This is a genomic window from Rugamonas apoptosis (assembly GCF_014042355.1).
Classification (GTDB): Bacteria; Pseudomonadota; Gammaproteobacteria; order Burkholderiales; family Burkholderiaceae_D; genus Rugamonas; species Rugamonas apoptosis.
Window position 1 is genome coordinate 57672 of the sequence record NZ_JACEZU010000014.1, and the last position, 57671, is coordinate 115342.

Below are 57671 nucleotides of genomic sequence, written 5' to 3' on the forward strand. Positions count from 1 at the left end.
GCTGTTGCTGGCGCCGATCAGGGTGGAGGTGATGCGGGCGTCGCGCAGCACCCAGGCCAGCGCCATCTGGGCCAGCGTCTGGCCGCGCGCGGCGGCGATGTCGTTCAGCGCGCGCACCCGGGCCAGGTTTTCCGGGCTCAGATGGGATGTTTGCAGGGAGCCGCCGCCGGGCCGGTTGATGCGGGCGTCGGCCGGCACGCCGTTCAGGTATTTGTCGCTCAATATGCCCTGGGCCAGCGCCGTGAACGTGATGCAGCCTATGCCTTCGCGGCCCAGCGTGTCGAGCAAGCCTTCCGTCTCGATCCAGCGGTTCAGCATGTTGTAGGACGGCTGGTGGATCAGGCATGGCACCTTCCATTCGGCCAGCAGGCGCGCCGCCTCGGCCGTCTTCTCGGCCGAATAGGACGACACGCCCACGTACAGCGCCTTGCCCTGTTGGACCGCCGTGGCCAGCGCGCCCATGGTTTCCTCCAGCGGTGTGTCCGGATCGAAGCGGTGCGAATAGAAGATGTCCACGTAGTCCAGCCCCATGCGCTTCAGGCTCTGGTCCAGGCTGGCCAGCACGTATTTGCGCGAGCCGCCGCCCTGGCCGTAGGGACCGGGCCACATATCCCAGCCGGCCTTGGTGGAGATGATCAGCTCATCGCGGTAGGGCCGGAAGTCTTCGCGGAAGTGGTGGCCGAAATTGGTTTCGGCCGTGCCGTAGGGCGGGCCGTAATTGTTGGCCAGGTCGAAGTGGGTGATGCCCAGGTCGAAAGCCGTGCGCAGCATGTCGCGCTGGGTGGCCAGCGGCGTGGTGTCGCCGAAGTTGTGCCACAGGCCGAGCGACATCAGGGGCAGTTTCAGGCCGCTGCGGCCGCAGCTGCGGTACTGCATGGCCTCGTAGCGGTGGCGGGATGCGTGGTAGGTCATGGCGTCGATTCCGTTGGTTGTTCGTGATGTCGATTATAGACAGGGCTGGCGGCGGGCGTCGTCCGGCCACACCGCTCATTCCCGCCGATATGCAGACTGTCGCCGCTATCGCCGTTGTATCGCAATTGCGGCGCGCGCCGCGCCGCTGTTTGACATGATTGCCTTCCTGTTAATAGTGAGCATGCCATGTTCAGACTCTCCTTTACCATGACCCTGCGCGACTGGCGCGCCGGTGAACTGCGCTTCCTGCTGCTGGCGTTGACGCTGTCGGTGGCGGCGCTGTCGACCGTGAATTTTTTCGTGGACCGCCTGCGCACCGGCCTGGAACGCGACGCGCACCAGATGCTGGCCGCGGACCTGGAACTGGAATCAGACCAGCCGCTGGACGGCGCCTGGCTGGCCGAAGCGCAGCGCCGCGGCTTGCACCACGCCGACACCGTCTCCTTATTCACCATGGCCGTGGCAGGCGAGGGTGAGCAGGCCACGTCGACGCTGGTGGCGCTGAAAAGCGTGAGCGAAACCTACCCCTTGCGCGGGCGCCTGCGTGTGCGGCTGCAGGAAAGTGACGCCGTCAGCGAAACGCCGCCCGCGCCCGGCACCGTGTGGGTGGATGCCACGCTGCTGGCGAGCCTTCGGCTGCATGTCGGCTCGGTGCTGAGCGTCGGTGAGCGCAGCCTGACCGTGGCCCAGGTGCTGACGGCCGAACCGGATGCCGGTGTCGCCTTCCTGGCGCTGGCGCCGCGCGTGATGATGGCCAACGCCGACCTGGCCGCCACCGGGTTGCTGCAAGCGCACGCCATCGCCAACTACCGATTGCTGCTGGCGGGATCGGCGCAGCAGGTGAGTGGTTACGAGCGCTGGGCCAGGGACCGCATGGCGGCCGCTCCCATCAAGAGCGTGGCGTTGAACAGCTTCGCATCGAAGCGCGGTGACGCCAGCGAGACGCTCGATCAAACCCGGCAATTCCTGTCGCTGGCCAGCCTGCTCACGGCATTGCTGGCGGCGCTGGCCGTGGCGCTGGCCGCGCGCCGTTTCGTGCGGCGCCACCTGGACGCCTGCGCCATGCTGCGCTGCCTGGGCCTGACCCAGGCCCGCTTGACGTGCTTATTCGCGCTGGAATTCCTGCTGCTGGGCCTGGCCGCCGGCGCGGCCGGCGTGGCCATCGGCTACGGCAGCCATTTCGCGCTGGTGAACTGGCTGGGCCAACTGGCGCCGGCCGGCCTGCCGCCGCCTGGCTGGGCGCCCGCGCTGCAAGGCATGGCGGCCAGCCTGATACTGCTGCTGGGCTTCGCGCTGCCACCCGTGCTTCAGCTGCGCAACGTGCCGCAATTGCGGCTGCTGCGGCGGGACACGGCGCCACCCCAGGCCAGCGCGCTGGGCGGCTACGTGCTGGGATTGGCCATGTTCGGCAGCCTGCTGGCATGGCAGACGGGCGATGTGATGCTGGCGCTGGTCGCGGGCGGTGCGTTCGTGGTGGGCGGCGCGGCGTTCGCCTTGTTGGCCTGGCTGGGACTGGCGCTGCTCAAGCGCTCGCGCGGCGCATTCGTACATGCGGCCTGGCGACTGGCCGTCACCGACATGACGCGCCAGCCCGGCGCCACCGTGTTGCAGGTGACGGCGCTGGCGCTGGGCCTGACGGCGCTGCTGCTGTTGACGGTGGTGCGCGCCGATTTACTGGCGGCGTGGATGGGGGCCACCCCGGTCGGCGCGCCCAATCAGTTTGTCATTAATATCCAGCCCGACCAGCGGGACGCGATCGACGCGCGGCTGCGCGGTTACGGCGCGCCGCAACAGCAGGCACAGACCCGCGCACGGCTGCTGCGCATCAACGGCCGCGACGCGCTGGAAGTGGCTGCTGGCGGCACGGAGGGCGCCAAGGACAGCCCCAAGGACAACGCCAAGAACAACGCCAAGGACAGCGGCAAGCGCGGCCCCTCGCGCGGCGTGCGCGAAATGCTGGCGCGCGAAATCGACATCGGCCACGCGGCCACGCTGCCGTCCTCCGACAAGCTCACTGCCGGCAACTGGTACGGCGGCGAGACGGCTGGCATGCCGGCCATTTCCATCGAGGAGAACATGGCCGCCGATCTCAAGCTCAAGCTGGGCGACACCTTGCAGTTCGATGTGGCGGGCCAGGCACTGCAAGCGCGCGTGTCCAACCTGCGCAAGGTGGACTGGCGCGCGCACCAGATCGGGAACCTGCTGCTGATGCACCCCTCGGCCATGCGTGGCTTGCCCGCCACCTGGGCCGTGGCCGTCCACGTGCCGGCCGACGACCTGCTGTTCGGCACCCGGCTGGCGCGTGACTTTCCCAACCTGACCGTGGTCGACCTGCGCGCCATCCTGCGCCAGGTGCAGCGCATGCTGGCGCAGGCCGTGGCGGCGGTGCAGTTCCTGTTCGCGTTCACGCTGGCAGCCGGTGTGCTGGTCTTGTACGCCGCGCTGGCCGGATCGCACGACCTGCGCGCGCGCCAGGCGGCGCTGCTGCGCGCCCTGGGCGCCACGCGCGGGCGGCTGGCGCAGGCGCAATGGATAGAACACCTGCTCACCGGCGCCCTGGCCGGCCTGCTGGCCGCTGCCAGCGCCACGCTGGCCAGTTGGGCGCTGTCGCGCTACAGCTTCCACCTGGCCTGGAGCTGGTCGCCGTTGCTGCTGGCCGTAGGTATGGCCACCGGCGCCGCGTGCGCGTTGGCCGGCGGCTGGCTGGGATTGCGCAATGTGTTGAACCAGCCGCCGTTGCTGGGCCTTCGATCCAACTAGCTCACTTTGGGAGACAAATAATGACAACCATGGAATTCGCCCGCGCCGCCGCCGCGCAAGCCCTGCATCCGGCCATCGCCGTGCGGGGATTGAGCAAGACCGTGACGGATGCCGGTGGCGCGCTCACCATCCTGCATGCCGTCGACTTTACCGTGCTGCCCGGCGAAACTGTCGCCATCGTGGGCGCCTCCGGCTCCGGCAAGTCCACCTTGCTGGGATTGCTGGCGGGACTGGACCTGCCCACGGACGGCACGGTTGAACTGCAACAGACCGACATCTTCGCGCTGGATGAAGACGGCCGCGCCCAGTTCCGACAACGCCATGTGGGCTTTGTGTTCCAGTCCTTCCAGTTGCTGCCTCATTTGACGGCGCTGGAGAACGTGATGCTGCCGCTGGAGCTGCGTGGCGACCGCCAGGCGCGCGTCAAGGCCGAACGCGTGCTGGAACGGGTAGGGCTGGCGGCGCGGCTGCGCCACTATCCGCGCTACCTGTCGGGCGGGGAACAGCAGCGTGTGGCGCTGGCACGCGCCTTCGTGTGCGAGCCGCCGCTGCTGCTGGCCGACGAACCGACCGGCAGCCTGGATGCGGCCAGCGGCGAAGCGGTGATGGAACTGATGTTCGAATTGAACCGCGAGCACGGCTCCACGCTGGTGCTGGTCACCCACGATATGGCGATCGCGGCCCGCTGCGGCCGCACTTTGCACATGCGCGCCGGCCGCCTGGCCTGCGCCGTACAACCATGAAAGGACGAACGATGCGATTGATGATGACGGTGCTGTCCACTGTACTGGCACAGGGGCTGTACTGCCAGGCGGCGCGGGCCGATGGCCTGGCCGACCTGAAATCGGCGCTGACGCGCTTGCAGGATCAGGCCCCATTGAAGGCCACGCTCGAAACGAAGACGTGGCGCCGCCTGGGCGAAGGCAAGGATGCGGAGGAAACCCAGGGGCAAGCCAGCGTGGGCATCGAGGATGGCGCGCGCGGCATGCATCTGGCGTACGGTAAGGATATCCTGGCGCGCATGGATGCGGAATCGCTGGCGCAGGCGCGCAACCCCAACGCCCGCACGCCGACGCTGAACGCGGCGCGCGAGTTCAGCCCGACCGATTTACGGCCCATGATCTCGGCCGCCAGCAGCCTGTCGCGTGTACTGGAGAAGGCGGCATGGAAGGGCGAGCAGGCCGACACCTGCCAGGGCAAACCGGCACGCCTGCTGACGTTCGACGTGGCGATCGACACGCTGAGCGACCGCGACCGCAAATACGTGAAGGAATTCGACGGCCACTTGTATGTGTGGATAGCGGATGACGGCACGCCGCTGGCCAGCCGCATGATCCAGAACGAATCGGGCCGCGCCTTCATCGTGATCCGGTTCGAGGCCAGGCAGGAGGAGCAGCACGTGTACGCCCAGGTGGGCGACCGCCTGGTCACCGTGCGCAAGGAAAGCTACAACCGCGCGGCCGGCGCGGGGGAGCGCGACGAAAGCCGCGTGATCAAGACCTTGCACCTGCAGTCCTGAACCGGCAGTCCTGAAAACGACAAGGGCCGCGTTCCGGAGAACGCGGCCCTAGATACGCATGGGGCGGCCGCGCAGGGCGGCCGCCCGTCACCGTCGCGATTAAGCGAAGTTGGCGGCGGCGAAGTCCCAGTTAGCCAGGGCGAAGAACGTTTCCACGTATTTCGCGCGCAGGTTACGGTAGTCGATGTAGTAAGCGTGTTCCCACAGGTCGCAGGTCAGCAGGGCTTTGTCGGCGGTGGTCAGCGGGGTGGCGGCGTTGGAGGTGTTGACGATGTCGACCGAACCGTCGGCCTTCTTCACCAGCCAGGTCCAGCTCGAACCGAAGTTGCCCACGCAGGACTTGGTGAATTCTTCCTTGAACTTGTCGAACGAGCCCCACTTGGCGTTGATGGCGTCGGCCAGCGCGCCGCTGGGTGCGCCTTTGCCGGCTGGGGTCAGGCTGTTCCAGTAGAAGGTGTGGTTCCAGATCTGGGCCGCGTTGTTGAACACGCCGCCGGACGATTTCTTGACGATCTCTTCGAGCGACAGGTTCTCGAACTCGGTGCCCTTGATCAGGTTGTTCAGGTTGGTGACATACGCTTGATGGTGCTTACCATAGTGGTATTCCAGCGTTTCCTTGGAAATGTGGGGCGCCAGGGCGTCCATAGCATATGGCAGTGCGGGCAGGGTATGTTCCATGTTTTTTATTCCTTGGTGGATTGAGACGGGAGGTGATTTTTGCTGAAACGTTCACCATTGTAAAGCGGATGTCGCATCGTTGCAGGAATGCGTGGGATTGCTGCGACTCAAGAAAGACACTACTATAAATATGGTTATTCAGCCTGGAACCGGCCGCGGCATATAATCGCCACAGCCAACGCGGCCGGACGGCGGGCGCGGCGGGATCTCGAAGGAATCACATGCAACAGGATGGTTTTTCGCACTTTAGCAACGGTCCGCGCCTGCTGGCCGATATCGGCGGCACCAGCGCCAGTTTTGCGCTGGAGACGGCGCCCCAGCAGATTGAAGCCGTCTGGGAAGCGCAATGCGCCGACTTTCCCACCCTGGGCGCGGCCATCGTCCGCTTCCTGGCGCAACCGGCCACGGTGGCGGCGGGCGGCTATCAGGCCCGCTACGCCGGCATCGCCATCGCCAATCCGATCGACGGCGACTGGGTCACCATGACCAACCACCACTGGTCGTTCTCGGTGGAGGCGGTCAGTTCCCAGTTCAGCCTGAAATCGCTGGTGGTGGTGAATGACTTCACGGCCCTGGCCAGCGCCTTGCCCTATCTGGCGCCGGAACACAAACGCCAGATCGGCGGCGGCGTGGCGCGTGCGGGCGCCACCATCGGCCTGGTGGGGCCGGACGCGGGCCTGGGCGTATCGGGGCTGGTGCCGGCCGGCGACCGCTGGATCGCCATCGACAGCGAAGGCGGGCACGGTACCTTCGCCCCCATGAACGAGCGCGAGATCGACATCCTGCGCTACGCACTGCGCCACCATCACCACGTTTCGAGCGAACGGCTGGTATCGGGCATCGGCATCGCGCTGGCCTACCGGGCGCTGGCGGAGCGGGCCGGGGTGGCGGCCGACGACATCGGCACGGCCGAGATCATGGCACGCGGCCTGCGCGGCAGCTGCCCCGTGTGCGTGGAAACGCTGGAGGCGTTCTGCGAAATGCTGGGCACCGTGGCCGGCAACGTGGCGCTCACGCTGGGCGCCAAAGGCGGCATCTATATAGGCGGGCGCATCGTGCCGCAGATGCGCGAGTTCTTCGAACAGTCGGGCTTCCGTGCCCGCTTCGAGGACAAGGGACGCTTCACCGACTACCTGTCCCACATCCCCACCTTCATCCTGACGGAAAAATACCCGGCGCTGATCGGCATGTCGGCCATGCTGTCGGCCGGCTGAGCGGCCGCCGCGGTCTATTCCAGCGTCGGTTGGACTGACGCGATCCCCACTTCCGCGCTGCCTTCGGCCAGCCGCAGCGTCACCGTGGCGCGCGGCTGGAGCTGGGCGGGCGAGCGCAATACGGCGCCTTTGGCGTCCGTCACGATGGCGTAGCCCCGTTCCAGCGTGCGCTGGGGATTGAGCAGTTCCAGCTGCGCCGCCAGCGCGCCCAGACCATCGCGCCGCTGCCCCAGCTGGGTGGCGATGCCGATCGCGGCCCGGTGCCGCAGCCCGTCCAGTTGCACGCGTGCGCCCGACACATCCGGCTTGCGGGCCGCCAGCCGGCCGCCCAGGCGGTCCAGGTTGAAGCGCGCCTGCGTCACCGGGGCGCGGGTGGCGTGCGTCATGGCCGTCGACAGCGCCAGCAGTTTCAAGCGCTGCTGGCGGATCTGGGCGGCGGGGCTGAGCAGGCGGCGCGCGTGCTGGTCCAGCGTTTGCGCCGCGTCGCCCAGCGTGCGGCGCATGGCGCGCCGCAAATCGATGGCGTCCGCCCGCAGCGACGCGATCCAGTCCGCGCGTGGCGTGGCCGCCAGCTCGGCCGCCGCCGTCGGCGTGGCCGCGCGCACGTCGGCGGCGAAATCGCAGATCGTGAAATCCGTCTCGTGGCCCACGCCGGAAATCACGGGCATGGCGCAATTGGCCACCGCGTACGCCACCGCTTCCTCGTTGAACGACCATAAGTCCTCAATGCTGCCGCCGCCCCGGCACACGATCAACACATCGCATTCGGCCCGCTGCGAGGCGGTGGCGATGGCGGCGGCGATCCTGTCGCCGGCGCCCTGGCCCTGCACCGGCGTGGGATAGATCACCACCCGCACATGGGGCGCGCGGCGCCGCAGCGCGGTCAGCACGTCGCGCAGCGCCGCCGCCTGCGGGCTGGTGACGATGCCGATGGTGCGCGCGAACATGGGCACGGCGCGCTTGCGGTCCTGGTCGAACAGGCCGGCCGAGGCCAGCTTTTCCTTCAGCCGTAAAAACGCCTCGAACAGCGATCCGACGCCAGCGCGCCGGATCGCTTCCACATTGATCTGGTAATCGCCGCGCGCACCGTAGAGGGTGACGAGGGCGCGTACTTCCACCTTGTCGCCTTCGCGCGGAATGAAGCCGGCATATTGGGCCCGGCCCCGGAACATCACGGCACGCACCTGGGCCGCGTCATCCTTGAGCGTGAAATACCAGTGGCCGGAACTGGCGCGCGTGAAATTCGATACTTCGCCGGCGATCCAGGTGAGCGGGAACGAGCGTTCCAGCAGGCGCGCCACGGCCTGGTTGAGGGCGGTGACCGTCATCACGGGCTGGGCGGGAGTGGTATCGAGGCTGTCTTGGGTGTGCATAGCGATGGCGAAAAGGAAAGCTGTCCACATTGCGGCGCGGAGGTCATGCTTATGTCATATATCACCGTAAACGGCAAGTGTTTTATCTAAACATTTGATTTTAAAAGAGAAAGAATACTGCTCCATTTGCGGGCAGAGTGGAAAAACCCTTATGGATCAAGCACTTTGCGTTTGCCACCGGCGGTTACGCACAAAGTTATCCACAGAAGATGTGCGGAACTTTGTGTGAGCGATAGCTATTTTCGAATTGGTGATTTTATAATGCCTAAATTTTGCGCAGTGTAGGTATAGTGTGACAAAACAATGACTTAGTATGAAATCTCGTCCTTTGCGCACACTTTTATCCACAGAAGATGTGCAGAACTTGCCCGCTGTCTCTATCGCGGCTGGCTGCCTGAATAACTGGCAGCGCGGGCCGAACCGGACGTCACCAGCGGAAAAGCGGCTGCCCGGTTTTTACTCATGAAAATAAATAGTATATAAATCAATGACTTGACGATTCAACCCTGGCCTTGCTCACAATCTTATCCACATAAAATGTGCAGAAGTCCGTCCCGGCGGCGATAGCGTGGAAATATCGCCCTCAAGCTGGACTGGGGCGGTGGATAAGGCGCCATCCGGTGGCCTAAGCAATCAAATTGCAAGCTATGCCATTTTTTTGAGCAGCAATAAAATTCCCTTATAAATCAACGATATTTCTAACAACCAATATCCTTGCTCACAATCTTATCCACATTAAATGTGCAGAAGTGCACAGGCTGGCGTGGAGCAGAGGGGGCGCGTGCGGCACTTATGCACCGGCCCGTACCTGCGTTTTTTTTGCGCAGGATAAAAATATTCTTATGAATCAAAGGCTTGGGCAGTTGGCACGTCGCTTGCTCACAATCTTATCCACATATTATGTGCAGAACTGCCGAACCGGCCATTGTTGGTGGCAAAAGTTTCCCAAAAACCATATATTTTGGCGTATAAAGCTGCCTGGAGGCGGCAATGCTTGTTTTTTACTCAGAGAAATATTGTTCTTTCAAATCAATGACTTTGCATGGCATGGCCTGCCTTGCGCACAATCTTATCAACAGAATATGTGTAGAAGTGGGTACAAACTTTGCTGGTGTTTGGTTGAATTTATCGGCCCTAGGAAGTCGATAGCTGCGACATTTTTGAGCTTGAAAATTAAGTACTTATAAATCAAATACTTAGCCATGGTTGCTGGCTATTGCTCACACTTTTGTCCACAGAATTTGTGCAGAACTCCCAAGCGCAAAGAAACCGGGGTCAGGTCATGAATACATGCAAGTTGCGTGAATTCATGACCTGACCCCGGTTTTTGGGACGCCACGCCGCACTTGCCGAGCGCGGCCCAACAAGATACATTGCGCCTTCGGGTGGCCTTGGGCGCCCGCCAAGTTCATCGGTTGTCAGGTTTTCTACAGGAGTACGTTTTGCTCGCCCTTCTACAAGCTGCAGGTTGGCCTATCTGGCTGTTGTTGGTTGCTTCCATCGTGGCCATGGCCCTGATCGTCGAGCGCTTGCTGTACCTGCGCCGGGCCCGCATCCTGCCGCGCCAGTTGCTGGATGAGGTGGTGCGGGTCTACCGCGGCGGCAACGTCACGCCCGACATCATCGACAAGCTGGAGAACAATTCGCCGCTGGGCGTGGTGCTGGCCGCCGCGCTGCGCAACATCGAGGCGCCGCGCGACGTGATGAAGGAATCCATCGAGGAAGCCGGCAGCGGCGTGGCCCACACGCTGGAACGCTTCCTGACCACGCTGGGCACCATCGCCAGCCTGGCGCCGCTGATGGGCCTGTTCGGCACGGTGGTCGGCATGATCGAGATTTTCGGCTCGCAAACGAGCAGCGGCGCCAATCCGGCCCAACTGGCGCACGGCATTTCCGTGGCCTTGTACAACACCGGTTTCGGCCTGGCCATCGCCATGCCCACGCTGGTGTTTTACCGCCATTTCCGCGCGCTGGTCGACAGCTTCGTGATCGAGATGGAGCAGCAGGCCGTCAAGTTCGTCGACGTCGTGCACAGCAAGCGCAAATGAGCGCCAATAAGCGGAGTCCGGTATGAATTTTCGTAAAGGGCGTGGCCGCGACGATCCCGAAATCAATCTGATTCCGTTCATCGACGTGCTGCTCGTGATCCTGATCTTTTTGATGGTCACCACCACCTACAGCAAGTTCACGGAACTGCAGATCACGCTGCCGACGGCGGAGGCGGAAAAGCAGCTGGAGCGGCCGTTCGAACTCAATATCACGGTCGACGCCAAGGGTAACTACACGATCAACAAGCAGCCCGTATCGTTCCACGACGTGGCCGGCTTCGCGGCCGCCATGAAGTCGGCCGCGGCCGAAGGGCAGGGCGCGCATGCGGACAAGACGCCCGTCGTCATCATCAACGCCGACCAGTTCGCCATGCACCAGATGGTGGTCAACGTGATGGAAGCGGCCCGCATCGCCGGTTACGACAAGCTCACTTTCGCCGCCCAGACCGGTGGCGCCAAGTAAGCCGGGCGCCGCGCGCATGAACCACGCGACACCGGCCCGCCCAGCGGCGCAGGAGAGCACGCGGGGCGCCGCGATTGAGGCGGCCTTGACGCGCGCCTGGCTGCGGCGCGGCCCGCTCGCTTGCGCCCTGTGGCCGTTGTCGCAGTTGTTCCGTGCGCTCGGCGCGCTGCGCCGCCTGCTGTTCCGCGCCGGCTGGCTCGCTTCGCACCGGCTGCCGGTGCCGGTGGTGGTGGTGGGCAATATCTTCATCGGCGGCACCGGCAAGACGCCGCTCACCATCTGGCTGGTGCAGGCGCTGCAACAGGCGGGCATGCGGCCCGGCGTGATCTCGCGCGGCCACGGCGGCGATGGCGCCGATGGTGCCGCCCTGCGCGCCGTGACATCCGCCTCGACCGCGCAGCAAGTGGGCGACGAGCCGCTGCTGATCGCCCAGCGCACCGGCTGTCCCGTGGTGGTGGGGCGCGACCGCGCCGCCGCCGGCCGCGCGCTGCTGGCATCCCATCCCGACACCGATATCCTGCTCACCGACGACGGCTTGCAGCACTACGCCTTGCAGCGCGACGTGGAAATCATCCTGTTCGACGGGCGCGGCGCCGGCAATGGCTGGCTGCTGCCGGCCGGGCCGCTGCGCGAGCCGCGTTCGCGCCGGCGCGATGTCACCGTCGTCAACGCGCCGGAACTGACGCCGGCCCTGGCGCGCGCCGTGGGCGACCCGGCGCCGGTGCAGATGCGCCTGGTCGGCGAGGTGGCTGAACAATTGTGCGACCGCAGCCGCAAGGTGCCGCTGGCGGCGTTGGCCCAGCCCGGCGCGCGGCTGGCGGCGGCGGCCGGCATCGGCAACCCTTCCCGGTTTTTCGGCATGTTGCGCGCGGCCGGCCTGGACTGCGCCGAGCTGCCTTTGCCCGACCATCACGACTTCCGCGACCGTCCTTTCGATGGCCTGGCGGCCGATGTGATCTTGATGACGGAGAAGGATGCAGTAAAATGTGCGCAAATTGACGAACTCAAAGACGACCCACGCCTGTGGGTGGTCCCGGTCACGGCGCGTATCGACGCGGCGCTGGCCGACCTCATTGTGGAGAAATGCCGTGGACGCAAGACTGCTTGATATCCTGGTTTGCCCTGTATGCAAAGGGCCGCTGGTGTACGATAAGAAAGCCCAGGAAATGATATGCAAGGGCGACCGCCTGGCATTCCCTATCCGCGACGGCATCCCCATCATGTGGGCCGACCAGGCCCGTACGCTGCAGGATACGGCGGAATAAGTGACGTTCACCGTCATCATTCCCGCGCGGCTGGCTTCGACCCGGCTACCCAATAAACCGCTGGCCGACCTGGGCGGCAAGCCCATGGTGGTGCGGGTGGCCGAACGGGCGCGCGAGGCGGGCGCCGAACGCATCATCGTGGCCACCGACCATGAGGACATCCGCGCCGCCTGCGCCGCGCACGGCGTGGAGGTGTGCATGACGCGCGCCGACCACCCATCCGGCACCGACCGCATCGCTGAAGTGGCGCGCCTGATGCAACTGCCGCCGCAGGCCGTGGTGGTCAACCTGCAGGGCGACGAACCGCTGATCGACCCGGCGCTGCTGGGCGCCGCCGCCGCCCGCATCTCGGCCGATGTGCCCATGTCCACCTGCGCCCATCCGCTGCATGACGCGGCCGACGCCTTCAACCCCAACGTGGTCAAGGTGGTGCTGGACAAGGCGGGGCGCGCGCTGTACTTCTCGCGCGCCACCATTCCGTGGCACCGCGACGCCTTCGCCCAGGACCGCGCCACGCTGCCGGCCGGCTATGTGCCGCTGCGCCATATCGGCCTGTACGCCTACCGCAACGACTTCCTGCAAGCCTACCCGGGGCTGGAACAGTCGCCGCTGGAGCAGATCGAGGCGCTGGAACAGTTGCGCGTGCTGTGGCACGGTTATCCGATCGCCGTCCATGTGACGGACTCGGCCCCGGCCGCCGGCGTGGATACGCCCGAGGACCTGGAGCGGGTGCGTCAGCACTACCGTTAGATGTTCATTGCCCGGATGGGCCACGTAAGGTGGCCGTAAATAATCCCCGCTATAAAGAAATGAACAGTGCGGTATTCATACGGAATAACGCGTTTCGGGTGGGGAGACATCAATTAACGAACGCAAAACGTTGGCACAGTGGCGTAGCGGCGAAGTTTTGTGGTAAGTTTCGTACAAACATAGCCAGACTAGCTGCTAGCACAATAATTATTACGATTACCATTTCAATTCAGTCTTAGGAAACTTCATGCGTCTCATTCTGTTAGGAGCACCCGGTGCCGGCAAGGGCACCCAAGCCAATTTCATCAAAGAGAAGTACAACATCCCGCAAATTTCCACCGGCGACATGCTGCGTGCGGCCATCAAGGCTGGCACGGAGATGGGCCTGGCGGCCAAGAAGGTGATGGATGCCGGCGGTTTGGTGTCGGATGACATCATCATCGGCCTGGTCAAGGATCGCCTGAAAGAGTGCGATTGCGAAAACGGCTACCTGTTCGACGGCTTCCCGCGCACCATCGCGCAAGCGGACGCCATGAAGGAAGCCGGCGTGGCCGTGGATTACGTGCTGGAAATCGACGTGCCTGACGACATGATCGTCGAGCGCATGTCCGGCCGCCGCAGCCACCCCGGCTCGGGCCGCGTGTACCACGTGAAATTCAATCCACCCAAGGTCGAAGGCAAGGACGACGTCACCGGCGAAGAGCTGGTGCAGCGCGACGACGACAAGGTCGAAACCGTGCAGAAGCGTCTGGACGTGTACCACAACCAGACCGAAGTCCTGCTGGCCTACTATAACAACTGGGCCCAGACCGGCCAGCCAGGCGCGCCGAAATACCGCCGCATCTCTGGCGTAGGACCAGTGGAAGAAATCCGCGACGCGGCATTCGCGGCCTTGTCGGAATAAGCAGTAACGGAGCGGACTACGGTCCGCTTTTTTGCGGGCGTTGCGCCCGCGCGAGCGCCCGCGCTCCGCGTCCAGCGATGGATGCCATCCCGTTTTATAAAAGAGTGCAGTACGCAGGTTAGTTGGCTGCGCGTGTTTACGAGACACGGTCGGCGGTTTTCTGAGTGTGGTATCGAGCTTGATTAACAAGAACAAGGGGACACTATGGCAGCTAGTCTTTGGTTTGCAGTGGCGTGCGGCGTGATCGCCGTGATTTACGGTTTGTGGTCCCGCAGCTGGATCTTGCGCCAGGATGCCGGCAACGCCCGGATGCAGGAAATCGCGCTGGCCATCCAGCAGGGCGCGGCCGCCTACCTGGCGCGCCAGTACCGCACCATCGCCATCGTCGGCGCGGTGCTGCTGGTGCTGATCTTCGCGCTGCTGGGCACCCATACGGCGCTGGGCTTTTTGCTGGGCGCCGTGCTGTCGGGCGCTTGCGGCTTCATCGGCATGAACGTCTCGGTGCGCGCCAACGTGCGCACGGCGCAGGCGGCCACCAAGGGCATGAACGAAGCGCTCGACGTCGCCTTCAAGGGCGGCGCCATCACCGGCATGCTGGTGGTGGGCCTGGGCCTGCTGGGCGTGACCCTGTTCTACATGATGCTGGTGGCGGGCGCGCGCGCCACGGCCGTCAGCGAACATGACGTGATCCAGCCGCTGATCGGCCTGGCCTTTGGCGCTTCCCTGATTTCCATCTTCGCCCGCCTGGGCGGCGGCATCTTCACCAAGGGCGCGGACGTGGGCGCCGACCTGGTGGGCAAGGTCGAGGCGGGCATTCCCGAGGATGATCCGCGCAACCCGGCCGTGATCGCCGATAACGTGGGCGACAACGTGGGCGACTGCGCCGGCATGGCCGCCGACCTGTTCGAAACCTATGTGGTGACCTTGATCGCCACCATGCTGCTGGGCGCCCTGGCCATCACGGCCGCGCCCACCACGGCCATCGTTTATCCGCTGCTGCTGGGCGCCGTGTCCATCATCGCCTCCATCATCGGCTGCTCCATGGTCAAGGCCAAGCCGGGCAAGAAGATCATGTCGGCCCTGTACACGGGCCTGTGGTGGGCCGCCGGCCTGTCGCTGATCGGCTTCGCCGTCGTCACCTGGCAGCTGTGGGGTGACGACGCCATGCGCATGAAAATGATGGGCTGTGCGCTGGTGGGCATCGTGCTCACCGGGCTGATGGTCTACATCACGGAATACTATACGGGCACGGATTTCCACCCGGTGCGCCACATCGCCGAAGCGTCCACCACCGGCCACGGCACCAACATCATTGCCGGCCTGGGGGTGTCGATGAAGTCCACCGCCTTCCCCGTGCTGGCCGTGTGCGCCGCCATCCTCGTGTCCTATCAGCTGGGCCAGTTGTACGGCATCGCCATCGCCGCCACCTCCATGCTGTCGATGGCGGGCATCGTCGTCGCGCTGGACGCTTATGGCCCCATCACGGACAACGCCGGCGGCATCGCGGAAATGTCGGGCATGCCTGAATCCGTGCGCGCCATCACCGATCCGCTGGATGCGGTGGGCAACACCACCAAGGCCGTCACCAAGGGCTATGCCATCGGGTCGGCCGGCCTGGCGGCGCTGGTGCTGTTCGCCGACTACACCCACGCGCTCGAATCTTCAGGCAAGTCGGTCAGCTTCGACTTGTCCAACCCGATGGTGATCGTCGGCCTGTTCATCGGCGGCCTGGTGCCTTACCTGTTCGGCGCCATGGCGATGGAAGCCGTGGGCCGCGCGGCCGGCGCCGTGGTGGTGGAAGTGCGGCGCCAGTTCCGCGACATCAAGGGCATCATGGACGGCAGCGGCAAGCCGCAATACGACAAGGCGGTGGACATGCTGACCGCCTCGGCCATCAAGGAAATGATCCTGCCATCGCTGCTGCCGGTGGTGGTGCCGATCGTGGTGGGCATGCTGCTCGGATCGGCCGCCTTGGGCGGCATGCTGATGGGGACCATCGTCACCGGCCTGTTCGTGGCCATTTCCATGACCACCGGTGGCGGCGCCTGGGACAACGCCAAGAAGTACATCGAGGACGGCAATTTCGGCGGCAAGGGGTCGGACGCGCACAAGGCGGCCGTGACCGGCGACACCGTGGGCGACCCGTACAAGGACACGGCCGGCCCCGCCGTCAATCCGTTGATCAAAATCATCAACATCGTGGCCTTGCTGCTGGTGCCGCTGCTGCCGGCTTCCGGCTGGCTGGCCGTGAGCGCGCCCGGGGTGGCCCATGTGGCCATGCCGGCCGCCACGGCGCCGGCCATGCCGGTGGTGCAGTCGGCGCCGGTCCAGGCCATGCCGCAGCAAGAGGGCGGCAAGACGCAATAACTTGCAGCCTGCACGCCTTGTCGGACCGGTCGCGCCCGGTCCGGTGAGGCGGCGCGGCGCGCCCGCGCCGGCGCCCGTACCGTGCTGTTGGTTTTTCGGCGTGACGAATTGTATCCACCTCTGGCAAGGCCGCCCCGATCAGCCGATAATGGTTGCACGGCGTAGCACTTTGCGAGGTGATGCGATGCAGATGCAGACTTTCAGACCAGCGAGGTTGTTGGCGATGCTGGCGCTACTGACAGCGGCGCTGGCCTGCGCGCCAGTCCAGGCCCAGACCCGGCCGCACCGCGGCGGCGGCCATCCCGGCGGCCATACCCATCTCCGTACCCACGTCGGCGTGGTGATCGGCGCGCCCTTGTTCTGGCCCGCGCCCTGGTATGCGGACCCGTTCTACGATCCGTTCTACCGGCGCTACTACTATGACGTTCCGGTGTATCCGGTCCCGGCGCCGCCGCCCGTGTACATGGAGCAGGGGGCCCCGCCCGCGCAGTTCTGGTACTACTGTAGCGATCCGCCCGGCTATTACCCCTACGTCAAGGAATGCCGCACTTCCTGGCGCGCCGTATCGCCGGAAGAAGTCCAACCCAGACCGGAGCCCGCGCAATGAAGCGACCTCTCATTTTGCCTGCCACCCTGCTGCTTGCGTTGCCTGCGTTGTTGGCTGGCTGCGTTTCCATGCCCACCGGCCCCAGCACGCTGGTCCTGCCGGGCGCCGGCAAGACCTTCGACCAATTCCGCGCCGATGACTTCAACTGTCGCGGCTACGCCCAAGCCCAGGTGGGTAGTTCGGCGGAACAGGCGGCCGCCAGCAGCACCGCGCGCAGCGCCGCGCTGGGTACGTTGGTGGGTGCGGCGCTGGGCGCGGCCGTCGATGGCGGACGCGGCGCCGGTTCGGGCGCCGGCGTGGGCCTGGTCATGGGCACCATGGCCGGCGCCGACGCGGGCAATTACGCGGGCAACAACCTGCAGCGGCGCTACGATTACGCCTACCAGCAGTGCATGTATGCCCAGGGCCACAAGGTGCCCGTGGCTGGCCGGATGATGAGCGAGTCCCAGCAGCCGGGCGGCAGCTACCCCCCGCCCAACACACCGCCGCCGCGCTGAGGCCCGCCATGGCCGCCTTGCCCACCATGTCCGCCCGCCTGATCCGTTGCTGTATGTTGTCGCTGGGGGCGGGTATGTGGGTGGTCAGCGCCCCGGCCGCGCAGACGGACAAACCGGCGCGCCATGACGCCGCCGTTTCCGCTGATGCGGCCACCTTGTCGCTGGAGCAGTACGCGCGCCTGCCCGTGTGCACGCTGAGCGCGGACGGCCAGCACCTGGCCGTGCAACCGTGCCGCACGGCGCCCACGCGCCAGCCCAAGGCGCGCCGCGCCGTGACGGCCATTATCCCCGCCATGCCGCCGCGTCCCGTGCCGCGCGTGTCCGTGGCGCCGCCGCTGCCGCCGTTGTCGCCGCCGCCGCCCTTGCACCAGACGCCGCGTCCCACGCCCATCACCACCTGTGACGCCGGCGGCTGCTACGACGCGGCCGGCGTGCGCCACACTGGCGCCGGCGGCAACACCACTATTTCCCCGTCCGGCCAGCTGTGCCTGCGCGACGGCGTCTGGTTGCAGTGCCAATAGCCGTGCTTTGCGGCGCTGCAACAGCACACGACGGTTTTTTCGCGCGCGCCAGCCAAAGTTCGCTACAATTGACGTTTACGTTAACGTTAATGGCACCACAGGCCACGCGCGCGATTTTCCCAACTGATAGAGGACGGACATGCAGATTCAAGACAATGTATTCATCATCACCGGCGGCGCATCGGGCCTGGGCGCGGCCACGGCCCGCATGATCGTGGCGGCCGGCGGCAAGGTGGTGCTGGCCGACGTGCAAGTGGAAGCGGGCCAGGCGCTGGCCGCTGAACTGAAGGGTACTTTCGTCAAGTGCGACGTGACCTCGGAAGCGGACGGCCTGGCCGTGGTCGCCGCCGCCCAGGCGCTGGGCACCTTGCGTGGCCTGGTCAATTGCGCCGGCGTGGCGCCAGCCGTCAAGACCGTGGGCAAGGATGGCCCGCACCCGCTGGACGTATTCCAGCGCACCGTCAACATCAACCTGGTGGGCACCTTCAACATGGCCCGCCTGGCGGCCGACGCCATGGGCAAGACGGCGGCGGCCGAGCACGGCGAGCGCGGCATCATCATCAACACGGCGTCGGTGGCGGCCTTCGACGGCCAGATCGGCCAGGCGGCCTACGCCTCGTCCAAGGCGGCCGTGGCCGGCATGACGCTGCCGATGGCGCGCGACCTGTCGCGCAGCGGCATCCGCGTGATGACCATCGCCCCCGGCATCTTCGAAACCCCGATGCTGCTGGGTATGCCGGCCGAAGTGCAGCAGGCGCTGGGCGCCATGGTGCCGTTCCCACCGCGCCTGGGCAAGCCAACCGAGTACGCGCACCTGGCCAAGGCCATCATCGAAAATGTCATGTTGAACGGCGAAACTATTCGACTGGACGGCGCGATCCGCATGCAACCGAAGTAAAATTTTTCGTGTAGGATGCCTGAGTCAATGGGCGCGCGGCCCTGGTCGCGCGCCTTTTTATTTGGAGTCCGCATGATACGTTTGAAGTCTCTGGCGCCAGCCTTGGCGCTGGGCGGCATGTTGTTGTTCCCGCCGCTGCCGGCGCTGGCGCAGGACGCCACCCCGGCGCCCGAAATCGCCACCGGCTACGCGGCCAAGCGGGGCGTGAGCGCCCACAAATTCATGATGGCGGCGGCCAATCCGCTGGCCACCGAGGCCGGCTACCGCATGCTGCGCCAGGGCGGCAGCGCGATCGACGCGGCCATCGCCAGCCAGATGGTGCTGAACCTGGTGGAACCGCAATCGTCGGGCATCGGCGGCGGCGCCTTCCTCATGTACTTCGACGGCAAGCGCGTGCAGTCTTACGATGGCCGCGAGACGGCGCCGGCGGCGGCCGACGAACACCTGTTCGAGGATGCGGACGGCAAGCCGCTGTCGCGCGTGGCGGCCATCATCGGCGGCCGTTCCGTGGGCGCGCCCGGCGTGCTGCGCATGCTGGAACTGGCGCACCGCGAACACGGCAAGCTGCCATGGGCCAGCCTGTTCGCGCCGGCCATCAAGCTGGCCGACGAGGGCTTCGCCGTCAGTCCGCGCCTGAACGCGCTGCTCACGTGGGACCGTTACCTGGCGCGCGATCCGGTGGCGGCGGCTTACTTCTATGACGCCAAGGGCCAGCCCTGGCCGGTGGGCCACCTGCTGAAAAATCCGGAGCTGGCACGCAGCCTGCGCGAAATCGCCGCCGGCGGCGCCGACGCCTTCTACAACGGACGCATCGCGCGCGACATCGCGGCCAAGGTGGCGGCCCATGCCACCAATCCGGGCAAGCTGACGGCGGCCGATATCGCAGGCTACCGCGCCAAGGAGCGCGCGCCCGTGTGCAGCGACTACAAGGCCTGGACCGTGTGCGGCGCGCCGCCGCCGTCGTCGGGCGGCGTCGCCATCGCGCAGATGCTGGGCATCCTGGCCAACAAGGATATCGGTGCCCATCCGCCCGTCAACGGCATGCTCGATGCGGATGCCATCCACCTGTTCAGCGAGGCGGGCCGGCTGGCCTACGCGGACCGCAATCACTACGTGGCCGACACCGACTTCGTGCCGTTGCCGGGGCGCGGCGTGGCCGCCATGACCGACCCGGCCTACCTGGCCCGCCGCGCCGCGCTGATCGGCCCGCGCTCCATGGGCAGCGCGAAGTTCGGCACGCCGTCCGGCATGCGGGTGGCGTGGGGCGCCGACACGGCGCTCGATAAACCCTCGACCTCGCACCTGGTGGCTGTGGACGGCGCCGGCCATGGCTTGTCCATGACCACTTCCGTGGAAGACGCTTTCGGTTCGCGCCAGATGGTGGATGGCTTCCTGCTCAACAACCAGCTGACTGACTTCTCGTTCGACGCCATGGACGCCGACGGCCCCGTGGCCAACCGGGTGCAGGCCGGCAAGCGTCCGCGCAGCGCCATGTCGCCCACGCTGGTGTTCGAGCGCGCCAGCGGCCAACTGGTGCTGGCCACCGGCTCGCCGGGCGGTTCGTCCATCATCAACTACGTGGCCAAGGTGCTGGTGGGGACGCTGGACTGGGGGCTGGACGTGCAGCAGGCCATCAACCTGCCCAACTTCGGCAGCCGTAACGGCCCCACGGAGCTGGAGGCGGGGCGCGTGGCGCCGCAGGTGGTGGCCCAGCTCATCGCGCGCGGCCATGAGGTGCGCCAGTTCGAGCAGAACTCCGGCCTGCAGGGTATCCAGCGCCGCACGGTGGACGGCCAGCCGCTCTGGTTCGGCGGCGCCGACCCGCGCCGCGAAGGCGTGGCGCTGGGCGAGTAGGGGAGCAGGCAGGTGTGGCTATCAGGCGCTATCGTGACGCGAAAGTGGTCCCATGCCTTCCCCAACGGCGCCATACCCTGCTACTCTTGACCGCATGGGCATACAAAAGAAAACAGGCTTGATCCTGACCGGAGGGGGCGCTCGCGCCGCGTACCAGATCGGCGTGCTGCAGGCCATCTCGGAGATACTGTGGGAAGCGGGCTGGCCGCCGGCCCGCAACCCGTTTGACATCATCTGCGGCACCTCGGCCGGCGCCATCAACGCCACCGCGCTGGCCTGCCGCGCCGACAACTTCAGCGAGGGCGTGCAGCGCCTGCTCGACGTGTGGCAGCACATCAAGGTGGAGCAGGTGTACCGGGCCGACTCGCTGGGCGTGATCCGCTCCGGCGCGCGCTGGCTGTCGTTGCTGTCGTTCGGCTGGCTGCTGCGCAAGTGGCGCGCCACGCCGCCCCAGTCGCTGCTCGACAATACCCCGCTGGTGTCGCTCCTGCACCGCATGCTGGACTTGCCGCGGCTCGATACCGTGCTGTCCGAAGGGCTGCTGCACGCGCTGGCCGTCACCGCCTCGTCCTACAGCGGCGGTGAGCACATCACGTTTTACCAGACGGCGGCCGAGATCGCGCCGTGGGTGCGCATGCAGCGGGTGGCGTTGCAGGACCAGATCGGCATCGAACATTTGCTGGCTTCGTCGGCCATTCCCTTCATTTTTCCCGCCACGCCGCTGTACCTGGGCGGCCACCGTGAATACTGCGGCGACGGCACCATGCGCCAGATCGCACCGATCTCGCCGGCCATCCACCTGGGCGCCAGCAAGGTGCTGGTGGTGGGCGCCGGCCGCCTGACGGAGCCGCCGCGCAGCGCCGCCGACGGCGCCGCGCGCTACCCCAGCCTGGCGCAGATCGCCGGCCACGCCATGTCGTCCATCTTCCTCGACAGCCTGGCGGTGGACATCGAACGGCTGGAGCGGATCAACAAGACCTTGTCGCTGCTGCCCGAGGAGCACCTGGAGAAGACGCCGCTCAAGCCGGTCAAGCTGCTGGTGATCGCGCCGTCCGAGCGGCTGGACGATATCGCCAGCCGCCACATCGGCAGTTTGCCGGCCCCGATCCGCACCATGTTGGGCGGCATCGGCGCGACGGAAACACGCGGCGCCGCCCTCGCTTCCTACCTGTTGTTCGAATCGACGTATACTGGCGAGCTGATCCGTCTTGGCCAGCGCGACACGCAACTGCGCAAGGACGATGTGCTGGCCTTTTTCGGCAGCTGAACCCTGGGATGGAACCCGTGTGCTGTTGCTGATCCGACGTCTCTGTAGTCTACTGCTGTTACCGGCCGCCCTGCTGTGGGCCGCCGGCCTGCACGCGGCCTGGGCCGGCGCGCCGCCCCGTACCTTGCGCTTCGAGCAGCTGACGGTGGAACACGGGCTGGCGCAGGAATCCGTGCTGGCCATCGCCCAGGACAAGCAAGGCTTCATCTGGCTCGGCACCCAGGCCGGACTGACCCGTTTCGACGGCTACCGTACCATCACCTACAAGAGCGTCGTGTCGGACCCGCGCAGCCTGGGCGACAACTGGGTGCGCGTGCTGCACCTGGACAGCGCCGGCCAGCTGTGGGTGGGCACCGACGGTGGCCTGGACCGCTACGATCCCCTGACGCGCGGCTTCGACCACTTCCTGCCGCACGAATCGGCCAAGCGCGGCAACGGCAACCGCCATGTGCGCGCCATCGTCGACGATGGCCTGGGCGGCCTGTGGCTGGCCACCGGCGACGGCCTGCACCACTTCGACCCGTCCAGCGCCCGTTTCACTAGCTGGCACCACGACGACGCCGACGCGGCCAGCCTGGCCGACGACCAGGTCAACGCGCTGGTGCGCGACTGGTCCGGCCGGCTGTGGGTGGGCACGGCCACCGGGCTGGACATGCTGGCGCCGGGCGCCACCCGCTTCCAGCACTTCCAGATGGACGCGGCGCCCGACGCCAAGGCCAACTTCGTGGCGGCCCTGCAGCTGGACCAGGATGGCGCGCTGTGGGTGGGCACGCTGGCCGGGCTGGAACGGTGGCAGCTGGGCGAAGGCGCGCCCCGGCGCCACCGGCTGGGCGCGCGCGAAGGACTCAAGGGCGGCAACATCACGGCCATCTACCAGGACGGCGAACATAACCTGTGGATAGGCAGCGGCGCCGATGGCCTGTACCGCTGGCTGCCGCACGAGAACCGGCTGGCCCAGTACCGCCATCAGCTGGGCGATAACCACAGCGTGGCCGACGACCAGATCTCGGCCCTGTTCCGCGACCGCGTCGGCACCTTCTGGGTCGGCACCTGGAACGATGGCGTGAGCCGGGTCGACATGGGCAGCGGCGGCTTCGCGCGGCTGGTGCGCCAGGCCGACCAGCGGCAAGCCCTGTCGGACAACAAGGTGCGCGCCATCGTGGCCGATGGCCATGGCCAGCTGTGGCTGGGCACCAGCGCCGGCCTCAATCTGTACGACCCGGCCACCGGCCACGCGCGCGCCTGGCATCACGCGCCCGGCGGCTTGAGCGACGATCTGGTGACGGCCCTGTGGCGCGACGCCGGCGGCAACCTGTGGATAGGCGGACGGGCCGGCATCAACCGCATGGACGCGGCCAGCGGCGCCATGCAGGCATGGTCGTTCTCGCATGGCGATCCGGCCGGCGACACCATCCGCAACATCGTGGGCGACCGCGGCGGCCTGCTGTGGATCGCCTCGCGCGGCGGCCTGCACCGCTTCGATCCACGCACCGGCGTCAGCCACACCTACCGCCACGATCCGGCCGACAGCACCAGCCTGGCCGACAACGTGGTGCGCCCGATCCTGGAGGACCGCCGCGGCAACCTGTGGGTGGGCACCTTCAACGGCCTCGACCTGCTGGACCGCAAGAGCGGCCATTTCCGCCACTTCCGGCGCGACCCGGCCGATCCGTCCAGCCTCAGTCACGACGAGGTGCATTACCTGTACCAGGACGAGCAGGGCACGATCTGGGTCGGCACGGCGGCGGGACTGAACCGCATGGAGCAGGGCGCCGACGGCAGCGTGAAGTTCAAGCGCTACCTGCGCCGCGACGGCATCGGCGACGACGCCATCGCCTCCATCCTGCCCGACGGCGCCGGCCACCTTTGGCTGAGCACCAATACCGGCCTGTCGCGCCTGAACACGCGCACCGGCCTGGTGCGCAATTACTCGGGCGCCGACGGCACCATCGAGGGCGCCTATTTCGACGGCTCGGCCCTGCGCGCGGACGATGGCACGCTGTACTTCGGCGGCTTCAACGGCATCACCGCGTTCGCCCCGGCCGAAGTGCGCGAGAACAGCGTGGCGCCCACCGTGGCCATCACCGACTTCCAGGTGTTCAGCAAGTCGCTGCGGCCCGGGCAGGGCGCGCACGGCCAGGTGCTGAGCGGCGCTATCGAGCATACCGGCGCGCTCACGCTGGACCAGGCCGACTCCGTGTTCTCGCTCGAATTCACGGCGCTGCACTACGCGGCCCCGCAGCGCAACCGCTTCGCCTACCAGTTGCAGGGCTTCGACAAGGACTGGGTGGTGACCGATTCCAGCAAGCGCTTCGCCACCTACACCAACCTCGATCCGGGCCAGTACACCTTCCGCGTCAAGGCCGCCAACAAGGACGGCATCTGGAACGACAACGCCGCCACCCTGGTCATCACCATCCGGCCACCGTTGTGGAAGACGTGGTGGTTCCGCACCCTGGCCGCCGCGCTGCTGGTGACGATCGGCTACGCCGCCTACCAGGCCCGTATGCGCGGCCTGCGGCGCCAGAAGGCGATGCTGGAGCGGCAGGTCAGCTTGCGCACCACCGAGGTGGAGCAGAAGAACCAGCTGCTGCGCCAGCAGACGCAGGAACTGGAGCAGCGCCGGCTGGAGGCGGAGAGCCAGCGCGCCGAGGCCGAGCAGCGCCGTGTCGACACCGAGCGCCAGAAACAGGAAGTGGAGCGCCAGAAGGAGAATGTGGAACAGGCTCACCGCAACATCTCCGTGCTGAGCGAACTGGGACGGGAAATGAGCGCCACGCTGGACATGGAAACGGCCATGCGCACCCTGTACCGCCATGTGCACCACCTGATGGACGCGCAGATGTTCGGCATCGGCTTCGTGCAGGAGGAACGGGGCATCATCGAGTTCCCATTCGCCATCGAGAGCGGGGTGCGCACGCTGCCCTATACCCGCCGGCTCGATAATCCCAACCAGCTGGCCGTGTGGTGCGTGACCCACCGCAGCGAAGTATTCATCAACGACCTCGATGCGGAATACCACCGCTACATGGACGAATCGGGCATGCGCCAGCTGGCGCCGTGCGTGCGCGAGGACGGCGTGCCGCCGGCCGTGGCGCTGTCGATGATCTACACCCCGCTGATCGTCAACGACAAGGTGGTGGGCCTGCTGTGCGTGCAGAGCGAGGGACGGCACGCCTATCAGCAGGTGCACCTGGACATGATGCAGACGCTGGCCGCCCACGCAGCCGTGGGGCTGGAGAACGCGCGCGCCTACCAGCAGCTGGAGGAGGCCTTGCAGGCGCTGCGCCTGACCCAGGAACAATTGCTGCTGCAGGAGCGCCAGGTGCGGTTGCACACGGACGAGCTGGCGCTGGCCAACCGCGCGCTGCAGGAGAACGACGAGCGGCTGCGCCTGGCCAAGCAGAAGGCGGAAGACGCCACCCGCCAGAAGTCGGAATTCCTGGCCAATATGAGCCACGAGATGCGCACCCCGCTGGCCGGCGTGATCGGCATGCTGACCTTCGCGCTGCGCGACGGCCAGCTGCAGGAGAGCACCCGCGAGCAGATCCTGCGCGGCCAGGTCAACGCCCAGTCGCTGCTGTCGATCATCAACGACCTGCTGGACTTTTCCAAGATCGAAGCGGGCAAGCTGACCATCGAGAACATCGATTTCGCGCTGGCGTCGACGGTGGAGAACGTGGTCAGCCTGTTCGAGGAGCAGGCCGCCGCCCACAGCGTGGGCTTCAGCCTGGAGTTCGGTGACGGCTTGCCGCAGTTCGTGGTGGGCGACCCGACCCGCTTGCGCCAGGTGCTGGTCAACCTGGTGGGCAACGCCTTCAAGTTCACCCAGCGCGGCGCCGTGCGCATGCGGGTGGAGCGGGTGGCGCCGGGCCAGTCGCAGGGTGGGGTGGACTCGCCGCCGGGCGTGAACCTGATCCGCTTCACGGTGGCCGATTCGGGCATCGGGATTCCGGCTGACGCCATGTCGCGCCTGTTCCAGAAGTTCGAACAGGCCGATTCCACCACCACCCGGCGCTACGGCGGCACGGGGCTGGGGCTGGCCATCTGCCGCCAGCTGGTGGAGCTGATGGGCGGCGAGATCCGCGTGGCCAGCACGCCCGGGGTGGGCAGCACGTTCTCGTTCGAACTGCCGATGGCCAACGGCGTGGCGCCGCCCGTGGTGCCGCATGTGCCGCGCGAGCCGCACAGCCACCAGCTCAAGGTGCTGTGCGCGGAGGACTTCCCCACCAACCAGATCATCATCCGCATGATGCTGGAAGAGCTGGGCCACAAGGTCGACATCGCCGCCAATGGCCTGCTGGCCGTCAAGGCCTGCTCCATGACGCGCTACGACCTGATCCTGATGGATGGCCGCATGCCGGAAATGGATGGCGCCAGCGCCACCAGGCTGATCCGCTCCGGCGGCTCGCCGGACGCGCCCGTGCGCGACCAGGAACTGATGATCATCGCGCTCACGGCCAACGCCAGCGAGGAGGACCGCAGCCGTTACCTGGCCTCCGGCATGGACGATTTCCTGACCAAGCCGATCGACGAGGCGGCGCTGCACTGGCAGTTGAGCCGCGCCATCGAACGCCAGTTGCAGCGCGGCGTGGCGCTGGCGCGCATGGAACCGCGACGGCCGGCGGCCGGCACGGCGGACCTGGACGCCATGTTCGGGGTGGCGCCGGCCGGCCCCGAATCGGCCCGCGCCGCCCAGCATAGCGGCAAGGGCGACCTGCGCGCGCGCCTGCGCGGCGCCTTCCTGCAGGACGTGCCGGGCCGGCTGGCCGAGCTCGATAATGCCCTGGCCAGCCGCGATGGCGAGGCGGCCGGCCGGCTGCTGCACGGTATCAAGGGCAGCGCCGGCTACCTGGAGGAGCAGGAATTGCAGGCCCTGTGCGGCGAGCTGGAACTGGCGGCCGACCATGGCTACTGGACGCAGATCGAGGCCGGCTTGCCGCGCCTGCGCCAGCTGCTCGAACAGACCGCCGCCGCCGCGGCAACAGCAGCGACAGCAGCTGCGGCGCTGTGAATTTTTCGCCGCCGCGCCCTGTCGGGAACTACGCCTGATCAGGTAAGATGAACGGCGGTGCCAGGCGCGGATGCCATCCGGCGCCGCCCGCGCGCGCACAGGCACTGGAGAACATGATGAAAGTATTGGTGGTGGATGATGATGTCGTGTCGCGCATGGTGCTGATGCACCTGGTCGACAGCTGCGGCACCTTCGATATCGTGGAAGCGGAGGATGGCGCCGACGCCTGGCAGCAGCTGGAGGCGGGGCTGCGTCCGGCCATCTGTTTCTGCGACTTGCGCATGCCGCGCCTGTCGGGCATGGAACTGCTGCAGCGGATCAAGCAGCACGCGGAACTGCAGGCCATGCCGTTCGTACTGGTCACCTCGGCCACCGATGGTGACACGGTGCGGCTGGCCAGCGACGCCGGCGCGGCCGGTTACGTGGTCAAGCCATTCCAGGCCGACCAGGTACGGGTGCACCTGGCCCGGTTCCTGACGCCGCCGGCGCCAGCGCCCGGCGAAGGGGAGCACCATGCGGAAACCCCGGCCGCCACCCAACTGCGCCTGGGCATCAACGCGGAGCGCTTGCTGGTCTACCTGGGCGGGTTCCAGAGCCAGTTGGCGGCCGCCGGCGAGGAATTGCATCAGCTGCAGGCCAGCGGCGATCAGCAGGAAACGCGGCTGCGGCTGGAACGCCTGCATACGGGGTGCGTCACGCTGGGCTTGCACGGCGCCGCCGCCGGCCTGTTGGCGGTGCTGGCGGGGCAGTTGTCCGGCATGAACGTGCAGGCCGTGTTGTCCGGCGTGCAGCGCGCCGTGGCCCGCCAGGCCGATTTGACCCGCCAGGCCCTGGGCTGAACGGCGGCGGCGCCTTCCCATCACCGCAGCAGCCGCCACCGCCGCCATTCCACACTGGCGCGCCACTTTGTCCTTGAAGTCGAGATAGTTTAGGTTTAAAGTATCTGCCACAGGCTGTGAGGATACGACCACCAACTTCAGGGCGACCATGACCAGACCGACTGCCAGCGGTGCCGGCGCAAGCCATGCCAGCATGGGCGCCAGCGCCCACACCGACCAATTCACACGCGACCATCTGCCACCGCTGGACCAGTGGCCGGTGCTGCGCTTCGAGCTGCCGGAATTGCAGTATCCGGAGCGGCTCAATTGCGTGGCCGAGTTGCTGGACCGGGCCGTGGCGGAGGGGGCGGGCCAGCGCATCGCCGTCCGCGGCGCCGGCCAGCAATGGACTTACGCCCAGTTGCTGGAACAGGTCGACCGCATCGCCCACGTGCTGCGCGGCCAACTGGGACTGGAGACGGGCAACCGGGTACTGCTGCGCGGCGCCAACACGCCCATGATGGCGGCCGCCATCCTGGCCGTGTTCAAGGCCGGGCTGGTGGCCGTGCCCACCATGCCGCTGCTGCGCGCGCGCGAACTGGGCGTGATCCTGGCCAAGGCCCGGGTGAACGCCGTGCTGTGCGCGGCCAGCCTGCGCGAGGAAATGGAAGCGGCGCCCGGCATGCCGGGGCGGCTGCTGTACTTCGGCGACGGCGCAGGCGCGGACGGGCTGGAAGCGCGCATGGCCCGTCAGCCGGCCACCTATGCGCCGGTCGATACGGCGGCCGACGACGTGTGCCTGATCAGCTTCACTTCCGGCACCACAGGCGTGCCGAAAGGGACCATGCACTTCCAGCGCGACATCCTGGCCATCTGCGACTGCTTTCCCCGCTCCGTGCTCGGTACACGCCCGGACGACATCTTCATCGGCACGCCGCCGCTGGCCTTCACCTTCGGCCTGGGCGGTCTGCTGCTGTTCCCGCTGCGGGTGGGCGCCAGCGCCGTGCTGCTCGAAAAACTGACGCCGGAAACGCTGCTGGCCGCAATCCAGCAGTACCGCGCCACCATCAGCTTCACGGCGCCCACTTTCTATCGCCAGATGGCGCCGCTGGCGGCGCGCTACGACCTGGCCAGCCTGCGCCACAGCGTGTCGGCCGGCGAGGCGCTGCCGCTGGCCACGCGCGACGCCTGGCGCCAGGCGTCGGGGCTGGAAATGATAGACGGCATCGGCGCGACGGAACTGCTGCACATCTTCATTTCGGCGGCCGGTGAACAGGTGCGGCCCGGCGCGACCGGCAAGCCGGTGCCTGGTTACCGGGCCTGCATCCTGGGCCCGGACGGCAAGCCGGTGGGGCCGGGCGTGATCGGCCGGCTGGCCGTGCAGGGGCCGACCGGCTGCCGCTACCTGGACGATAAACGCCAGCGCGAATACGTGGTGGACGGCTGGAACCTGACGGGCGACGCCTACGAGATGGACGCGGACGGCTATTTCCACTACCGCTCGCGCACGGACGACATGATCATTTCGGCCGGCTACAACATCGCCGGGCCGGAAGTGGAGGAGGCTTTGCTGCGCCACCCGGCCGTGGCCGAATGCGGCGTGGTGGGCCGGGCCGACGCCGAGCGGGGCCAGATCGTGGAAGCGCATGTGGTACTCAAGGCAGGCCACGCACCCGGCGATGCACTGGCGGCGGAATTGCAGGAATTCGTCAAGCGGCAGATCGCGCCGTACAAATATCCGCGCGCGCTGCACTTCCGGCTGTCGCTGCCGCGCACGGAGACGGGCAAGCTGCAGCGCTTCAAGCTGCGCGCCGAGGGCGGCGACTGAACTGAGGGACTCGTATTGATGAATATCGTATGCATAGGCGGCGGCCCGGCCGGACTGTATTTCGGCCTGCTGATGAAGAAGCAGGATCCGGCCCACGTGATCACCGTCATCGAACGCAACCGGCCGTACGACACGTTCGGCTGGGGCGTCGTGTTCTCCGACCAGACGCTGGGCAACCTGGCGGCGGCCGATGAGCCGAGCGCGCGCGCCATCCTGCAATCGTTCAACCACTGGGACGATATCGACATCCACTTCAAGGGCCAGCAGGTCAGCTCCGGCGGCCACGGTTTCTGCGGCATCGGCCGCAAGCGCCTGCTCAACATCCTGCAGCAGCGCTGCGAGGAACTGGGTGTGCGGCTGGTGTTCGAGACGGAGGTGGCGGACGACCAGGAGATCGCGGCCCGCTATGGGGCCGACCTGGTGATCGCTTCCGACGGCCTCAATTCCCGTATCCGCACGCGCTACGCCGCCACCTTCGCGCCGCAGATCGAAACGCGCCAGTGCCGCTTCGTATGGCTGGGCACGAAGAAGAAGTTCGACGCCTTCACCTTCGCCTTCAAGCAGACCGGACATGGCTGGTTCCAGGCCCACATCTACCAGTACGACGGCGACACCTCGACCTTCATCGTGGAGACGCCGGAAACCGTGTGGCGCGCCGCCGGGCTGGAGGAAATGAGCCAGGAGCAGAGCATCGCCTGGTGCGAACAGCTGTTCGCCGAACAGCTGGACGGCCACGCGCTGATGTCGAACGCTTCCCACCTGCGCGGCTCCAGCGTGTGGATCAAGTTCCCCCGCATCGTGTGCGGCCAGTGGGTGCACTGGAACGACACGCCCGCCGGCCCCTTGCCGGTGGTGCTGATGGGCGACGCGGCCCACTCGGCCCACTATTCGATCGGTTCCGGCACCAAGCTGGCGCTGGAGGACGCGATCGAACTGGCGCGCTGCTTCGGTGCGTACCAGGACAGCGCCGCCGCGCTGGCCGCCTACCAGCAGGTGCGCGCGGTGGAAGTCTTGAAGATCCAGAGCGCGGCCCGCAATTCGATGGAATGGTTTGAGAACGTGGAACGCTACAGCGCCATGGAAGCGCCGCAGTTCGCCTATTCCATGCTGACCCGCAGCCAGCGTTTGTCGCACGAGAATTTGCGCCTGCGCGATGCGGCCTACGTGGCCGGCTTCGAAGCGTGGTTCGCGCGGCGCGCGTTCGCGCAGGCGGAACTGCCCGCGCCGGCCAGCCTGGCCATCCCGCCCATGTTCACCCCGTTCAAGGTGCGCGGGCTCACGCTCAAGAACCGCATCGTCGTCTCGCCGATGGCCCAGTACAGCGCAGTGGATGGCACCGTGGGCGACTACCACCTGGCCCACCTGGGCGCGCGCGCGCTGGGCGGGGCCGCGCTGGTGTGCGCGGAAATGACGTGCGTGTCGGCCGACGCCCGCATCACGCCGTTCTGTCCCGGCATGTACGCGCCCGAGCACACGGCGGCATGGAAGCGCATCGTCGATTTCGTGCATGCCAACAGCGACGCGAAGATCGCGCTGCAGCTGGGCCATGCTGGCGCCAAGGGCTCCACCCGCGCCATGTGGGACGGCATCGACCTGCCGCTGGAGCGCGACAACTGGCCGCTGCTGTCGGCCTCGCGCCAGCAGTACCTGGCCGGCGTGTCGCAGACGGCGCGCGCCGTCACCACGGCCGACATGGCCCGCATCGAGGCCGACTTCGTGCGCGCCGCGCTGGCGGCCGAGGAGGCGGGCTTCGACTGGCTGGAACTGCACTGCGCGCACGGCTACCTGCTGTCGTCGTTCATCTCGCCGCTCACCAACGAGCGCGGCGACGAATATGGGGGCAGCCTGGAAAACCGCTGCCGCTTCCCGCTGCGGGTGTTCGCGGCCGTGCGCGCCGTGTGGCCGGCGCATAAGCCGATGAGCGTGCGCATCTCGGCCCACGACTGGGTCGAAGGCGGCATCACGCCGGACGACGCGGTGTGTATCGCGCGCCTGTTCAAGCAGGCCGGGGCCGACCTGATCGATTGTTCCTCGGGCCAGGTCAGCAAGCTGGAACGCCCGCAGTACGGGCGCATGTTCCAGACCCCGTTCGCCGACCGGGTGCGCAACGAGGCCGGTATCGGCGCCATCGCCGTCGGTTCCATTTTCGAGGCCGACCACGCCAACGGCATCATCGCCGCCGGCCGCGCCGACCTGTGTGCCGTGGGCCGGCCGCACCTGGCCAATCCCGCCTGGACGCTGGCCGAAGCGGCCCGCATCGGCTACGCTGGCGCGTCCTGGCCCAAACAATACCTGGCCGGCAAGCAGCAGCTGGAACGCAACCTGGAACGCGAGCGGCAACTGGGCGCCGCCAGCGCCGGCCTGACGCCGCAACAACTGGCCGCGCGCCTGCTGGAGGGCTGAATTATGAAGGCAGAACCATGAGGGCTGAACCATGAACCCCATCGCCGCATCGCTGGAAGGCCGGCACGCCCTGGTCACGGGCGGCGCGCGCGGCATCGGCGCAGCCTGCGCGCGCGCGCTGCTGCTGCGCGGCGCCAGTGTCACGCTGGCCGGGCGCGATGGCGCCGCGCTGGCCGAGACGGCCGCGCAACTGGACACACTGGGTCGGGTGGAAACGGAGATCATCGACGTCGCGGACGAAGCGAGCGTGCTGGCCGGTTTCGCGCGCGCGGTCCGTTGCGCGGGGCGTGTCGACATCCTCGTCAACAACGCCGGCCAGGCCACCTCTGCGCCGTTCGGCAAGACCGACGCGGTGCTGTGGCAACGCATGCTGGACGTGAACCTGACGGGCACCTTCCACTGCACCCAGGCCGCGCTGCCGGCCATGCTGGAGGCGGGCTGGGGCCGGGTAGTCAACGTGGCCTCGACGGCGGGGCTGGTGGGCTACCGCTACGTGGCGGCCTACGTGGCGGCCAAGCACGGCGTGGTGGGACTGACCCGGGCGCTGGCGCTGGAAGTGGCCGCGCGCGGGGTGACCGTCAACGCCGTCTGCCCCGGCTACACGGAAACGGATATGGTGCGCGCCGCGATCGCCAACATCGTGGCCAAGACGGGCCGCGACGAACAGCAGGCGCGCGCCGGACTGGCGGCCGGCAACCCCCAGCAACGGCTGGTGCAGCCGGAGGAGGTGGCCAACGCCGTGGCCTGGCTCTGCCTGCCCGAATCGGCCGCCATGACGGGGCAAGCCATCGCCGTCGCCGGCGGCGAGGTGATGTAACACCGCATGTCATCAATCATTGGAACGGAACCCCATGTCACGCTCAGAGAACCACGACCTTCCCGCCATGCCGGAGCAGGACGACGAAGCGCCGGTGCTGGACCTGGCCAGCCGCCTCACGGATGACCATCACCAGTCGCTCAAGCTGTGGCTGCGCATGCTCTCGTGTACGATGCGGATCGAGAACGAGATCCGCAGCCGGCTGCGCACCACCTTCGGCATCACCTTGCCCCGTTTCGACCTGATGGCGCAGCTGGAACGCTATCCGGACGGGCTGCGCATGGGCGAACTGTCCAAGCGCATGATGGTCACGGGCGGCAATATCACGGGCATCACCGACCAGCTGGAACAGGAAAAGCTGGTGCTGCGCGTGCCCGATCCCAAGGATGGCCGGGCCTACAGCGTCAAGCTGACGGCCGCCGGCCGCCGCACCTTCGCCACCATGGCGGCCGTGCACGAACAATGGATCGCCGAGCTGCTGCAGGACATGCCCGGCGCCGACAAGGCCCGGCTGATCGAGTTGCTGTCGCAGATGAAGCGCCACTTGAACGCCTCCGACGACAAGTGAGCGAACACTCGTCAGACACGCGGCACATATGACGAAACACGAAGCACACATCAGGCACCAACCTAGCACCCACCAAGGACACCCCATGCGATACCTTCCCGGCGAAGCGCAGCGCCTGCCCGGCAACGTCGCCAGCCTGGCCAGCCACCAGGCCAGCCACTTCCTGTTCACCGTGGCCGACGGCGTGGCCACCGTCACGTTGAACCGGCCCGAGCGCAAGAATCCGCTCACCTTCGATTCCTACGCTGAACTGCGCGAGCTGTTCCGCGCGCTGGCCTATGCGCAGGACGTGAAAGCCATCGTCGTCACGGGCGCCGGCGAAAACTTCTGCTCCGGCGGCGACGTGCACGACATCATCGGCCCGCTCACCAAGCTGGACATGCCCGGCCTGCTGGCCTTCACCCGCATGACGGGCGACCTGGTGAAAGCCATGCGGGCCTGCCCGCAGCCGGTGGTGGCGGCCGTGGATGGCATCTGCGCCGGCGCCGGCGCCATCCTGGCCTTGGCCTCGGACCTGCGCCTGGCCACGGCGCGCAGCAAGACGGCGTTCCTGTTCACCCGGGTCGGCCTGGCCGGCTGCGACATGGGCGCCTGCGCGCTGCTGCCGCGCGTGATCGGCCAGGGCCGCGCCGCCGAACTGCTGTACACGGGCCGCTCCATGTCGGGCGGGGAAGGGGAGCGCTGGGGCTTCTTCAACAGCTTGCACGAGCCGGACGCGCTGGCCGGCGCCGCGCAAGCGCTGGCCCGCAGCCTGGCCGATGGCCCCACCTTCGCCCACGGCATGACCAAGAAAATGCTGCAGCAGGAGTGGAACATGGGCGTGGACGAGGCGATCGAGGCGGAAGCCCAGGCCCAGGCCATCTGCATGGCCACCAACGATTTTCACCGCGCTTACCACGCCTTCGTGGCCAAGCAAAAACCGGCGTTCGAGGGGGATTGAGCATGGCCGACAAAAGCTATCTGGACTGGCCATTCCTGGCGCCCCAGCACGCCGAGCTGGAACGGGCGCTGGACGCCTGGGCCGCCGCCAATATCGTGGACGGCCACCATGCCGACGTGGACGCGGCTTGCCGCAAGCTCGTCGGGCAACTGGGCGCGGCCGGCTGGCTGCGCCACGCCGTGGGCGGCACGCAGTGGGGTGGCCATGGCGAGGCTATCGACACCCGCGCCCTGTGCCTGATCCGCGAGACGCTGGCGCGCCACAGCGGCCTGGCCGATTTCGCGTTCGCCATGCAAGGCCTGGGCTCGGGCGCCATTTCCCTGTTCGGCAGCGCCGCACAGCGCGCCGCGTATTTGCCGGCGGTGGCCAGCGGCGCGGCCATCGCCGCCTTCGCGCTATCGGAGCCGCAGGCCGGCTCCGACGTCGCGGCCCTCGCTTGCGCGGCCGTGCGCGACGGCGACCATTATGTGCTGGACGGCGAAAAGACGTGGATCTCCAACGGCGGCATCGCCGACTTTTATGTGGTGTTCGCACGCACCGGCGAGCAGCCCGGCGCGCGCGGCATCAGCGCCTTCATCGTGGACGCGGATACGCCGGGACTCGAGATCGCGGAGCGCATCAACGTGATCGCGCCCCATCCGCTGGCGCGGCTGCGTTTCGCCGGCTGCCGGGTGGCGGCCAGCCAGCGCATCGGCGAGACGGGGCAGGGTTTCAAGGTGGCGATGGCCACGCTGGATGTGTTCCGCACCTCGGTGGCGGCGGCCGCGCTGGGTTTCGCGCGGCGCGCGCTGGATGAGGCCCTGGCCCGCGCCACCGGGCGCCAGATGTTCGGCCAGGCGCTGGCCGACTTCCAGCTCACCCAGGCCCGGTTGGCCCAGATGGCGACCGGCATCGACGCGGCCGCGCTGTTGACCTATCGGGCCGCGTGGCAGCGCGACCAGGGCCGCAACGTGACGAAGGAGGCGGCCATGGCCAAGCTGACGGCCACCGAGACGGCGCAGCAGGTGATCGATGGCGCCGTGCAGCTGTTCGGCGGGCTGGGCGTGGTCAGCGAGCAGCCCGTCGAGCGGCTGTACCGGGAAATCCGCGCGCTGCGCATCTACGAGGGGGCGACGGAAGTGCAGCAGCTGATCATCGCGCGCGAATTGCTGAAAGCCGCGCCGGCCGCACGTCAACATGAGGAAAAAGAAAAGAAATGAGTGAGCAAATGAAAATCCTGCAACCACCGGGCTGGCCGCGCCCGCGCGGTTATGCCAACGGGGTGGCCGCGCGCGGCACCACCGTGTATGTCAGCGGCATGATCGGCTGGGACAGCCAGGGCCAGTTCCATACGGACGACTTCGCGGGCCAGACCCGCCAGGCGCTGCAGAACATCGTCGCCGTGCTGGCCGAGGCCGGCGCCCGGCCCGAGCACATCGTGCGCATGACCTGGTATGTGCTCGACAAGCGGGAATATGTGGCGGCCTGGCCGGACATCGGCCGGGCCTACCGCGACATTATCGGCGCCCATTACCCGGCCATGACGGCGGTGCAGGTGGCGGGCCTGATCGAAGACCGGGCCCGGGTGGAAATCGAAGTGACGGCCGTGGTGCCCGGGCCTTACAGCGCGGGTGAATAATCCTGGAACCGTAGCGGCCCACTTTTCGGGCTGGGGAACGGCAGGAACGGATGGGGCAGCAGCCAGTGCTCGCTGACTCTTTGTGCCAACGAGTAATAGTAGCGCTGCTCGATCACGTGCGCGTCGTACCCCATGGCGATGACCAGGGTGGGGAACAGTTGCAGTGAGGAGTAACCTTGGCCGGGGGGAATCTGCCCTTGCGCGGAGCCGCTGATCTGGCGCGCGTACGTGCTGTCGCCGATCAACCATAGCGGAACCTCCAGTTCCTGCAGCGACGGCTCGGCGTTGCAATGCGACGATTTGGCGGGGTCGAACTGCTGCCCATGGTCCGAGGTATAGATGACAAATACCTGGTGCAGGTCGATATCGGCCAGCATCGTGTCGAAGAAGGCGCGATTGGCGTAGGTCACCGCTTCGCGGTAACGTTGGTGGCGGTCAAACTTTGCCGTGGCCTCGCTGGCGGGGTAGTTGGACTCGTAGGGGAAATGTGCGCCGCGTTTGACGACATACATAAAGGAGCGGCCAGGCGCCCGTAATTCAGCATTGAGCCGCTTGGCCAGTTCACGATCCGATTCGTGGCCGGCATCGATCGCCGCGTAATCATCGACCAGGTTGCGTTCACCCAGGGACATGAAGTTTTGCGGTGGTCCGCTGGTCTGGGCATCGAACAGATGGGTTCTATAACCGGCCGCCCTGGCATAGCCAAACAAGCCAGGATTGGCGCGGGGATCGGCCTTGATATCGCCCTGGACGCGCGGGTTCGCGCCCCAGCGGATCAACGCATTGGAACCCGAACTGCAGGGCACGGTCGTGCGCGCGGCAGGCAATTCCGTCGCGCCATGGCGCCGCATGTCCGCCCCGAACGCGTCCCGGAACACATCCGGGCGCACGCTTTCATCGACGATCATCACCACTTTCATGGCACCAGCGTTTACCTGTCGCTCGGTCACGGCACCTGGCGAGGGAATGCTGCGATTCAGGTAGTCATTCACATAGATAGGCAGGTTCGATTCCCATGGCATCGGATTCGGGCCGAAACGGGACAGCGCGACGATCGATAGGCCAAACATGACGGGAACGGAGATTTCCGCACGGCGCCACAGATTGGCCGATGCGCGCGCGCGCAGCACCGGCCGGCCGAACCAGCGCGCGGCCAGCAGCAGACCCAGAACCAGCAGCGCCATCAACGCGCCGCGCAGGAAACTGGCGCGGAATTCGACGATGGCGGCGAACAGGAAGGCCGACTCCGAGGCTAACCATTCGAACGTTTCCGTCGTCAGGGATGTACCGGTGATGAGTTTAAATGTGACGTTGGTGAGATAACTCGTCAGCACCAGGCTGAGAAAGGTAACGAAGACCAGGCGGCGCATGGTCAGGCAAGCGAGATAAATGATGCCTGCGGTGATGCCCAGCAAGGCCACGCGCAGCAGCGAACTGCGATAGGCGTGCGTCGACATGAACATGGTGATCGCATTGATCTGCAGGTAATTGATCATGGCAATCGCGGCCAGCGCGCACAGCGCCGACAGGGCCAGACGTTGCCCCGCGCTGAGATTGGATAATTGGCCGAACGGCCATGGGCGTTTAGACATGTTCTCTGTGTGGACGTTAATTATAGGTCGGTTTGCATCCAATCCTGGCGCGCATGGAATGGTTACACGGTGGCACGGCAAGGCGGGTGCTGATGCTTGGTCCCAGGAGCGGTTGGCATACTTGGATTGCTGATTATAACATTAAGTTGCATAATTAACAAAACATCCCATCGCCATGCTGCTGGCTCGCCCGGCCGATGGCGGCGGTGTCGCACGGGACGATGGAACAGGCATTCTTTGTGATTATTTTTGAAAATATTTTTAGCAATATGCTATATTTTACAATGTGGCGCTAATTGTTTATTGAAGGGTAAGAAATGAAAACACGTTTTCGTAACATCGCGGTACTGCTGCTTACTATGCTGCTGGACGCCCACGCGTCGGCCGCAACCTCACTGTTGAGCACGGAAAATGAACACCAATTGGCCGCATGGCTGGGGCGGGGATCGATTGCGTTTAATAACATCTATACCAAGGCGCTTGGCGATACGGCGCTGGATTTTCACCGCGCCGTGGACGGCAAGGGGGCCACGTTCTCCGTCATGGAGGCGAGCAATGGCTCCGGGCAAACCTGGCTGATCGGTGGCTACAATCCGCAGAGCTGGCAGTCCACCGGCGGTTACAACATGACCTATGATAACGCTGCGCGCACGTCGTTCCTGTTTAATTTGACGCGCTCTGAAATTCACCGGCAGACCCCGCAAAGCCCTATCTATGACACCGTTGGGGCTTATCAAGCCTATAACGGCGCCAATATGGGCCCGACCTTCGGCATCGGCCGTGACTTGTTCGTGCCGTACAACCTGACCACGAACGGCGTGTCGCTGTTGTACTCCTATATCGATCCGGCGGTCGGCAACTTCTATACCAGCATTCTGGATGGTGGCCCCTATACCGGCCCCAATGTGACCTTCGGCGCCATTCAAGTATTTACCATCTCCGCCGTGCCGGAGCCGGCCAGTGCCCTGATGCTGGTGGCGGGATTGGGCCTGATGGCGGCGGTGCGCCGGCGCCAGGCGCGCGCGCCCGGGATGTGAGGCGGCGCCGGCCGCTAGTCGGCCAGCAGCGCCGTATAGACGCCCAGTTCCTGGCGGATCCAGGCATCGATGCTGTAAGTGGCGACGACGTGTTGGCGTGCGCGGGCGGCCTGCGCGCGGTAGCGGCCATAGTCCTCTTGCAGCGCCAGCACGCAGCGCACGAAATCGGCCGTGTCGCCGGCGCGGAAATAGGTGCCGTGCAGCTCGGGTGTGGCCACTTGCCGGTGACCTTCGATGTCCGACAGGATCACGGGCACTTCGCAGGCCATGGCCTCGATGACGGCCGCCGGGCAACCTTCGTTGTGGGATGCCTGCACGTAGACGTCGATGTCGTCGTTGAGCGCGGCCGGGATGTCGCTCACGGCGCCGGCAAAGTGCACATAGTCCGCCACCCCTTCGGCCACGGCCAACGCTTCGAGCGGCTGGCGTAGCTGGCCATCGCCGATCAGGGTCAGCTCAATATTACGCACCTGGTGTTCGCGCACCAGCAGGCCCATGCCCCGTATCATCAGTTCGATGTTCTTGACGGGATTGAGGCGGCCCACGAAGCCCAGCCGCAGGCGTGCGCCTTGCTGGTGCCGGTGCGGGCGCAGGCGCTGGAACCGTTCCACGTCGGTGGCGTTGGGAATGACGACGATGCGCTGGCGCGCCACGCCGTACTGCACCAGCATGTCGCCGATATGCTCTCCCACGCAGATCACTTTCTCCATGCGCGCCAGATCAAGCACCCATTTGCGCTGCTTCAAGCGGTCCAGGTAGCGCCGCGTGCCGCGCGGCACGGGCGTGCTGCCTATCGTGCGCAGGAACTTAACGTTGGGGAACAATCGCGCCAGCTGGTTGATGACCCGCGCGCCCGGGTCGAAATACAGGTGCACGATGTCGAAATGGCCGGCCGCGATCAGGCGGCGCGCCGCCCGGGCATACGCCCACACCGTCCACGGCCGTTGCAAGGAGCAATTGGCCGGCAGGTCGAAATGCAGTTTGACGTCCGGCGCATACGCTTGCGCCGCCTGGGCCGCGGCCGCCGTGCGGATGCCGTCGAAGGCGATTTCCACCGTGTGCCCGAGTTGCTGCAATCGGGACGCTTGCGACAGCATCATGCGTTCCAGCGTACTGAAATTATTGATGGGGTAACCCATGAACCGCAATATGCGCATAGTGCTCCGAATCGTATCGGCCCGTCGCCGCCGGTGGGCGACAGCCAGCAATCTAGTGGTCCCCCCGACAAGAATCGAACTTGTATCCCACGCTTAGGAGGCATGTGCACTATCCATTGTGCTACGGGGAGGCGTCTGCGCCGGCAAGCGCCAGGCACGCCGTGCGATCCAGGCTGGGCGGACGCCCACGGTCGCGACGGTTGTTGCAACGACCGCAAGACTACACGTGTCGCGCAAGGATTGCAATTATAGCCGACAGTTAGCCAAGTTATGGCCGCGCACGCGCCAGTGTCGGTACAATGCGTGCTTCATTCATCCATTCCGCGGTCGCGCGCGCCTGATCGGCGCCTGCCCGCACACCTTCTCATTCATTATGGCAGTCATCTCTTTATCCTCGGCGCAACTGGCGTTCGGCCACGTCGCGCTCCTCGATCACGCGGAATTTTCCCTGGAAACGGGCGAACGCGTGGGCTTGATCGGGCGCAACGGCACCGGCAAATCCTCCCTGTTGAAAATCATCTCGGGCCGTTTCAAACTCGATGACGGCTTGCTGGTGATGCAGCAGGGCTTGAAGATCGCCTATGTGGAGCAGGAACCCGTGTTTGATCCGGAGATGACGGTGGCCGAGGCTGTGGCGGCCGGTATGGGCGAGCTGCAAGACTTGCTCAAGGAGTACGACGCGCTCACCGGCCAGTTCGGCCAGGGCGACGACGAGGCCCTGATGGAGCGCATGCACGACATCCAGGTCAAGCTGGACGCGGCCGACGCGTGGAGCCTGCCCAACAAGGTGGCCACCACGCTGGGCAAGCTCAACCTGCCGGGCGAGATGCTGATGAAGACGCTGTCGGGCGGCATGCAGAAGCGGGTGGCGCTGGCGCGCGCGCTGGTGTCGGCGCCGGACGTGCTGCTGCTTGACGAACCGACCAACCACCTGGACTTCACCTCCATCCTGTGGCTGGAAGGCTTGCTGCGCGACTTCAAGGGCAGCGTGCTGTTCATCACCCACGACCGCTCTTTCCTAGACAACGTGGCGACCCGCATCATCGAACTGGACCGCGGCCGTTTGCTGTCCTACCCAGGCAACTTCAGCGCCTACCAGGTGCGCAAGGCCGAGCAGCTGGAGATCGAGGAAGTGGAGAACGCCAAGTTCGACAAGTTCCTGGCCCAGGAGGAAGTGTGGATCCGCAAGGGCGTCAAGGCGCGCCGGGTGCGCGACGAGGGCCGGGTGCGCCGGCTGGAAGCGTTGCGCCTGCAGCGCAGCGCACGCCGAGAACAGCAGGGCCAGGTGCGGCTGGACGTGTCGGCCGGCGAACGCTCGGGCAAGATCGTGGCCGAGATGGAAAATATTTCCAAGACCTATGGCGAGAAGGTCATCATCAACGACTTCAGCGCCACCATCCTGCGCGGCGACAAGGTGGGCTTGATCGGCGCCAACGGCGCCGGCAAGACCACGCTGCTCAAGATCATCCTGGGCGAGGAGGCAGCCGACGCCGGCACCGTGCGCCTGGGCACCAAGCTGCAGGTGGCGTATTTCGACCAGATGCGGGCCCAGCTCAACGAGGACGCCAGCCTGATGGACACCATCGCGCCGGGCAGCGACTGGGTCGAGATCAACGGCCAGCGCAAGCACGTGATGAGTTACCTGGGCGATTTCCTGTTCGCGCCGGAACGGGCCCGCTCGCCCGTCAAATCCTTGTCCGGCGGCGAACGCAACCGCCTGCTGCTGGCGCGCCTGTTCGCCAAGCCGGCCAACTGCCTGGTGCTGGACGAACCGACCAACGACCTCGACATCGACACCCTGGAATTGCTGGAGGAATTGCTGGAGGATTACACGGGCACCGTGTTCCTCGTCAGCCACGACCGCACCTTCCTCGACAACGTGGTGACCCAGGTCATCGTGGCCGAAGGGGAGGGCCGCTGGCGCGAATTCGTCGGTGGCTACACGGACTGGGAACGGGTGCGCACGGCCGCTCCCGCGCCGGCCCCGGCCAAGGCCGTGCCCAAGGCCGACAGTAAGGCCGCGCCGGCCGCGCCGGTGGCCGCGCCAGCGGCCAAGCCCCGCAAGCTCAGTTTCAAGGAACAGCGCGAGCTGGACGAATTGCCCAAGCTGATCGCCAGCCTGGAGGATGAGCAGACGGCGCTGGCGCTGCAACTGTCCGACCCGGACTTCTACAAGAAGAACGCGGCCGAGGCCAAGCGCGTCAACGCCCGCATGGAAGCGATCGAGGACGAGTTGCTGGCCGCGCTGGAGCGGTGGGAAGCGATCGAATCCGGCCCGCGCGGCTGACATGGTGCCGCGCTGGCTCGTCAGGACATGCGAAATGTTGTAACATAGTCATTTCGTGGCCGCCCGCTGGCGGCCTTTTTTTTAGCCCGGAAAACGTATGCCCACACCCAGTCATTATTCGCCGCCGGCCGGCCCCTTGCGCCGGGGGCGCCATGCTTGAGCGCCAGGCCTGGCCCCGCGTGCTGCCGTTCGTTGCCTACCTGGCCTTCATTTTCATCGCCGACCTGCTGACCCGCCAGGGCGTGGATGCGGCGTCGTTGCGCTGGCTGTATCCGGTCAAGATTGCCATCGTGCTGGGGCTGCTGCTGGCTTACTGGCGGCGCTACGAAGAATTGCGGCCGGCCCGGCTGGACTGGCGCGCGGCCGTGACGGCCGTGGCGGCCGGGGTGCTGGTGCTGGTGTTGTGGATTAACCTCAACGCGGGCTGGATGACGCTGGGCGAGGGCGCAGGATTTGATCCGATGACCAACGGCAAGATAGACTGGCTGCTGGTGACGGTGCGTATCGCGGGCGCGGCGCTGGTGGTGCCCGTGATGGAGGAACTGTTCTGGCGTTCCTACCTGATGCGCTGGATCGTCGCGCCCCGGTTCCAGCAAGTGGCTCCCGCACAGTTGGGATTACGGTCTTTTGTTGTCACAGTGGTATTATTCGGCGTCGAACATAATCTGTGGTTGGCCGGCATGGTCGCCGGCGCCGTGTACGGCCTGCTGTACATGCGCAGCGGCAGTTTGTGGTCGCCCATCCTGGCCCATGGCGTGACCAACGGCTTGCTGGGGGGCTGGATAATTTCTACGGCTCACTGGACTTACTGGTAATATTGATAAATAGCAGTTTGATATTTCACAAAGAAGACGCCCATGCCTAGTTCATCGCTCCGCTCCCGCTCCCGTTCCTCCCTCGTCGTCGCGCCCGCCGTCGCCCTGATGGGCGCGGCGCTGGCCGGGCAGGCCCAGGCCGCCCTCAGCGACACCATCCATCCGTTTGTCTCCGTGCTCTACAGCTACGAGGACAACCTGCTGCGTTTGCCTGACGGCGTGCCCGGCCCGGCCGGCGGCCGTTCCGATTCGCTCACCCAGGTGCAGGCCGGCCTGTTGTTCGAGCGCCCCATCGGCCGCCAGCGTCTGACGGGCCAGGCCAAGGTGTCGCGCGTGGCGTTCGACCATTACGACCAGCTCAACTACAACGGCAAGGATTTCTCCGTCGATTGGGAGTGGTATCTGGCACGCGACTTTTCCGGTCACATCGGCGCCAGCTATGGGCAGGTGCTGACGCCGTTTACGGATTATCACAGCGGTGAGCGCAACCTGCGCACCACGCGCCGTGAATACGCGGACGGCAACTGGCGCTTCCATCCCAGCTGGCAAGTGCATGCCGGTGTGTCCACCACCCGCTACGCCTATGATCTGGCGAGCCAGCGCTACATCGACCGCACCGACGATATGAGCGAGGTGGGCGTCGATTACCTGGCCTCCAGCGGCAGCCGCTTCGGCGTGCTGGCGCGCCACCTGAAGGGTAAGTACCCCAACAAGCCGGTGGTGGCCGGTCAACAGATCGACTATGACTACCAGCAGGATGAACTGAAGGCCAATATTTTCTGGCTGGCCAGCGGCGTGACCCAGGTGCAGGTGCTGGCCGGCTGGGCCCGGCGCGATTACAGCTTCTTCACCGATCACAATTCGACCGGCTTGAACGGCCGCGTCACCGGCTACTGGCTGCCGTTGGGCAAGGTTAAATTCAACGCCAGCGTGTGGCGCGAATATGCGGCCGTGGAAAGTACCTTTGTCACCAGCAGCCTGAACAAGGGCGTCAGCGTGGGCGCGAGCTGGGATATCAGCGCCAAGCTCAAGGCCGACGCCACCTTGCGTCACGAGCAGCGCGGTTTCAGCACCGTCAGCGCCGTCGTGATCCCCGGTTCGCCCACCGACACCGGCAATTTCGCCTCGCTGGGCCTGACTTACGTCCCGTTGAACTATGTGCAGTTGACGGTGAGCGCGTTCCGCGATCAACGCTCCGGCAGCGCCTACCTGGGCACCGGCAGCTACACGGCCAACGGTATCTCGTTTGGCGCGACGGGGCAGTTCTAAAGCAAGCTATGACCGTAAACGATATACCCTTAATTTCCTTTTTTCAGCGCATCCTCGATCCACTCATCATCATGGGTACCTTGTACCTGTTTTCGATGATTTATGCGGAGCCGTTCACCGGTTATTCACTGGTGCTGATGGTACTTGCGTTCTTTATTTCGTCGTCCGTATACCAGCATGTGGATCCCTACCGCACCTGGCGCAGCGGGCGCATGCTGGCCTATTCGCGTGACATCGTGGTGGGCTGGGTGGTCACGGCCCTGATCCTGGTGTTCCTCGGTTCGATCAGCGGTCTGGCCTATCATTATGACCAGACGGTGGTGATGTCGTGGTTCGTGGCCACCCCGTTCGTGTTGTTGACCAGCCACCTGGCGGCCCGCGTGATCGGCTCGGACCCGGCCAAGGCCAGCGAGGTGCGCTCGGTGATCATCGTCGGCGCCAACGATGTGGGCTTGAAGTTCGCCCGTACCATCGAGCGTCATCCCAACCTGTTCATGCGCGTGCATGGCTTCTTCGACGACCGCACGGAGGACCGCTGGCCGCACGCGATGCAGCACCCGATGCTGGGCCGCATGGCCGACATCGCCGCCTACGTGCGGGCCAACCACGTGAAGATGATCTTCATCAGCCAACCCATCTCGGCCCAGCCGCGCATCCGCAAGCTGCTCGACGAACTGCAGGACACCACGGCCTCGGTCTATTTCCTGCCCGATATCTACGTGTTCGACCTGATGCAGGCCCGTTTCGACAACGTGGGCGGCATGCCCGTGATCGCCATTTGCGAAACGCCGTTCACGGGCTTTAACAGCATGATCAAGCGCGCCAGCGACATCGTGCTGGGGGTACTGATCCAGCTCGCGCTGTTGCCGGTGATGCTGGTGATCGCGCTGGCCGTCAAGTGCACCTCGCCCGGTCCCGTGATCTTCCGCCAGCGCCGCTACGGCTTGTACGGAGAAGAGATCATCGTCTATAAATTCCGCTCGATGACGGTGGCCGAGGATGGCGCGCACGTGGTGCAAGCGACCAAGAACGACCAGCGGGTGACCCGGGTGGGCGCCTTCCTGCGCCGCAGTTCGCTCGATGAGTTGCCCCAGTTCATCAATGTCTTGCAGGGACGGATGAGCATCGTGGGGCCGCGGCCCCACGCCGTGGCCCATAATGAGCAGTATCGCAAGCTGATCAAGGGGTATATGCTGCGACACAAGGCCAAGCCCGGCATCACGGGCTGGGCCCAGGTTAACGGGCTGCGCGGCGAAACCGAGACGCTCGACAAGATGGAGGCGCGGATCCGCTATGACCTCGATTACCTGCGTAACTGGTCGCTGTGGCTCGATATCTGGATCATCCTGCGCACCGTGAAGGTGGTGATGGGGCGGCAAAATGCCCATTGATACCGGCGCGGCGCGCACGCGATTGAAAATGTAGTTGCCTGATTCTTTTGTTAACGTTTATTCTTGCGAAAATTAAGTCGCGCCCCCTTAACTTGTTCGCCGACGTTATTTATAATATTGGCAATTATTCCTGGCGCAGCGTGCGCGCCACGAATGCCGAGCCGGTCGCGCCCGCCACGCTTGGCGGGGCGCGGGCCGTATGACTTGTTTAGTAATGCAACCTGAAGGAATCATCTTGAACCCTACCGCGCTCGCACGTTCTTTGAAATTTGGAAATGTCGGTTCCGGCCAACGGCTGTGGTGCGCCGGCTTGATGTTGACGGCGGCCTTGGGGCTGGCCGCCTGTGGCGCCAAGGAGAAAAAATCGGGTCAAGCCTTGGCCAGCGTGAATGGTGAGGAAATCACCGTGCTCCAGCTGAACGAGGAAATGCAACGCTCCGGGGTGCAGGCGGCTCAGCAGGAGACGGCCCGCAAGCAATTGCTGGAAGCGCTGATCGACCGCCAGCTGCTGCAAAACGAAGCGGCCAAGGACAAGGTCGACCGTGATCCCAAGGTGGTGCAGGCGATCGAGCGGGCCAAGGCCCTGATCGTCGCCCAGGCCTATATGCAGAAGCGGATCGGCACGCCGGCCCGGCCGGGCAAGGAAGAGGTGGAGGCTTACTACAAGCAACATCCGGAATTTTTCGCCCAGCGTAAGACGATCGACATGAAGGAGTTGGTGGTGGCCAGCGCCGACTTGGGGGATGACCTCAAGGGCACCATGGACTCGGCCAAGTCGCTCGACGAAGTGGCCGGCTGGCTCGACGCGCACAAGGTCAAGTATTCGCGCACCAATTTGTCGCGCGCCACTTCCGACTTGCCGTCCGAATTGACGGGCAAGCTGCTGTCGCTGCCGAAGGGGCAATTGTTCATCATCAAGGAAGCCGGGCGTGCCTTGCTGATCGCCATCAGCGACGTGCATGAGAGCCCGGTGACGCTGGAGGTGGCGGCGCCCCAGATCGAGCAATTCCTGTTCAACAAGAAAAACAAGGATGCGGCCGACGCGGAACTGGCGCGCTTGCGCGCGGCCGCCAAGATCGACTATCTGGACAAGTCGCTGGCCGCGCCGGCGGCGGCATCCGCATCCGCATCCGCATCGGCGCCGTCGGCCAGTGGCGCGGCCGACGCCAATGCGCGCGGTGTGGCCGGCCTGAAGTAAGCGGGACTGGCCGCGCCCTGCGGGCGTGGCCGGCAAACGAATTAAATTGAAGAGGGTGGGTGTGGCATGAAAACAATTGTACGGTGGATGATGGCGTGCTTGCTGCTTTGCGGCGTGGGCGGTGCGAGCGCGCAGGACGTGCTGCTGGGCGCCGGCGATGTGCTCAAGATTTCCGTCTATGGCAGTCCCGACCTGGGACTGGAAACGCGGGTCAGCGAAAGCGGCGTGATCACGTTCCCACTGGTGGGGGAGGTGGCCGTGGGCGGCCTGCCGGTGGCGGCGGCCGAACGTAAGCTCTCCGGCCTGCTCGAGAGCGGCGGCTTCGTCAAGAAAGCCCAGGTCAACATCATCGTCACCTCGATCCAGAGCCAGCAAGTGTCGGTGTTGGGGCAAGTCTATCGTCCCGGCCGCTATCCGCTCGAAGGCAAGCGCAGCCTGGTCGACGTGTTGGCCTTGGCTGGCGGCATCAGCCCCGATGGCGGCGATAGCGTGACCCTGATCCGCCGCCGCGGTGGCGCCACCACCAAGCAGGTGGTGGACTTGATCCAGATGATGCGCAGTGGCGATCTGGTGACCGACACCGACCTGGTGGCCAACGATATCGTGTACGTGGACCGGGCGCCGCGGTTTTACATCTATGGCGAAGTACAGCGTCCCGGCACCTTCCGCCTGGAGCGCGCAATGACGGTGGTGCAGGCGCTCTCGACCGGCGGCGGTCTCACCCCGCGCGGCACCGAACGGGGCCTGGTGGTCAAGCGGCGCGACGCCAAGGGCGTGGTGCAGGTGTTGAGCGTAAAACAGGATGACTTGTTGCAGGCCGACGATGTCGTCTATGTCAAGGAAAGCTTATTCTGACCCCCGCGTGGAGCAGAGCCGTTTTCCGTTTAGTTTAGAAAGCTATTATGAATTTATCTCAATTCCTGCTGATCTTGGGCGCCCGTAAGAAGGTCATCTTCTTTACGCTGTTGACCACCGTGCTGGCGGCGCTCGCGCTGAGCATGTTGATGCCCAAGACCTATAAAGCCACCACCAGCATGCTGCTCAACTACAAGGGTGTGGATCCGCTGACGGGCATGCCGATGCCGGGCCAGCTGCTGCCTGGCTACATGGCGACCCAGATCGATATCGCCTCCAGCAAGCGGGTGGCGTTGCAGGTGGTTGATCAGCTCAAGCTGGCCAGCAGCCCGGCCGTTATCGCCCAGTTCAACGAAAGCACCGATGGCCGCGGCACCGTGCGGGACTGGCTGGCCGACTTGCTGCTCAGGAAATTGGAAATCGTGCCGGCCCGCGAAAGCAGCGTGGTCGATATCAATTTCAAGGGTTCCGACCCGCAATTCGTGGCCGCCGTCGCTAACGCGTTCGCGGAAGAGTATCAAAAAGTCAGTGTCCAGCTGAAAGTCGATCCGATCAAGAAAGCCTCGACCTACTTCGACGAACAGACCAAACTGTTGCGCGACAACGTGGAAGTGGCGCAGAGCCGGCTTTCCAAGTACCAGCAGGAACACGGTATCGTCAGCGTCGACAACCGGCTCGACGTGGAATCGAACCGGCTCAACGATCTGTCGGCCCAGCTGGTGGGCGCGCAAGGCCAGTCCATGGAAGCGCAGTCGCGCCAGCGCATGGCCGCCGGCAGTTCGGGTGAATCGCCGGACGTGGCCTCCAATGGCCTGATCCAGAACCTCAAGCTGAACCTGGGGAGCGCGGAAGCGAAGTTGTCGGACGTTGCCCAGCGCCTGGGGCAGAACCACCCGCAATACCTGAGCGCCAAGACGGAAGTGGAAAAGCTGCGGCGCGACCTGGACGAGCAAATCCGGATCGCCTCGCGTAGCGTGGGCAACAACGCGCAAATCCTGCAGCAGCGCGAGGCCGCCATCCGCGAAGCGATGCAGGCACAGAAGGCCAAGGTACTGGAACTCAATCGCACGCGCGATGAGATGGGGGTGCTGGCCAAGGACGTCGAGAGCGCGCAGCGCGCGTTCGACGCCGCCTCGCAGCGCTTCTCCCAGACCAAGATCGAAGGCCAGGCGGAACAGTCCGACATCGCCGTGCTCAACCCGGCCGTTCCGCCGATCGATGCCGACAGTCCGAAAGTGGTGCGCAACGTGCTGCTGAGCGTGTTCCTGGGCGTGTTCCTGGGCGTGGGCCTGGCGTTCGTGCTGGAACTGCTCAACCGTCGCGTTCGCTCGGACAGCGATTTGCGCGATGCGCTCAATATTCCCGTATTTGGCGTGCTGGAAACGGCGCCAACCCGGTCCGGACGCGGCAAACTGCAAGCGTTGCTGCCGCGCCGCCTGCGTCTCAATTAAGATGGAAGCCAATATCATGCAATCAGTAAATCATCTGGCCACGCCCCCGCTGGAACGGGGCGGCGATTCCAGCATTGGCGGGCTGTTGCTCGAATCGGGCAAGATCACGCCGGAAAGTGCGGAACGGGTGTTGCGCATGCAAAAAGAGCTCGGCATCCGCTTCGGCGAGGCGGCCCAGCGTTTGGGCCTGGTCACGGAAGCCGATATCCAGCAAGCGTTGGCGCGCCAGTTCGACTACCCCTATCTGCAGCCGGGCGAGGGCCGTTTCGCGCCGCAACTGGTGGCCGCCTATCAGCCGTTCAGCCCCCAGGTCGAAGTGTTGCGTGCCGTGCGCAGCCAGCTGATGTTGCGCTGGTTCGCGCGCGGACGCAAATCGTTGGTGGTGCTGGGCATGGACGGCGGCGATGGCGCCAGTATGTTCGCCTCCAACCTGGCCGTCGTGTTCTCCCAGTTGGGCGAGCGCACCTTGCTGGTCGACGCCAACTTGCGCCACCCCAAGCAGACGGAAATTTTCGACGTGGCGAGCAAACATGGGCTGTCGGACGTGCTGGCCGGGCGCGCCGAGCTCGATTGCATCGCCCACGTCGACGCCTTTGTCGCCCTGTCCGTGCTGGCGGCCGGCACGCAGGCGCCCAACCCGGCTGAATTGCTCAGCCGCGGCGCCTTCGCCAGCGTAGCCACCCAGCTCGAAGCGCGCTACGAGGTGGTGCTGTATGACGTGGCCGCGTTCAACGTGGCGCCGGACGCGGTGGCCGTGGCGGCCCGCACCGGTGGTGTGCTGCTGGTGGCGCGCAAGCACAAGACGCGCCTGGCCGACATCGCGGCCATGAAAGAGCAGATGGGACAAAGCGGGGTCGAAGTGGTCGGTTCCGTCATGGTTGATTACTGATGCGTGGACAGACTGAACCGGCGATGGCGATGACGAGCGTGCTGGACAAGGACAGCCGGCTGGTCTGGCTGCCTGTGCTGCTGGGCTACCTGGCGCTGCTGCTGCCCTCGCTGTACGGCTTGTTGACGGGCGTGTGGGCGACCGAGGAGCAGGCCCACGGTCCCATCATCCTGTCGCTGTCGGTCTGGCTGATCTACCGCCAGTGGCCGGCCATGCTGGCCGCCAGCGCCGACGGCCGGCCCACCGCGGCCGGCTGGGTGCTGCTGCTGCTGGCGCTGGGCATGTATGTGCTGGGCCGCTCGCAGCAAATCATTTCGTTCGAGATATTGTCGCTGATCGGCGTCGCGGCGGCCGTCCTGCTGCTGCTGCGGGGCTGGCGCGCGCTCGGTGTGTTGTGGTTCCCGTTCTTCTTCATGCTGTTCATGGTGCCGTTGCCGGGGCCGCTGGTCAGTCAGCTGACCATGCCGATGAAGATGGCCGTGTCCTATGTCACCGAGCACCTGTTGTACGCGGCCGGCTTGCCGATCGCCCGCAACGGCGTGATCCTGCAAATCGGCCAGTACCAGTTGCTGGTGGCCGACGCCTGCGCCGGCCTGCAGACCTTGCTCACGCTGGAGGCGCTGGGCTTGTTCTACCTGAACGTGGTGCGCCACACGTCGGCCTTCCGCAACGTGGCGTTGGCCACGCTGATCATCCCGATCTCGTTTTCCGCCAACGTGATCCGGGTCATGGCGCTGACGCTGATCACCTTTTATTTCGGCGATGCGGCCGGCCAGGGCTTCCTGCACGGCTTCGCCGGCATGGTGTTGTTCCTGACGGCGCTGATCCTGATCCTGAGCCTCGATACGCTGTTGCAGTGGTTCGTAAAGAAAAGGGCGGCGGCGCGGCCCGTGCCAAGAGACTGAATGATGAAAAAATCCGCGACGATGAGCATCGTGCTGTGCCTGTTGATGGTGTCCTCGGCCGCCCTCACCAAGGTGGTCACGCCGACCCGGATGATGGCCGACGGGCGCGACAAGCTGCAGCTCGACACCATGATCCCGACCACCTTCGGCGACTGGGAGGTCGACACCAGCATCGTGCCGCTGCAGGTGGACCCGGAAACCCAGGCCCGGCTGGACCGGATTTACAACCAGACCCTGTCGCGCACCTACGTCAACCGGGACGGCGAGCGGGTCATGCTGTCGATGGCCTACGGCGGCGACCAGGGCGACAGCATGGGCGTGCACCGGCCGGAAGTGTGCTATGCGGCGCAAGGGTTTGAAATCGAGGGCGCCCAGTTCGACAGCCTGGCCACCCGCTATGGCGCGTTGCCGGTCAAGCGCCTGCTGGCCGTGAGCGGCAGCCGCAGCGAACCGATCACCTACTGGATCACCATCGGCGACAAGATGACCCGGCCCGACTTCCAGCAGCGTTTGCAACGCCTGCGCTACGGGCTCGAAGGCACGGTGCCGGACGGCATGCTGGTGCGCGTTTCCTCCATCGATACCGACGTCAAGCGGGCCTACGCGCTGCAGGCGGGCTTCATCCAAGCCTTGCTGGGCCAGCTCAGCGTCAAGGACCGGACTCGCCTGATCGGCACTTTTTCGGGTTAAGCCGCAGTCGCGGCGGGGCCGGCGTACGGCGGCGGCCGCCGCGCGCCGGCCGCCCCCGATCCACCCATCCTCTGGAATATTTATCGTGCAAAGTTTGAATTTGTTGGCCTTGGCCATCGCACGCGCAGAAGGCGGCCGCGTCACGCCGGCGCCCCTCGCGCCATGAATGCGCCGCAAGACCTCAAGCGCAAGAGCGTGAGCGCCGTCAAATGGGCCGCGGCCGGCACGGTGCTGCGCTTCGCCCTGCAACTGTGCACCCAAGTGGTGCTGGCGCGCATGCTGGGGCCGGAAGTGTATGGTTTGTTCGCGCTGGGCCTGGTGGTCATGACGTTCAGCAATTTCCTAGCCGACTTCGGTTTTTCCTGGGGCCTGATCCAGCGTCAGGACATCGACGCGCGCGACATCCGCTTCGCCTTCACCTGGCAGTTCCTGTCCGGTGCCGTGGCCAGCGTCGGCCTGTTCTTGTTGGCGCCAGCAGTGGCCCAGTATTTCAATGAGCCGCGGGTGGAACCGATCGTGCGCTGGCTCAGCCTGACGTGCGTGCTCAACGCCATCACGGCGCCGGCCAGCAGCCTGTTGCGCCGTAACATGGATTTTCGCGCGTTAAATATCATCCAGGTGGCCAGCTATGTGATCGGTTACCTGCTGGTGGGTATTCCCTGCGCCTACCTGGGAGCGGGCGTGTGGACGCTGGTGGCGGCCTGGCTGACCCAAACGGGCTCGGCCTTTGTGCTAACCTGGGTGCGCCATCCGCACCCGCTGCGGCCCCTGTTGTGGTATCCCGGGGCCCGTGATTTCACCCAGGTTGGCGTGGCCGTGTTCGCCACCAACCTGTGCAACTGGTTCCTCAACAATGTGGACCGCATTTTCCTGGGACGGATGCTGCACGCGCACGCGGTGGGGGTCTACAATGTGGCCTACAACCTGGCCAACACCCCCAATTCACTGTTCCTGACGGCCTTGCAGCCGGCGTTCCTGGCCAGCGGGGCGCGTCTGCAGGACGACCGGGCCCGGCTGCGCGATGCCTATGTCTCGGTGTTGGCCGTGATCTGGATCGTCATCGGCCCCATGTTCGCCGCTCTGGCGTGTCTGGGGCCGGACTTGATCGCCACCCTGTACGGTCCGGCTTGGCAGGGCTCCGGCCCCGTGTTCGCCATGCTGGCGCTGGCCATGCCGGCGTATATCACGTGGGGCTTGTCCACCCCCATCCTGTGGAATACGGGTGGCAAGCATCTGGAGAGCTTGCTGCAATTGCCGGTGCTGGGCGGCGCGGTGTTGGCCTTGTCCATGCTGGCCGGGCAGGGCGCCTTGACCGTGGCGATGGTGGCCAGCGCCACCTTGCTGGCGCGGGCGGTGGTGATCGCCAGCGTGGCCTGCCGTCGCCTGGCGCTGCCGGCGGGCGCGCTGCTGCCGTTGGCGGGGCGGGCAGTGCTGCTGGCCGCACTGGCGGCGGCGGCCGCGCTGGGCGGCGCGGCCGGTGCGCGCATGCTGGGCACGCCGCCGCTGTTGCCGTTGCTGGGCGGCGCGCTGGCAGCCATCATCAGCTGCGTGCTGGCGGTGTTGCTGTATCCCCGTTTGCTGGGCAAGCCGGTGCTGCACATGCTGGGCCGCTTCAGTCCGCCGATTCCGCCGCGCTTGATGGCCTATCTGACCGCCGCGTGCGACAACGATTAAGAGGAAAATATGGAATTAGTCATCATCGGCGTCATCATCCTGCTGGTCGCTTTCGCGCTGGTGTTTGGCGTGGCGCTGCTCTTGCATGCTGGACACAAGTACGAACGGGGGCTGTTGCCTTACGTGTTCTATCCGCTTATGTTCGCGATCGGGGTGGGGGTGCTGCTTTCCGGCCGTAATATGTACGTGTTCGATGAAATGATGACGGCCGCGCCGATGGAAAAGCATGCGATCGCGGTATGGTCCAGCCGGTTGGCCACGTTGTTGCTGTTGTTGATACCGTTCGAGCGCATCGGTCGCTGGACACTGGCGGGACACAAGCGCGCGGCCGTGCCGTTGTGGCTGATGTTGGCCTTCGGCTGGTATTTCGCGACCAATATTTTAAGCGGCGCCTTTCTTGCGGCCCACCATTCATTCAACAAGGAATACTTCATGTTCCTGGGCGTTGGCGTGGCCGCGTTATTGCTGACGCCTGACGAGGGGGAGCGCGCGATCCGGAGCTATCGCAACGGCATGTTTGTGTTTCTGCTGGTGAGCATCGCCTGTATCGCATGGCGGCCGGAGCTGGTGATGAGCCACAACTATTACGGCATCCTGCCGGGGGTGCACGTCCGCTTCGCGGGCCTGAGCCCCCACGCCAACAGTCTGGGGCCGATGGCCCTGGTTTTCCTGTTGTGCCTGTGGCATACGCCGTATGCGTCGCGCGCCCTGACGCTACTGGGGTGCCTGGTGGGCGGCGGCGCGCTGCTGCTGACCCAGTCCAAGTCCAGTTATGGCGCCTTCCTGCTCGGCGCGCTGTGCCTCGTTTACTATCGCCATCGCGGGACGTTGCGCCAGCGGCTGCTCGATTTCCAGCGGCCGCAACTGCCGGTGGCGCTGATCCTGATGGTGCTGGCGGGCGTGGCGCTGCTGTGCGCCGCGTTCATGTTCGGCGGCCTCAGTGACCGGATCGCCCGTTTCCTCGGCTCCAGCGCCGGCGCGGAACTGGCCACCTTGACCGGACGCGACCAGATCTGGGAGATCGCGGTGCGGGAATGGCGTCGTTCGCCCGTGTTTGGCTATGGCTTGACCATTTTCGACGAGATGTACCGGTTCCAGATCCATATTCCGTACGCCTATCACGCCCACAACCAGTTCTATCAATGCCTGTCCGCCACTGGCCTGGTCGGGGTGGCCGGACTGCTGGCCTACACCGCCGCGCTGCTGTGGTATGCGGTGCGTACTGCGCCGGCCAGCGGGGGGCTGTCGTTGGCGCTGCTGCTGCTGTTGCTGGCCCGTTCGGTCAGCGAGGTACCGATGTCGCTGGATGGCTTTGGCCCGGAGCAGATGATGCACATGCTATTGTTGATGATGCTGGGCTCGTATTGGCAGCGTGAAGCGGCGCCCGTCGTCGTCGCCACCGCGGGCGCGGCGCGGCCAGCGGCGCCGCAGGTGGCGCGGGTGGGCGCATGATGTTGTGTTCGGTCATTATTCCGCTGTACAACAAGGCGCCGTTCATCGAGGCGGCCATCGCTTCCATCCTGGCGCAACAGCATCAAGCGTTCGAGATCATCGTCGTCGATGACGGTTCACAAGATGAGGGCCCGGCGCTGGTGCGCGCCATCGCCGACCCGCGCCTGCGCCTGATCCAGATCCCGAACGGCGGTGTGGCCAACGCGCGCAACGTGGGAATCGCGCACGCACGTGGCGAGCTGGTGTGTTTTCTCGACGCCGATGACTGGTACCGTCCAGCCTATCTGGCGACGCAGGTGGCGATGGCGCAGCGCCATCCCAGTGGCACGTTTTACGCCACCGCTTACCTGCGCATTCCCGATGGCGCGCTGCCGCCGGCGCACTGGCCCGCGCTCATCATGCCGCCCGGCCCGGCCCGTGGCGCCCGCGCCCTGGCGTGGTGCCAGCGCCTGTTCACGGCGGCGCGGGACGGCGGCCGGCCGCCCAAGGCCGTGGCGCCCGGGCACGGCGGCGCCGCCGAGATGCTGATCGACGATGGCTACCGCCGTTTGCGCTACGGTTCCCTGTTCTTCACCGGCTCGGTGGCCGTCCGGCGCGACGAGTTGTTGCGTTTCGCACCCTGTTTCCCGGTCGGCGAATCGATGGGCGAAGACTTGGACTTGTGGTTCCGTTTGATGGAGCGGATGCCCTTCGCGTATTGCCCCACGCCGCTGGTGGCCTATCGGGTTGCCGTCAGCGGCAGCCTGGTCAGCAGCAACCCCGTGACGACGCTGTTGCCGGCGCTGCGCCGGCTCGAGCAACGGGTGCAGCGCGGCGAAGTGCCGCCGCGGATGCGGGCCGCCGCCCGTTGGCTGGTGGCCGACGCCCGCATCAGTGTGGCCCGCACCACATTGCTGTCAGGTCAACGTCGCGCGGCCCTGGCCGACTTGTTGGCGATCCCGGGCGGGGTGGCGGCGAAGCGCTGGTGGGTCACGTTGGCCATGTGTTTGCCGGGCGGAGGGCTGCTGTTGCGGCAACGGAAAAAGTGCGGCGCGTAAAAAAAGAGCACGGCCACTGTTGCTTCTGATGTATAGTATTACCGAGTGCGGGTCAAAGAAAAATAATAACGCACGGAAACTTACAATTCAATATGGAAATAATGGCAATGTGTTGAACGTAGCGCCGTGCCCCCCATCCGGCGACGTTCGCTGTGTTTTTTGCTTGCTGTGCCGGCGGATCATCCCCTCTCTCGCTTTTGGAGAATCCTATGAGCTTCAATAAATTATCGCTGATTCGGGGCGCGCTGCTGGTCACCTCAGCGCTCGCCTGGAATGCCTGCTATGCCGACTGGGCTCAGTCGAGCTACCCCTTGAACGCCAGGCCGTTGCCGGCCAATTCGGAGCAACAGGCGCAGAATCCGCCCGCGTTTTCCTGGTCGCGCCATTCGACGCTGCCAGCGACCTATGTACTGGAAATTACCGGTCCATTGGCGGGCCAGGTCACGACCGTGACCGTGGACAAGAATTGGTATTTGCCGACCAAAGCCATGGCGCTGGGGTCCTACAGCTGGCGCGTGCGTCCCGGCGGCACCAGCACGGATTGGTCGACACCGCGCACCTTCATCCTCAATAGCAGCTCGGCCGTATTCGAAGTGCCCGATTCGAGCGTGTTGCGCACGAACATCATCAACCGCGCCCGGCCGCGTGCCATGCCCAATGGCATGCCGATTCGTAGCAGCTGGTCCGCCGGCATGGTCGCCGAGCGCGGCAACGCCCTCACGCGCTTGCAGAACGCCGTCCTCGCTACCGTGACGAGTGAACCGCCCGTGTCCGATTCCTTGTGGCCGCTCGTCACCAGCAGCACCCTGGTGACGGCCGACACCAATGCCCAATGGACCAATATCCGCACCCACGTCAATATCGTCCGGCGTCAGCTGGAGAGCGCGGCGCTGATCTATCGCCTGACCGGCGACCGGACTTATTTGACCGAGGCCATCACGCGTGGCGACCAATTGGCCAGCCTCAGCCCCAGCGGGCCGACCAGCTACGCGCAATTCGATACGATGACCTTGCCCATCGCGGCCTCGCTCGCCAAGGGCGTGGACTTCCTGTACGCCGACCTCGATGCGACCCGGCGCGCCGCCTGGTTGAACAATGCGGCGGCCCGTGCCACCGACGTCTATAATGATCTGTCCCGTCAAAACGGTTGGCTCGATCAGATGCCATTTGATGAGCATGGTGGCTCCAACCTCGGTTACCTGGCCCTGGTGGCCACGCTGAGCTTGGGCGATGTGCCGGCCGCGGCGACCTGGTTTGATTTTTCTTTCCGTAATTACATCAATTACGTGTTCCACTGGAGCGGCGCGGAAGGCGGTTATGCCAACGGTACGGCCTATGGGCAATACGCGATCGATGCGTCGTTGCAAGTATGGCAGCCTATGAGCACGGCGTCGGGCTTGAATATGTTCAATAAGCCTTGGACCATGGGCTTCCTGAAAATGTTCATGTATTTCACCCCGCCCGGGTCGCAGGTGCACGCCTTTGGCGACTCGAATGAAAGCAAGCCTGACCTGCGTTTCATGAAAGCGCTGGCGTCGCGTATCCCCACGCCGCAAGCGTTGTGGTACTACAAGAACATCACCGGTGACGAGGATCCGCTGACGCAGTTGCAGATCCAGTATCCGCTGCCGGTGCTGACCGTGGCCACGGCAGTGGCGCCAAGTAATTCGATCTACATTCCCAGTATTGGCTGGGCTGCCTTCCACAGCAACATCGCCGACCCCTTGCGCACGTCGCTGTATTTCAAGGCCAGTCCGTACGGCTCGTTCAATCATAGCCATGGCGATCAGAACGCCTTTACGTTGAGCAAAGGCGCACGTCGTCTGCTGATCGGGACCGGCTGGTATGACTGGTACAATTCGCCGATGTGGAGTGGCTGGTATCGTCAGACCAAGTCGAAAAACGCGCTCACCTACGATGGCGGCCTCGGCCAGAATACCACCGGCTACAGCGATCCGATGCTGTTCAACGGCCAGATCGTCGGCTATTCCACCACCAACAGCAACTACGATTACGTGGAGGGCGATGCCACGGCGGCCTTCGCCGGCGCGCTGACGTCGAACCGGCGC

Annotated in this window: 46 protein-coding genes and 1 tRNA gene (2 of these 47 cut by a window edge); 41 read left to right on the plus strand and 6 right to left on the minus strand. The window is 65.6% G+C overall.

Translation table 11 applies throughout. From position 1 onward, the window contains the following. A protein-coding gene (gene mgrA, locus H3H39_RS23635; protein WP_182156843.1) for an L-glyceraldehyde 3-phosphate reductase crosses the window boundary here: on the minus strand, positions 1–912 show its 5' portion. 129 nt of this gene lie to the left of the window's left edge; 912 of the gene's 1041 nt are visible here — the first part of the coding sequence; the start codon lies at positions 910–912; its stop codon lies off the left edge, out of view. A 186-nt stretch (positions 913–1098) separates the two neighbouring features. Here mgrA and H3H39_RS23640 point away from each other — a divergent pair, with 186 nt between their 5' ends. The 3 genes from H3H39_RS23640 to H3H39_RS23650 are packed head-to-tail and all read left to right on the plus strand — an operon-like array spanning position 1099 to position 5191. After that, entirely contained in the window at positions 1099–3672 is a 2574-nt protein-coding gene (locus H3H39_RS23640; RefSeq protein ID WP_182156844.1) for an ABC transporter permease, read from the plus strand. A 29-nt stretch (positions 3673–3701) separates the two neighbouring features. Beyond that, positions 3702–4415 carry an ABC transporter ATP-binding protein gene (locus H3H39_RS23645; protein ID WP_182156958.1) on the plus strand — a complete coding sequence of 238 codons (714 nt, stop codon included), beginning with the start codon at positions 3702–3704 and terminating at the stop codon, positions 4413–4415. Between the two features lie 11 nt (positions 4416–4426). After that, positions 4427–5191, plus strand: coding sequence for a hypothetical protein (locus H3H39_RS23650; RefSeq protein WP_229218220.1), 765 nt, complete (start codon positions 4427–4429; stop codon positions 5189–5191). Between the two features lie 99 nt (positions 5192–5290). Here H3H39_RS23650 and sodB read toward each other — a convergent pair whose 3' ends face one another. Then, entirely contained in the window at positions 5291–5869 is a 579-nt protein-coding gene (sodB, locus tag H3H39_RS23655) for a superoxide dismutase [Fe] (RefSeq protein ID WP_182156845.1), read from the minus strand. Positions 5870–6090: 221 nt separating this feature from the next. Between sodB and H3H39_RS23660 the strand changes: the two genes are divergently transcribed. Next, positions 6091–7083 carry a glucokinase gene (locus H3H39_RS23660; RefSeq protein WP_182156846.1) on the plus strand — a complete coding sequence of 331 codons (993 nt, stop codon included), beginning with the start codon at positions 6091–6093 and terminating at the stop codon, positions 7081–7083. Positions 7084–7097: 14 nt separating this feature from the next. Here H3H39_RS23660 and xseA read toward each other — a convergent pair whose 3' ends face one another. Then, positions 7098–8456 carry an exodeoxyribonuclease VII large subunit gene (gene xseA, locus H3H39_RS23665; protein ID WP_182156847.1) on the minus strand — a complete coding sequence of 453 codons (1359 nt, stop codon included), beginning with the start codon at positions 8454–8456 and terminating at the stop codon, positions 7098–7100. A gap of 1442 nt (positions 8457–9898) precedes the next feature. On the opposite strand from xseA, the gene H3H39_RS23670 reads away from it, so the two are divergent. From H3H39_RS23670 to H3H39_RS23775, 22 genes are all read left to right on the plus strand, one after another. Further along, positions 9899–10504 (plus strand): MotA/TolQ/ExbB proton channel family protein, encoded by a 606-nt coding sequence (locus H3H39_RS23670; RefSeq protein ID WP_182156848.1) that lies wholly within the window; start codon positions 9899–9901, stop codon positions 10502–10504. Between the two features lie 22 nt (positions 10505–10526). Next, entirely contained in the window at positions 10527–10967 is a 441-nt protein-coding gene (locus H3H39_RS23675) for an ExbD/TolR family protein (protein WP_182156849.1), read from the plus strand. A 16-nt stretch (positions 10968–10983) separates the two neighbouring features. Further along, entirely contained in the window at positions 10984–12075 is a 1092-nt protein-coding gene (gene lpxK / locus H3H39_RS23680) for a tetraacyldisaccharide 4'-kinase (protein WP_182156850.1), read from the plus strand. Continuing rightward, on the plus strand, positions 12056–12232 hold the full coding sequence (locus H3H39_RS23685; RefSeq protein WP_182156851.1) for a Trm112 family protein: 177 nt from the start codon (positions 12056–12058) through the stop codon (positions 12230–12232). The genes lpxK and H3H39_RS23685 overlap by 20 nt, the downstream gene beginning before the upstream one ends. Next, on the plus strand, positions 12233–12982 hold the full coding sequence (kdsB, locus tag H3H39_RS23690; RefSeq protein WP_182156852.1) for a 3-deoxy-manno-octulosonate cytidylyltransferase: 750 nt from the start codon (positions 12233–12235) through the stop codon (positions 12980–12982). Positions 12983–13229: 247 nt separating this feature from the next. After that, on the plus strand, positions 13230–13886 hold the full coding sequence (adk, locus tag H3H39_RS23695) for an adenylate kinase (protein WP_182156853.1): 657 nt from the start codon (positions 13230–13232) through the stop codon (positions 13884–13886). A gap of 204 nt (positions 13887–14090) precedes the next feature. Continuing rightward, the gene (locus H3H39_RS23700) at positions 14091–16253 is read left to right on the plus strand and encodes a sodium-translocating pyrophosphatase (RefSeq protein WP_182156854.1); all 2163 of its coding nucleotides are present in this window, start codon (positions 14091–14093) and stop codon (positions 16251–16253) included. 190 nt (positions 16254–16443) lie between these two features. After that, positions 16444–16860 carry a hypothetical protein gene (locus H3H39_RS28095; RefSeq protein WP_229218221.1) on the plus strand — a complete coding sequence of 139 codons (417 nt, stop codon included), beginning with the start codon at positions 16444–16446 and terminating at the stop codon, positions 16858–16860. Then, positions 16857–17357 (plus strand): YMGG-like glycine zipper-containing protein, encoded by a 501-nt coding sequence (locus H3H39_RS23710; protein ID WP_182156855.1) that lies wholly within the window; start codon positions 16857–16859, stop codon positions 17355–17357. The genes H3H39_RS28095 and H3H39_RS23710 overlap by 4 nt, the downstream gene beginning before the upstream one ends. Positions 17358–17365: 8 nt before the next feature. Continuing rightward, a complete protein-coding gene (locus H3H39_RS23715; protein ID WP_182156856.1) occupies positions 17366–17878 on the plus strand; it encodes a hypothetical protein in 513 nt (170 codons plus the stop codon). A 139-nt stretch (positions 17879–18017) separates the two neighbouring features. Beyond that, a complete protein-coding gene (locus tag H3H39_RS23720; RefSeq protein ID WP_182156857.1) occupies positions 18018–18776 on the plus strand; it encodes an SDR family NAD(P)-dependent oxidoreductase in 759 nt (252 codons plus the stop codon). 72 nt (positions 18777–18848) lie between these two features. Further along, the gene (ggt, locus tag H3H39_RS23725) at positions 18849–20630 is read left to right on the plus strand and encodes a gamma-glutamyltransferase (protein WP_182156858.1); all 1782 of its coding nucleotides are present in this window, start codon (positions 18849–18851) and stop codon (positions 20628–20630) included. Between the two features lie 94 nt (positions 20631–20724). Next, complete coding sequence (locus H3H39_RS23730; protein WP_182156961.1) at positions 20725–21897, plus strand: patatin-like phospholipase family protein; 1173 nt, start codon at positions 20725–20727, stop codon at positions 21895–21897. A 19-nt stretch (positions 21898–21916) separates the two neighbouring features. Next, positions 21917–26911: a two-component regulator propeller domain-containing protein gene (locus H3H39_RS23735; RefSeq protein WP_311196974.1), complete on the plus strand. Its 4995-nt coding sequence runs from the start codon at positions 21917–21919 to the stop codon at positions 26909–26911. 113 nt (positions 26912–27024) lie between these two features. Beyond that, on the plus strand, positions 27025–27750 hold the full coding sequence (locus H3H39_RS23740) for a response regulator (RefSeq protein ID WP_311196975.1): 726 nt from the start codon (positions 27025–27027) through the stop codon (positions 27748–27750). 193 nt (positions 27751–27943) lie between these two features. Next, positions 27944–29557, plus strand: a complete 1614-nt coding sequence (locus tag H3H39_RS23745; protein WP_182156963.1) for an AMP-binding protein — start codon at positions 27944–27946, stop codon at positions 29555–29557. Between the two features lie 18 nt (positions 29558–29575). Continuing rightward, the gene (locus H3H39_RS23750; protein ID WP_182156860.1) at positions 29576–31960 is read left to right on the plus strand and encodes a bifunctional salicylyl-CoA 5-hydroxylase/oxidoreductase; all 2385 of its coding nucleotides are present in this window, start codon (positions 29576–29578) and stop codon (positions 31958–31960) included. Positions 31961–31991: 31 nt separating this feature from the next. After that, on the plus strand, positions 31992–32777 hold the full coding sequence (locus H3H39_RS23755) for an SDR family NAD(P)-dependent oxidoreductase (RefSeq protein ID WP_182156861.1): 786 nt from the start codon (positions 31992–31994) through the stop codon (positions 32775–32777). A 34-nt stretch (positions 32778–32811) separates the two neighbouring features. Then, the gene (locus H3H39_RS23760; RefSeq protein WP_182156862.1) at positions 32812–33345 is read left to right on the plus strand and encodes a MarR family winged helix-turn-helix transcriptional regulator; all 534 of its coding nucleotides are present in this window, start codon (positions 32812–32814) and stop codon (positions 33343–33345) included. Between the two features lie 85 nt (positions 33346–33430). Then, positions 33431–34285 (plus strand): enoyl-CoA hydratase family protein, encoded by an 855-nt coding sequence (locus tag H3H39_RS23765; protein WP_182156863.1) that lies wholly within the window; start codon positions 33431–33433, stop codon positions 34283–34285. A gap of 2 nt (positions 34286–34287) precedes the next feature. Continuing rightward, complete coding sequence (locus H3H39_RS23770) at positions 34288–35484, plus strand: acyl-CoA dehydrogenase family protein (protein WP_182156864.1); 1197 nt, start codon at positions 34288–34290, stop codon at positions 35482–35484. 8 nt (positions 35485–35492) lie between these two features. Next, the gene (locus H3H39_RS23775) at positions 35493–35903 is read left to right on the plus strand and encodes a RidA family protein (protein WP_182156865.1); all 411 of its coding nucleotides are present in this window, start codon (positions 35493–35495) and stop codon (positions 35901–35903) included. Here the strand turns inward: H3H39_RS23775 and H3H39_RS23780 are convergent. Next, positions 35885–37495 (minus strand): sulfatase-like hydrolase/transferase, encoded by a 1611-nt coding sequence (locus H3H39_RS23780; protein ID WP_182156866.1) that lies wholly within the window; start codon positions 37493–37495, stop codon positions 35885–35887. The two genes, H3H39_RS23775 and H3H39_RS23780, sit on opposite strands and share 19 nt — an antisense overlap. A gap of 317 nt (positions 37496–37812) precedes the next feature. On the opposite strand from H3H39_RS23780, the gene H3H39_RS23785 reads away from it, so the two are divergent. Beyond that, the gene (locus tag H3H39_RS23785) at positions 37813–38532 is read left to right on the plus strand and encodes a PEP_CTERM-anchored TLD domain-containing protein (protein ID WP_182156867.1); all 720 of its coding nucleotides are present in this window, start codon (positions 37813–37815) and stop codon (positions 38530–38532) included. A gap of 14 nt (positions 38533–38546) precedes the next feature. On the opposite strand, the gene H3H39_RS23790 is transcribed toward H3H39_RS23785, so the two are convergent. After that, positions 38547–39689, minus strand: coding sequence for a glycosyltransferase family 4 protein (locus tag H3H39_RS23790; RefSeq protein ID WP_182156868.1), 1143 nt, complete (start codon positions 39687–39689; stop codon positions 38547–38549). A 56-nt stretch (positions 39690–39745) separates the two neighbouring features. Then, positions 39746–39820 (minus strand) — tRNA-Arg (locus H3H39_RS23795). A gap of 242 nt (positions 39821–40062) precedes the next feature. On the opposite strand from H3H39_RS23795, the gene H3H39_RS23800 reads away from it, so the two are divergent. The 14 genes from H3H39_RS23800 to H3H39_RS23865 form a co-directional block, all read left to right on the plus strand. Beyond that, the gene (locus H3H39_RS23800) at positions 40063–41976 is read left to right on the plus strand and encodes an ATP-binding cassette domain-containing protein (RefSeq protein ID WP_182156869.1); all 1914 of its coding nucleotides are present in this window, start codon (positions 40063–40065) and stop codon (positions 41974–41976) included. Between the two features lie 152 nt (positions 41977–42128). After that, a complete protein-coding gene (locus tag H3H39_RS23805) occupies positions 42129–42791 on the plus strand; it encodes a CAAX prenyl protease-related protein (RefSeq protein ID WP_182156870.1) in 663 nt (220 codons plus the stop codon). Positions 42792–42833: 42 nt separating this feature from the next. Continuing rightward, the gene (epsL, locus tag H3H39_RS23810; protein ID WP_229218224.1) at positions 42834–44060 is read left to right on the plus strand and encodes an XrtB/PEP-CTERM-associated polysaccharide biosynthesis outer membrane protein EpsL; all 1227 of its coding nucleotides are present in this window, start codon (positions 42834–42836) and stop codon (positions 44058–44060) included. Positions 44061–44068: 8 nt separating this feature from the next. Further along, complete coding sequence (locus tag H3H39_RS23815; protein ID WP_182156871.1) at positions 44069–45451, plus strand: undecaprenyl-phosphate glucose phosphotransferase; 1383 nt, start codon at positions 44069–44071, stop codon at positions 45449–45451. 262 nt (positions 45452–45713) lie between these two features. Then, positions 45714–46649: an EpsD family peptidyl-prolyl cis-trans isomerase gene (locus H3H39_RS23820; RefSeq protein ID WP_311196976.1), complete on the plus strand. Its 936-nt coding sequence runs from the start codon at positions 45714–45716 to the stop codon at positions 46647–46649. Between the two features lie 66 nt (positions 46650–46715). Continuing rightward, the gene (gene epsE, locus H3H39_RS23825; RefSeq protein WP_182156873.1) at positions 46716–47504 is read left to right on the plus strand and encodes a polysaccharide export protein EpsE; all 789 of its coding nucleotides are present in this window, start codon (positions 46716–46718) and stop codon (positions 47502–47504) included. A gap of 47 nt (positions 47505–47551) precedes the next feature. Then, complete coding sequence (gene epsF / locus H3H39_RS23830; protein ID WP_182156874.1) at positions 47552–48955, plus strand: chain length determinant protein EpsF; 1404 nt, start codon at positions 47552–47554, stop codon at positions 48953–48955. 16 nt (positions 48956–48971) lie between these two features. After that, on the plus strand, positions 48972–49844 hold the full coding sequence (gene epsG / locus H3H39_RS23835; protein WP_229218226.1) for a chain length determinant protein tyrosine kinase EpsG: 873 nt from the start codon (positions 48972–48974) through the stop codon (positions 49842–49844). A gap of 23 nt (positions 49845–49867) precedes the next feature. Next, positions 49868–50749: an exosortase B gene (xrtB, locus tag H3H39_RS23840; RefSeq protein ID WP_182156965.1), complete on the plus strand. Its 882-nt coding sequence runs from the start codon at positions 49868–49870 to the stop codon at positions 50747–50749. Next, positions 50750–51439 carry an exosortase-associated protein EpsI, B-type gene (gene epsI, locus H3H39_RS23845; RefSeq protein WP_220461660.1) on the plus strand — a complete coding sequence of 230 codons (690 nt, stop codon included), beginning with the start codon at positions 50750–50752 and terminating at the stop codon, positions 51437–51439. A 162-nt stretch (positions 51440–51601) separates the two neighbouring features. After that, entirely contained in the window at positions 51602–53113 is a 1512-nt protein-coding gene (locus H3H39_RS23850; RefSeq protein WP_182156876.1) for a lipopolysaccharide biosynthesis protein, read from the plus strand. A 9-nt stretch (positions 53114–53122) separates the two neighbouring features. After that, positions 53123–54565, plus strand: coding sequence for an O-antigen ligase family protein (locus tag H3H39_RS23855; RefSeq protein WP_182156877.1), 1443 nt, complete (start codon positions 53123–53125; stop codon positions 54563–54565). Continuing rightward, on the plus strand, positions 54562–55602 hold the full coding sequence (locus H3H39_RS23860; protein WP_182156878.1) for a glycosyltransferase family 2 protein: 1041 nt from the start codon (positions 54562–54564) through the stop codon (positions 55600–55602). The genes H3H39_RS23855 and H3H39_RS23860 overlap by 4 nt, the downstream gene beginning before the upstream one ends. A 209-nt stretch (positions 55603–55811) precedes the next feature. Further along, positions 55812–57671 carry the 5' portion of a DUF4962 domain-containing protein gene (locus H3H39_RS23865; protein ID WP_182156879.1) on the plus strand. It continues 396 nt past the right edge of the window, so the window shows 1860 of its 2256 coding nt (coding positions 1–1860); it begins with the start codon at positions 55812–55814; its stop codon lies beyond the right edge, outside the window.

Bases quoted from the DNA above. Each gene is read 5' to 3' on its own strand.
- H3H39_RS23640 (WP_182156844.1), top strand. From the start codon at position 1,099: ATGTTCAGACTCTCCTTTACCATGACCCTGCGCGACTGGCGCGCCGGT.
- H3H39_RS23645 (WP_182156958.1), top strand. From the start codon at position 3,702: ATGGAATTCGCCCGCGCCGCCGCCGCGCAAGCCCTGCATCCGGCCATC.
- H3H39_RS23650 (WP_229218220.1), top strand. From the start codon at position 4,427: ATGCGATTGATGATGACGGTGCTGTCCACTGTACTGGCACAGGGGCTG.
- sodB (WP_182156845.1), bottom strand. From the start codon at position 5,869: ATGGAACATACCCTGCCCGCACTGCCATATGCTATGGACGCCCTGGCG.
- H3H39_RS23660 (WP_182156846.1), top strand. From the start codon at position 6,091: ATGCAACAGGATGGTTTTTCGCACTTTAGCAACGGTCCGCGCCTGCTG.
- xseA (WP_182156847.1), bottom strand. From the start codon at position 8,456: ATGCACACCCAAGACAGCCTCGATACCACTCCCGCCCAGCCCGTGATG.
- H3H39_RS23675 (WP_182156849.1), top strand. From the start codon at position 10,527: ATGAATTTTCGTAAAGGGCGTGGCCGCGACGATCCCGAAATCAATCTG.
- lpxK (WP_182156850.1), top strand. From the start codon at position 10,984: ATGAACCACGCGACACCGGCCCGCCCAGCGGCGCAGGAGAGCACGCGG.
- adk (WP_182156853.1), top strand. From the start codon at position 13,230: ATGCGTCTCATTCTGTTAGGAGCACCCGGTGCCGGCAAGGGCACCCAA.
- H3H39_RS23700 (WP_182156854.1), top strand. From the start codon at position 14,091: ATGGCAGCTAGTCTTTGGTTTGCAGTGGCGTGCGGCGTGATCGCCGTG.
- H3H39_RS28095 (WP_229218221.1), top strand. From the start codon at position 16,444: ATGCAGACTTTCAGACCAGCGAGGTTGTTGGCGATGCTGGCGCTACTG.
- H3H39_RS23710 (WP_182156855.1), top strand. From the start codon at position 16,857: ATGAAGCGACCTCTCATTTTGCCTGCCACCCTGCTGCTTGCGTTGCCT.
- H3H39_RS23715 (WP_182156856.1), top strand. From the start codon at position 17,366: ATGGCCGCCTTGCCCACCATGTCCGCCCGCCTGATCCGTTGCTGTATG.
- H3H39_RS23720 (WP_182156857.1), top strand. From the start codon at position 18,018: ATGCAGATTCAAGACAATGTATTCATCATCACCGGCGGCGCATCGGGC.
- ggt (WP_182156858.1), top strand. From the start codon at position 18,849: ATGATACGTTTGAAGTCTCTGGCGCCAGCCTTGGCGCTGGGCGGCATG.
- H3H39_RS23730 (WP_182156961.1), top strand. From the start codon at position 20,725: ATGGGCATACAAAAGAAAACAGGCTTGATCCTGACCGGAGGGGGCGCT.
- H3H39_RS23740 (WP_311196975.1), top strand. From the start codon at position 27,025: ATGATGAAAGTATTGGTGGTGGATGATGATGTCGTGTCGCGCATGGTG.
- H3H39_RS23745 (WP_182156963.1), top strand. From the start codon at position 27,944: ATGGGCGCCAGCGCCCACACCGACCAATTCACACGCGACCATCTGCCA.
- H3H39_RS23750 (WP_182156860.1), top strand. From the start codon at position 29,576: ATGAATATCGTATGCATAGGCGGCGGCCCGGCCGGACTGTATTTCGGC.
- H3H39_RS23755 (WP_182156861.1), top strand. From the start codon at position 31,992: ATGAACCCCATCGCCGCATCGCTGGAAGGCCGGCACGCCCTGGTCACG.
- H3H39_RS23760 (WP_182156862.1), top strand. From the start codon at position 32,812: ATGTCACGCTCAGAGAACCACGACCTTCCCGCCATGCCGGAGCAGGAC.
- H3H39_RS23765 (WP_182156863.1), top strand. From the start codon at position 33,431: ATGCGATACCTTCCCGGCGAAGCGCAGCGCCTGCCCGGCAACGTCGCC.
- H3H39_RS23770 (WP_182156864.1), top strand. From the start codon at position 34,288: ATGGCCGACAAAAGCTATCTGGACTGGCCATTCCTGGCGCCCCAGCAC.
- H3H39_RS23775 (WP_182156865.1), top strand. From the start codon at position 35,493: ATGAAAATCCTGCAACCACCGGGCTGGCCGCGCCCGCGCGGTTATGCC.
- H3H39_RS23780 (WP_182156866.1), bottom strand. From the start codon at position 37,495: ATGTCTAAACGCCCATGGCCGTTCGGCCAATTATCCAATCTCAGCGCG.
- H3H39_RS23785 (WP_182156867.1), top strand. From the start codon at position 37,813: ATGAAAACACGTTTTCGTAACATCGCGGTACTGCTGCTTACTATGCTG.
- H3H39_RS23790 (WP_182156868.1), bottom strand. From the start codon at position 39,689: ATGCGCATATTGCGGTTCATGGGTTACCCCATCAATAATTTCAGTACG.
- H3H39_RS23800 (WP_182156869.1), top strand. From the start codon at position 40,063: ATGGCAGTCATCTCTTTATCCTCGGCGCAACTGGCGTTCGGCCACGTC.
- H3H39_RS23805 (WP_182156870.1), top strand. From the start codon at position 42,129: ATGCTTGAGCGCCAGGCCTGGCCCCGCGTGCTGCCGTTCGTTGCCTAC.
- epsL (WP_229218224.1), top strand. From the start codon at position 42,834: ATGCCTAGTTCATCGCTCCGCTCCCGCTCCCGTTCCTCCCTCGTCGTC.
- H3H39_RS23815 (WP_182156871.1), top strand. From the start codon at position 44,069: ATGACCGTAAACGATATACCCTTAATTTCCTTTTTTCAGCGCATCCTC.
- epsE (WP_182156873.1), top strand. From the start codon at position 46,716: ATGAAAACAATTGTACGGTGGATGATGGCGTGCTTGCTGCTTTGCGGC.
- epsF (WP_182156874.1), top strand. From the start codon at position 47,552: ATGAATTTATCTCAATTCCTGCTGATCTTGGGCGCCCGTAAGAAGGTC.
- epsG (WP_229218226.1), top strand. From the start codon at position 48,972: ATGCAATCAGTAAATCATCTGGCCACGCCCCCGCTGGAACGGGGCGGC.
- xrtB (WP_182156965.1), top strand. From the start codon at position 49,868: ATGGCGATGACGAGCGTGCTGGACAAGGACAGCCGGCTGGTCTGGCTG.
- epsI (WP_220461660.1), top strand. From the start codon at position 50,750: ATGATGAAAAAATCCGCGACGATGAGCATCGTGCTGTGCCTGTTGATG.
- H3H39_RS23850 (WP_182156876.1), top strand. From the start codon at position 51,602: ATGAATGCGCCGCAAGACCTCAAGCGCAAGAGCGTGAGCGCCGTCAAA.
- H3H39_RS23855 (WP_182156877.1), top strand. From the start codon at position 53,123: ATGGAATTAGTCATCATCGGCGTCATCATCCTGCTGGTCGCTTTCGCG.
- H3H39_RS23860 (WP_182156878.1), top strand. From the start codon at position 54,562: ATGATGTTGTGTTCGGTCATTATTCCGCTGTACAACAAGGCGCCGTTC.